Annotated in this window: 42 protein-coding genes, 1 tRNA gene and 15 pseudogenes (1 of these 58 running past the window's edge); 32 read left to right on the forward strand and 26 right to left on the reverse strand. The window is 41.3% G+C overall.

The window, feature by feature from the left end:
- Positions 1–557: 557 nt before the first annotated feature.
- From RS130_RS17455 to rlmE, 7 genes and pseudogenes are all read right to left on the reverse strand, one after another.
- Positions 558–642 (reverse strand) — tRNA-Leu (locus RS130_RS17455).
- 18 nt (positions 643–660) lie between these two features.
- Positions 661–1,053: a preprotein translocase subunit SecG gene (gene secG / locus RS130_RS17460; protein WP_316026991.1), complete on the reverse strand. Its 393-nt coding sequence runs from the start codon at positions 1,051–1,053 to the stop codon at positions 661–663.
- A gap of 9 nt (positions 1,054–1,062) precedes the next feature.
- Complete coding sequence (gene tpiA / locus RS130_RS17465; protein WP_316026992.1) at positions 1,063–1,809, reverse strand: triose-phosphate isomerase; 747 nt, start codon at positions 1,807–1,809, stop codon at positions 1,063–1,065.
- Positions 1,810–1,908: 99 nt separating this feature from the next.
- A pseudogene (gene glmM, locus RS130_RS17470) lies at positions 1,909–3,250 on the reverse strand (phosphoglucosamine mutase).
- A pseudogene (folP, locus tag RS130_RS17475) lies at positions 3,247–4,081 on the reverse strand (dihydropteroate synthase). The pseudogenes glmM and folP overlap by 4 nt, the downstream one beginning before the upstream one ends.
- Positions 4,082–4,179: 98 nt before the next feature.
- Positions 4,180–6,138, reverse strand: coding sequence for an ATP-dependent zinc metalloprotease FtsH (ftsH, locus tag RS130_RS17480; protein WP_487369322.1), 1,959 nt, complete (start codon positions 6,136–6,138; stop codon positions 4,180–4,182).
- Between the two features lie 83 nt (positions 6,139–6,221).
- Positions 6,222–6,850 (reverse strand): annotated as a pseudogene (gene rlmE / locus RS130_RS17485) (23S rRNA (uridine(2552)-2'-O)-methyltransferase RlmE).
- Between the two features lie 95 nt (positions 6,851–6,945).
- Between rlmE and yhbY the strand changes: the two are divergent.
- Positions 6,946–7,242: a ribosome assembly RNA-binding protein YhbY gene (yhbY, locus tag RS130_RS17490; RefSeq protein ID WP_316026994.1), complete on the forward strand. Its 297-nt coding sequence runs from the start codon at positions 6,946–6,948 to the stop codon at positions 7,240–7,242.
- Positions 7,243–7,316: 74 nt separating this feature from the next.
- On the opposite strand, the gene RS130_RS17495 is transcribed toward yhbY, so the two are convergent.
- Together RS130_RS17495 and RS130_RS17500 are read right to left on the reverse strand one after the other, a co-directional pair.
- Positions 7,317–7,808, reverse strand: coding sequence for an FKBP-type peptidyl-prolyl cis-trans isomerase (locus RS130_RS17495; protein ID WP_316026995.1), 492 nt, complete (start codon positions 7,806–7,808; stop codon positions 7,317–7,319).
- Between the two features lie 77 nt (positions 7,809–7,885).
- Positions 7,886–10,274 (reverse strand): annotated as a pseudogene (locus tag RS130_RS17500) (Lon protease family protein).
- Positions 10,275–10,555: 281 nt separating this feature from the next.
- Between RS130_RS17500 and leuS the strand changes: the two are divergent.
- From leuS to lipA, 14 genes and pseudogenes are all read left to right on the forward strand, one after another.
- A pseudogene (gene leuS / locus RS130_RS17505) lies at positions 10,556–13,157 on the forward strand (leucine--tRNA ligase).
- Complete coding sequence (locus RS130_RS17510; protein WP_316026996.1) at positions 13,144–13,698, forward strand: LPS-assembly lipoprotein LptE; 555 nt, start codon at positions 13,144–13,146, stop codon at positions 13,696–13,698. The pseudogene leuS and the gene RS130_RS17510 overlap by 14 nt, the downstream one beginning before the upstream one ends.
- A complete protein-coding gene (gene holA, locus RS130_RS17515; protein ID WP_316026997.1) occupies positions 13,698–14,738 on the forward strand; it encodes a DNA polymerase III subunit delta in 1,041 nt (346 codons plus the stop codon). The genes RS130_RS17510 and holA overlap by 1 nt, the downstream gene beginning before the upstream one ends.
- Positions 14,739–14,750: 12 nt before the next feature.
- Positions 14,751–15,416: a nicotinate-nucleotide adenylyltransferase gene (gene nadD / locus RS130_RS17520; RefSeq protein ID WP_316026998.1), complete on the forward strand. Its 666-nt coding sequence runs from the start codon at positions 14,751–14,753 to the stop codon at positions 15,414–15,416.
- 45 nt (positions 15,417–15,461) lie between these two features.
- Positions 15,462–15,779, forward strand: a complete 318-nt coding sequence (rsfS, locus tag RS130_RS17525) for a ribosome silencing factor (RefSeq protein ID WP_316026999.1) — start codon at positions 15,462–15,464, stop codon at positions 15,777–15,779.
- Positions 15,780–15,800: 21 nt separating this feature from the next.
- Positions 15,801–16,271 carry a 23S rRNA (pseudouridine(1915)-N(3))-methyltransferase RlmH gene (gene rlmH / locus RS130_RS17530; RefSeq protein WP_316027000.1) on the forward strand — a complete coding sequence of 157 codons (471 nt, stop codon included), beginning with the start codon at positions 15,801–15,803 and terminating at the stop codon, positions 16,269–16,271.
- Between the two features lie 2 nt (positions 16,272–16,273).
- A pseudogene (gene mrdA / locus RS130_RS17535) lies at positions 16,274–18,214 on the forward strand (penicillin-binding protein 2).
- Positions 18,201–19,319 (forward strand): rod shape-determining protein RodA, encoded by a 1,119-nt coding sequence (rodA, locus tag RS130_RS17540; RefSeq protein WP_316027001.1) that lies wholly within the window; start codon positions 18,201–18,203, stop codon positions 19,317–19,319. The pseudogene mrdA and the gene rodA overlap by 14 nt, the downstream one beginning before the upstream one ends.
- 40 nt (positions 19,320–19,359) lie before the next feature.
- Positions 19,360–20,331: a lytic murein transglycosylase B gene (mltB, locus tag RS130_RS17545; protein ID WP_316027002.1), complete on the forward strand. Its 972-nt coding sequence runs from the start codon at positions 19,360–19,362 to the stop codon at positions 20,329–20,331.
- Positions 20,332–20,343: 12 nt separating this feature from the next.
- Positions 20,344–21,147 (forward strand): septal ring lytic transglycosylase RlpA family protein, encoded by an 804-nt coding sequence (locus RS130_RS17550; protein ID WP_316027003.1) that lies wholly within the window; start codon positions 20,344–20,346, stop codon positions 21,145–21,147.
- 179 nt (positions 21,148–21,326) lie between these two features.
- A complete protein-coding gene (locus RS130_RS17555; protein WP_316027004.1) occupies positions 21,327–22,499 on the forward strand; it encodes a serine hydrolase in 1,173 nt (390 codons plus the stop codon).
- Between the two features lie 22 nt (positions 22,500–22,521).
- Positions 22,522–22,784, forward strand: a pseudogene (ybeD, locus tag RS130_RS17560) (DUF493 family protein YbeD).
- Between the two features lie 124 nt (positions 22,785–22,908).
- Complete coding sequence (gene lipB / locus RS130_RS17565) at positions 22,909–23,493, forward strand: lipoyl(octanoyl) transferase LipB (RefSeq protein WP_428982865.1); 585 nt, start codon at positions 22,909–22,911, stop codon at positions 23,491–23,493.
- On the forward strand, positions 23,486–24,460 hold the full coding sequence (lipA, locus tag RS130_RS17570; RefSeq protein ID WP_316027006.1) for a lipoyl synthase: 975 nt from the start codon (positions 23,486–23,488) through the stop codon (positions 24,458–24,460). The genes lipB and lipA overlap by 8 nt, the downstream gene beginning before the upstream one ends.
- Before the next feature lie 75 nt (positions 24,461–24,535).
- Here lipA and RS130_RS17575 read toward each other — a convergent pair whose 3' ends face one another.
- Both RS130_RS17575 and RS130_RS17580 read right to left on the reverse strand, forming a co-directional pair.
- A complete protein-coding gene (locus tag RS130_RS17575; RefSeq protein WP_316027007.1) occupies positions 24,536–25,993 on the reverse strand; it encodes a phosphohexomutase domain-containing protein in 1,458 nt (485 codons plus the stop codon).
- 24 nt (positions 25,994–26,017) lie between these two features.
- A pseudogene (locus RS130_RS17580) lies at positions 26,018–27,440 on the reverse strand (mannose-1-phosphate guanylyltransferase/mannose-6-phosphate isomerase).
- A 233-nt stretch (positions 27,441–27,673) separates the two neighbouring features.
- On the opposite strand from RS130_RS17580, the gene tcdA reads away from it, so the two are divergent.
- Both tcdA and RS130_RS17590 read left to right on the forward strand, forming a co-directional pair.
- Positions 27,674–28,465, forward strand: a complete 792-nt coding sequence (gene tcdA / locus RS130_RS17585) for a tRNA cyclic N6-threonylcarbamoyladenosine(37) synthase TcdA (protein ID WP_316027008.1) — start codon at positions 27,674–27,676, stop codon at positions 28,463–28,465.
- 1 nt (position 28,466) lies between these two features.
- Complete coding sequence (locus RS130_RS17590) at positions 28,467–28,880, forward strand: hypothetical protein (RefSeq protein ID WP_316027009.1); 414 nt, start codon at positions 28,467–28,469, stop codon at positions 28,878–28,880.
- Between the two features lie 19 nt (positions 28,881–28,899).
- On the opposite strand, the gene RS130_RS17595 is transcribed toward RS130_RS17590, so the two are convergent.
- From RS130_RS17595 to RS130_RS17620, 6 genes and pseudogenes are all read right to left on the reverse strand, one after another.
- Positions 28,900–29,100, reverse strand: a complete 201-nt coding sequence (locus RS130_RS17595; RefSeq protein WP_316027010.1) for a DUF2919 family protein — start codon at positions 29,098–29,100, stop codon at positions 28,900–28,902.
- A gap of 5 nt (positions 29,101–29,105) precedes the next feature.
- The gene (locus RS130_RS17600; protein ID WP_316027011.1) at positions 29,106–29,390 is read right to left on the reverse strand and encodes a DUF2919 family protein; all 285 of its coding nucleotides are present in this window, start codon (positions 29,388–29,390) and stop codon (positions 29,106–29,108) included.
- Between the two features lie 116 nt (positions 29,391–29,506).
- On the reverse strand, positions 29,507–30,622 hold the full coding sequence (locus tag RS130_RS17605) for a GGDEF domain-containing protein (RefSeq protein ID WP_316027012.1): 1,116 nt from the start codon (positions 30,620–30,622) through the stop codon (positions 29,507–29,509).
- On the reverse strand, positions 30,556–31,287 hold the full coding sequence (locus RS130_RS17610) for a hypothetical protein (protein WP_316027013.1): 732 nt from the start codon (positions 31,285–31,287) through the stop codon (positions 30,556–30,558). The genes RS130_RS17605 and RS130_RS17610 overlap by 67 nt, the downstream gene beginning before the upstream one ends.
- Before the next feature lie 197 nt (positions 31,288–31,484).
- Positions 31,485–32,855: pseudogene (locus tag RS130_RS17615) on the reverse strand (Na+/H+ antiporter NhaC family protein).
- A gap of 227 nt (positions 32,856–33,082) precedes the next feature.
- A complete protein-coding gene (locus RS130_RS17620; protein ID WP_316027014.1) occupies positions 33,083–33,601 on the reverse strand; it encodes a DUF6817 domain-containing protein in 519 nt (172 codons plus the stop codon).
- Between the two features lie 891 nt (positions 33,602–34,492).
- Here RS130_RS17620 and asnS point away from each other — a divergent pair.
- Positions 34,493–35,890, forward strand: coding sequence for an asparagine--tRNA ligase (gene asnS, locus RS130_RS17625; RefSeq protein WP_316027015.1), 1,398 nt, complete (start codon positions 34,493–34,495; stop codon positions 35,888–35,890).
- Between the two features lie 92 nt (positions 35,891–35,982).
- On the forward strand, positions 35,983–36,501 hold the full coding sequence (locus RS130_RS17630) for a PepSY domain-containing protein (RefSeq protein ID WP_316027016.1): 519 nt from the start codon (positions 35,983–35,985) through the stop codon (positions 36,499–36,501).
- Between the two features lie 111 nt (positions 36,502–36,612).
- Here RS130_RS17630 and RS130_RS17635 read toward each other — a convergent pair whose 3' ends face one another.
- Both RS130_RS17635 and RS130_RS17640 read right to left on the reverse strand, forming a co-directional pair.
- Positions 36,613–37,074 (reverse strand): GNAT family N-acetyltransferase, encoded by a 462-nt coding sequence (locus RS130_RS17635; RefSeq protein ID WP_316028091.1) that lies wholly within the window; start codon positions 37,072–37,074, stop codon positions 36,613–36,615.
- Between the two features lie 21 nt (positions 37,075–37,095).
- A pseudogene (locus tag RS130_RS17640) lies at positions 37,096–37,436 on the reverse strand (winged helix-turn-helix transcriptional regulator).
- A 106-nt stretch (positions 37,437–37,542) separates the two neighbouring features.
- Between RS130_RS17640 and RS130_RS17645 the strand changes: the two are divergent.
- From RS130_RS17645 to RS130_RS23605, 4 genes and pseudogenes are all read left to right on the forward strand, one after another.
- A complete protein-coding gene (locus tag RS130_RS17645) occupies positions 37,543–38,316 on the forward strand; it encodes an SDR family NAD(P)-dependent oxidoreductase (protein ID WP_316027017.1) in 774 nt (257 codons plus the stop codon).
- A gap of 58 nt (positions 38,317–38,374) precedes the next feature.
- Positions 38,375–39,040, forward strand: coding sequence for a cupin domain-containing protein (locus RS130_RS17650; RefSeq protein WP_316027018.1), 666 nt, complete (start codon positions 38,375–38,377; stop codon positions 39,038–39,040).
- 441 nt (positions 39,041–39,481) lie between these two features.
- Positions 39,482–40,275: pseudogene (locus RS130_RS23600) on the forward strand (DUF1593 domain-containing protein); the annotation flags it as partial.
- 333 nt (positions 40,276–40,608) lie between these two features.
- On the forward strand, positions 40,609–40,917 hold the full coding sequence (locus tag RS130_RS23605; RefSeq protein WP_346433346.1) for a hypothetical protein: 309 nt from the start codon (positions 40,609–40,611) through the stop codon (positions 40,915–40,917).
- A 578-nt stretch (positions 40,918–41,495) separates the two neighbouring features.
- On the opposite strand, the gene RS130_RS17660 is transcribed toward RS130_RS23605, so the two are convergent.
- The 7 genes and pseudogenes from RS130_RS17660 to RS130_RS17690 form a co-directional block, all read right to left on the reverse strand.
- Positions 41,496–41,876: a hypothetical protein gene (locus tag RS130_RS17660; RefSeq protein WP_316027019.1), complete on the reverse strand. Its 381-nt coding sequence runs from the start codon at positions 41,874–41,876 to the stop codon at positions 41,496–41,498.
- Positions 41,877–42,156: 280 nt separating this feature from the next.
- Entirely contained in the window at positions 42,157–42,306 is a 150-nt protein-coding gene (locus RS130_RS17665) for a hypothetical protein (protein WP_316027020.1), read from the reverse strand.
- A 1,069-nt stretch (positions 42,307–43,375) separates the two neighbouring features.
- Entirely contained in the window at positions 43,376–44,839 is a 1,464-nt protein-coding gene (aldA, locus tag RS130_RS17670) for an aldehyde dehydrogenase (RefSeq protein WP_316027021.1), read from the reverse strand.
- Positions 44,840–44,844: 5 nt separating this feature from the next.
- Positions 44,845–45,610 (reverse strand): annotated as a pseudogene (locus RS130_RS17675) (2,5-didehydro-3-deoxy-L-galactonate 5-reductase).
- Positions 45,611–45,646: 36 nt separating this feature from the next.
- Positions 45,647–46,668: pseudogene (locus RS130_RS17680) on the reverse strand (zinc-dependent alcohol dehydrogenase).
- Between the two features lie 10 nt (positions 46,669–46,678).
- On the reverse strand, positions 46,679–47,785 hold the full coding sequence (locus tag RS130_RS17685) for a mandelate racemase/muconate lactonizing enzyme family protein (RefSeq protein WP_316027022.1): 1,107 nt from the start codon (positions 47,783–47,785) through the stop codon (positions 46,679–46,681).
- 261 nt (positions 47,786–48,046) lie between these two features.
- Positions 48,047–49,107, reverse strand: a pseudogene (locus tag RS130_RS17690) (patatin-like phospholipase family protein).
- Between the two features lie 268 nt (positions 49,108–49,375).
- Between RS130_RS17690 and RS130_RS17695 the strand changes: the two are divergent.
- The 9 genes and pseudogenes from RS130_RS17695 to RS130_RS17735 all read left to right on the forward strand — a co-directional run.
- Positions 49,376–49,882: a PTS sugar transporter subunit IIA gene (locus RS130_RS17695; RefSeq protein WP_316027023.1), complete on the forward strand. Its 507-nt coding sequence runs from the start codon at positions 49,376–49,378 to the stop codon at positions 49,880–49,882.
- Between the two features lie 89 nt (positions 49,883–49,971).
- A complete protein-coding gene (locus RS130_RS17700; protein ID WP_316027024.1) occupies positions 49,972–50,316 on the forward strand; it encodes an ArsC family reductase in 345 nt (114 codons plus the stop codon).
- Positions 50,313–51,442 (forward strand): annotated as a pseudogene (dapE, locus tag RS130_RS17705) (succinyl-diaminopimelate desuccinylase). The gene RS130_RS17700 and the pseudogene dapE overlap by 4 nt, the downstream one beginning before the upstream one ends.
- Positions 51,439–52,116: a M15 family metallopeptidase gene (locus RS130_RS17710; protein WP_316027025.1), complete on the forward strand. Its 678-nt coding sequence runs from the start codon at positions 51,439–51,441 to the stop codon at positions 52,114–52,116. The pseudogene dapE and the gene RS130_RS17710 overlap by 4 nt, the downstream one beginning before the upstream one ends.
- The gene (locus tag RS130_RS17715) at positions 52,113–52,268 is read left to right on the forward strand and encodes a DUF2897 family protein (protein WP_316027026.1); all 156 of its coding nucleotides are present in this window, start codon (positions 52,113–52,115) and stop codon (positions 52,266–52,268) included. The genes RS130_RS17710 and RS130_RS17715 overlap by 4 nt, the downstream gene beginning before the upstream one ends.
- 98 nt (positions 52,269–52,366) lie before the next feature.
- Entirely contained in the window at positions 52,367–54,955 is a 2,589-nt protein-coding gene (locus RS130_RS17720; RefSeq protein WP_316027027.1) for a PKD domain-containing protein, read from the forward strand.
- A 438-nt stretch (positions 54,956–55,393) separates the two neighbouring features.
- Complete coding sequence (locus tag RS130_RS17725; protein WP_316027028.1) at positions 55,394–56,200, forward strand: TonB-dependent receptor plug domain-containing protein; 807 nt, start codon at positions 55,394–55,396, stop codon at positions 56,198–56,200.
- Entirely contained in the window at positions 56,142–57,065 is a 924-nt protein-coding gene (locus RS130_RS17730; RefSeq protein WP_316027029.1) for a hypothetical protein, read from the forward strand. Before RS130_RS17725 ends, RS130_RS17730 begins: the two co-directional genes overlap by 59 nt.
- Positions 57,065–57,671, forward strand: partial view of a TonB-dependent receptor gene (locus RS130_RS17735; RefSeq protein WP_316027030.1) — the start only. It continues 818 nt past the right edge of the window; only the first 607 of its 1,425 coding nucleotides appear in the window; it begins with the start codon at positions 57,065–57,067; the stop codon falls past the right edge of the window. The genes RS130_RS17730 and RS130_RS17735 overlap by 1 nt, the downstream gene beginning before the upstream one ends.

Consider the following 57,671-nt stretch of genomic DNA (forward strand, 5'->3'; position numbering starts at 1 on the left):
TTAAGTGGCTGATGGCTATTTAACCTGAGATCTGGATAAGCAGTATCGTTTAAGCTAAACACTAGTTTACGCTAAGCAATATCAATATAATTCAATAATTTAATACGCTTTGTCGAAGTAACCTCAACTAAATGTTCACTCGCTGACGAAACTTTTCGTGTATAGCAAGGCGGGTTGTCATACTTAATAACGTGCTATTGCCAAGCATTGCTACGTCACTAGACACAAAAATAGGGTCATCGCAAAGTTCGGCTTATCTAGGATCCAGGTTGTTTATTTTGCCTGTGAACGAATGAAGTATTGAAAGGGCAACTGAGGCACGGATACACAACCACAGGTCTAAAAGTTGATATTAAGAACCCGTCTCCATGATTCAATAACGAATAGCATGCCTGTATAACAGATTATACCCGCTATTCTTAAGCGCTATCTCCTATCTTCTTTGCAGCCCGTAACGTGCGACAGACTAAACTGTCATCTGCTATTAGTCGTCTTAAAATAAAAAAAACCATTTGCAAGCAAATGGTTTTCATAACAGTTCTGATAGAACCATTGTATGGTGCGGATGGGGAGACTCGAACTCCCACGGCCTAAGCCACAGCCCCCTCAAGGCTGCGTGTCTACCAATTCCACCACATCCGCATAATTCGTATTATTACCCTAGTTAGGTACGTCAGTTTCTTCTGCAGCTTGTTCTGCCGCAGGTACATCTGATTCAGTCACAGCTGGTACCTCAGATAGCGCTGCTGGAACATCGGTTTCTATTGCTTGTTCTACTACTGGAACTTCAATGTTTTGAAAGTCATCAGTACCTTTTTCTTTATCAGCAGTTTGGTTACCTAAAATCAAACTAATTACAAAAAATAAGGTGGCCAAGATAGCGGTAGTCCGTGTCAAGAAGTTACCAGAACCGCCAGAGCCAAAAACAGTGTTTGAGCCGCCACTACCAAAAGAAGCGCCCATATCTGCGCCTTTACCTTGTTGGATCAGTACGAAACCAATCAACATAATCGCTACGATCAAATAAACAATAATTAATACTTCGTAAAACATGTGTTGCCTCTATAGATTTGCAGCTAAGCAAATACTTAAAAAATCTTCGGGGTTTAAACTTGCACCACCAATTAAACCACCATCTACATCTGCCTGAGAAAATAATTCTTTGGCATTGCTTCCTTTTACACTACCGCCATACAAAATAGTTGTACCAGCCGCAATGTTTGAATCTAAATTTGCTAAATATCCACGAATAAAGCCATGAACATCTTGAGCCTGTGCCGGGCTAGCAGTTTTACCTGTGCCTATCGCCCATATAGGTTCGTAGGCTAGTACTATATTTGCAAAGGCTGAAATTCCAACCAAAGTCACCACTGCATCTAATTGCTTAGTTAAATACTCAAATACAGTACCTGCATCTCTTACTGACTCTGGCTCCCCCACACATAAAATAGGGGTTAAACCAGCGGCCAATATTTTTTCTACCTTCAATGCAACCACTTCATCAGACTCAAAGTTATCTTCACGTCTTTCAGAGTGACCAACAATTACGTATTGGCAACCTAAGTCTTTGACTATGGATACTGATAGTTCACCAGTGTGTGCTCCCGAGTCAAATTGACTAACATTCTGCGCCCCTAATGGGGTTTTTGAATCAAACAAACCTAAATATGCAGCGGGAGGACAAATTGCCCAATCCATATTCGCTAAACTTGCTTGACTAAATTGTGATTGTATTTTTTCAACCAACGACCTATCGCCGTTCATTTTCCAATTCCCAACCACTAATGACCTACGTTTATTTGCTTGCATTGAATATTCCTATTGGCATCAATAAAAAAGCGCGCGAGATATTAACCAACCCAGCGCGATTATACAAGTGGCATAAGCCAATTATACTTTGAGTTTTAACTATTCGTTCACTTTACGAACAGCATCGGCAATATATTCAGCCCAAGTGCTCGAATCCTTAGGGTCATTTGCTTCAACCATCACTCTGATCAGTGGCTCTGTACCACTCTTTCGCAATAAAACGCGACCTTTATTGCCTAATGCAGTTTCAGCCTTTACCACTGCGCGTTGAACACTGTCATCTTCTAGGGGTTGCTTTCCGTCAGTAAACCTAACATTAATTAACGTCTGTGGGTATTTGGTCATCCCCTGAGCATAATTCATGTAGGGTCATTTCGGCATTTAGCATAGCAGCTAATACCTGTAAACCTGCGACAATACCATCACCGGTGGACGCCGCAGCCAAATTTAATACATGACCCGACCCCTCGCCACCAATCGACCAACCTTTTTGTTTCAATAGTTCCATTACATATCTGTCGCCAACTTGACTACGCACAAAAGGAACACCTAACGTCCCTAAGGCCACTTCAAGGCCCAAGTTGCTCATTACCGTACCAACCACACCACCTTTCAATTGACCAGACTTTAACGCATCTCGAGCAATAATATAAACAATCTGGTCACCGTCAATCTCGTTACCTTTATGGTCGACCAACATAATCCTGTCACCGTCACCATCCAAGGCAAAGCCCAGGTCTGCTTTATGCTGTAACACACTATCGGTCACTGCCTTCATCGAGGTAGCACCAACATTTTTGTTGATATTCAAGCCATTGGGTTGGGTACCAATTTCTATCACGTCGGCACCCAATTCTCGTAAGACGTCTGGAGCAATATGGTACGTCGCGCCATGGGCACAATCGACAACAATTTTTAAGCCTTTCAAAGACAAGTCTGACGGGAAATTACCTTTACAAAACTCGATATAACGACCGGCGGCATCAGAAATTCGCGTGGCTTTACCTAATTTATCCGACGCCACGCATTCCATTTCAAGATCCAACTGGGCTTCAATAGCTTGTTCAATCTCGTCATCAAGCTTCATTCCGTCAGCCGAAAAGAACTTTATACCATTGTCGTAGTAAGGATTGTGAGAGGCACTAATCACGATGCCAGCTTCTGAACGAAAGGTCTTCGTTAAATAGGCAATAGCGGGGGTTGGCATAGGGCCCAGTAAACCTATATTAATACCGGCAGCCGACAGTCCCGCTTCTAGCGCCGATTCTAGCATGTAACCCGAGATTCGAGTGTCTTTGCCAATAAGTACTTTATTGGTACCTGCACCAGCTAATACCTTGCCAGCGGCCCAACCTAACTTCATAACAAATTCTGGATTAATTTTGTTTTCACCTACTTTTCCACGAATTCCATCGGTCCCAAAGTATTTTCTTTCGCTCATTCTAAATTCCTGTATTCCTTAACTAATGTTGTTATTTTAACAGCATCAACTGTCTCTTTAACATCATGCACTCGTAAAATTTTTGCACCGGCCAATACGGCTAGACTAACAGTGACCACACTCCCCGCTAATCGCTCGTTAACATCACGACCGAGTAAGTTACCAATCATGGATTTTCTAGAAGTACCAGACAAAATAGGTACGCCCAATTTGTTTAACTGATGCAGCTCTGCCAGAAGCTGATAATTATGCTCAAGGGTTTTGCCAAATCCAAAACCGGGATCCACTATTAATTGCTCGAATTTCATCCCTGCTTTGATACAAGTATCAATTCGTTGTTGTAAAAAGGTTGTCACCTCAGTGACCACATTTTCATATTTTGGATTGTGCTGCATGACTCTTGGTTGACCTTGCATATGCATTAAGCATACAGGCACATCAGCCATCACTGCAGCTTGTAAAGCGCCGTGCTCTTGCAAAGCACGCACATCATTGATTAACCCTGCGCCAGCCGTCACAGCTTCTTGCATCACTAACGCTTTACTCGTATCAATGGAGACAACAGTATCAAAACGCTGATTGATCGCTTCGATAATTGGTAAAACACGGTCGAGTTCCTGCTGTTGGTCGACATCTTCTGCGCCTAGCTCTGGTGGATTCGCCTCCTACATCTATAAAGTCAGCCCCATCGGACAACATAGACTCCACGTGCAGTAAGGCAGTATCGAAGTGTTTAAAGTGCCCGCCGTCTGAAAAAGAATCAGGCGTAACATTTAAAATTCCCATTATTTTAGGACTGGATAAATCAACAAATTTATCGTTAAACTGCATAAATGAAAAACATCCCTAAGCACAGTATATTCAACAAAAACCATAAAAAAACGCTTTGCTGGTTTACCAACAAAGCGTTTTCATTGTCATTGCTCAAATTAACTCGTTGCGTCACCCGGCTTACCTACATCAGGTGAGCTTGGCTTATCTTCTTTTTTAGGCTCTTGCTTATCTGCATCACCCGTTGCCTTAGCACCACCTGAAGGCTTATCTGAATCATCGGTTTTTCCGTCTCTAACCCACTCAGCAGGGAGGCGGACTTCTTTACGATCCATTAAATCATCAATCTGTTTCGCGTCAATGGTTTCATATTTCATCAAAGCGTCTTTCATCGCTTCTAAAATATCCATATTGTCTTTCAACAACGTTTCCGCTAACGCATAGTTGCGGTCGATTAGTAACCTAACTTCAGCATCGATATCACGCGCAGTTTCAGCAGATAACTGTGAAGGCGCTGCCCCCATAAACATTTCATTCTCGTCATCTTTGTAATTGATTGGTCCCATTTTCGGAGACAAGCCCCATTGCGTCACCATCTTACGAGCAATATCTGTCGCTCGCTCAATATCATTAGATGCCCCAGTTGTCACACCAGCCGCTCCTAGGGTGATTTCTTCGGCAATACGTCCGCCAAATAATGTCGCTATTCTAGATTCCAACTCTTCTCTTGAAGAACTGTACTTGTCTTGTTCTGGCAAATACATAGTCACACCCAATGCACGGCCACGAGGTATAATTGACACTTTATATACTGGATCATGTTTAGGTACTAAGCGACCAACAATGGCATGGCCCGCTTCATGATAAGCAGTGTTGGTTTTTTCTTCTTCAGACATCACCATGGTTTTGCGTTCGGAGCCCATCATTATTTTATCTTTGGCTTTATCAAACTCATCCATGCTAACTACACGTTTATCTGTTCGAGCAGCAAAAAGTGCCGCTTCGTTGACTAAGTTGGCTAAGTCAGCACCGGAAAACCCTGGCGTTCCACGCGCAATTACCGACGCCTCTACGTTATCGCCTAATGGCACCTTACGCATATGCACTTTAAGAATTTGTTCACGGCCACGAATATCAGGCAAACCTACCATCACTTGACGGTCAAAGCGCCCTGGACGCAACAATGCTGGATCAAGTACATCAGGACGGTTAGTTGCCGCTATTACAATGATGCCTTCATGCCCTTCAAAACCATCCATTTCAACCAACATTTGGTTCAAAGTCTGTTCACGCTCATCATGTCCACCGCCATGGCCTGCGCCACGTTTACGGCCAACAGCATCGATTTCGTCGATGAAGATAATACAAGGCGCTGATTTTTTAGCTTGGTCAAACATATCTCGTACGCGAGACGCCCCCACACCCACAAACATTTCAACAAAGTCTGAACCAGAAATACTAAAGAAAGGTACTTTCGCTTCACCGGCAATAGCTTTTGCCAACAACGTTTTACCTGTTCCTGGAGGGCCAACCATCAACACACCCTTAGGAATTTTACCGCCTAATTTTTGAAATTTACTGGGGTCACGTAAGAAATCGACTAATTCTGTCACATCTTCTTTTGCTTCATCACACCCGGCCACATCTGAAAATGTGGTTTTAATCTGATCTTCACCTAACAGACGGGCCTTACTTTTACCAAAAGACATAGCGCCTTTGCCGCCACCGCCTTGCATTTGACGCATGAAGAAAATCCATACACCAATTAATAGCAGCATAGGGAACCAAGAGATAAAGATAGACGTTAACAAAGATGACTCTTCTGGCTCTTTACCAAACACAGCAACATTGTTTTCGATCAATTGATCCATTAACTTCATGTCTAGATACGGCACAACAGTTGAAAACTGCTCACCATTTCGTTTAGTACCAACAATCTCACCAGTGTCTCTGTCTATTGTCGCTTGACTCACTACACCATTGTCAACGTCTTTCAAGAAACGGGTATAGTCGGTCGCGACCCTACTCGGTTCGTTGCTCGAAAAGTTTTGGAAAACTGACATCAATACGACGGCGATAACCAGCCATAAGATTAAATTTTTTGCCATGTCGCTCAAGTTGTTAAACCTCTATTGTTACTGCGAGTCAATTGACTCTTTGATTTGCGTTCAGCACTTCTTCGTGTAAAGAAGCCAGACTACTATAATTTATATCCTGTCGCTACCAGATATACTTCTCTAGATCGCGCTCTTGATGATTCAGGCTTACGAGTCTTAACCACTTTGAATGCTTTTTGTACTTCTTTAAAAAAGACATCAAAGCCTTCACCCATAAATACCTTAACCACAAAACATCCATTTTTCTTTAATACTTGATGGCACATGTCTAATGCTAATTCAACTAAATACATAGACTTCGCCTGATCTACTGCGTCATTGCCACTAAAGTTTGGTGCCATATCAGACATCACGACATCAACATTCTTACCGCCGATTTTATTTAACAATTCGTTCAGCACACTTTCTTCACGAAAATCGCCTTGTAAAAATGCAACACCCAACAATGGATCCATGGGTAAAATATCACAGGCAACCACTATCCCATCATCGCCGACAACTTTAGCCGCAAATTGCGACCACCCGCCTGGCGCGGCTCCTAAGTCAACTACCGTCATGGCCGGCTTGATGAGTTGATCTTTATTTTGAATTTCTTCAATCTTAAAACCGCTCGTGAGCGATAACCTTTCTTCTGTGCTTGCTGCACAAACTTGTCATCAAAATGCTCTTTTAGCCATCTCTGACTACTAACTGATTGTTTATTTTTACTCATTGAACAATATTGAAATTAGGAATAAATGTGAGATGGCGGTAGAATACTCGTTTTCAACCATATGTTATTAAATAAATTGTAAGAATAATTACACAATGAACTTATCAAACAAACAAAAGCAGCATCTAAAGGGTTTAGCCCACTCTTTAAAACCAGTAGTACAATTAGGTGGTAATGGCCTAACCGAAGGCGTTTTAGCTGAAATTGACTTGGCTATCAATCATCATGAGTTAATAAAAGTGAAAATACCTACTGATGATAGAGAAGAAAAGTCGTTAATCATAGACGCTATTGTCAGAGAAACCCAAGCAGTTAAAGTGCAGACTATTGGTCACATTTTAGTGATTTACAAACAAAGTGAGCAAAAGAAGATTGATTTACCTAAATCGTAATCAAGCCAGCCACTAGTCAAAAACATAAGCCAAATCATTAAATAATGATTTGGCTGTTGATCTAAGTGTCTAGCTTAGTGATGATGACCACCTACACCATGAGCATGTCCATGCTCTATTTCTTCATCAGTTGCGGCTCTGACACCTTCTACTTTTAAATTAAACTTCAATGTTTTCCCTGCCAGTGGGTGATTTGTATCAATAGTAGCCATAAATTTCCCCACCTTAACCAGCGTAACTTCTCGTTGGCCATGCTCGGTATTGATTGCGGCTACCATTCCGGGTTTCCACTTAGGTTTTTTATCTCTGCTTAACAAATATTTCACTGCTACTCTTTGTTCACTATCAGGCTGAATTTCACCATAGGTTTCAGCGGCTTCTAGCTCCACTTCTACTTCATCACCTTTGCTCATCGATTCAAGAGATTTTTCTATACCTGGCATCATATTATTGTAACCATGTAAATAAGCCACGGCTTCTTCACCAAAATTGCTTTCCAGTACGTTGCCATCTAACTCTTCAATTTTATAATGAAATTGCACCACTGTGCCTTTATAAATTTGCATATTCTCGCCTAACTAGGTTCTATTTTTAATGTTGTCGCTAAAGTCTAGCAGAATCAAAAAGTGTGGGGCACACAAATTTACTCTTCATCAGCACCGTGGACGATGTTTGCAATATTTAACAAACTGGAAACTGCCATATAGTTGATAGAGTTTTTAGGGTAGCGCCCTTTACTATTTAATGTACCGACTTCCTTATCCATTAATATTTCCAACGCTTGGTCAACGGTTTCCACTACACAAATTTTAAATTGCCCAGCTTTCACTGCCGCAATAACATCTTTATCTAGCATCAGGTTTACCTGATTAGACTTTGGAATTATCACCCCTTGACTCCCCGTTAAGCCTCTATGCTCACAAAGCTTAAAGAAGCCTTCAATTTTTTCATTTACGCCACCTACAGACTGCACTTGCCCATATTGATTAATAGAGCCGGTGATGGCTAAATCCTGCCTAGCTGGAATTTTAGTGAGTGCCGAGATAAGTGCGATAAGTTCGGCTAACGACGCACTATCTCCGTCAATATGTCCATAAGATTGTTCAATGGCAATATTCGCAGAAAGGGTTAAAGGAAATAACTGCGCGTACTTGTAACCTAGATATCCGGTTAGTAACATGACCCCTTTGGAGTGAATAGACTGTCCTAGCTCAACTTCACGCTCAATATCGATTACCCCATTAGAGCCTGCATAGACAGTTGAGGTAATTCTAGCAGGCGTACCAAACATGCAATCCCCTACTTCTAAAACGGTTAAACCATTTACTTTACCTACATCTACGCCTTCGGTAGCAATAAGAATTTGCCCCTGCTTGATATCGTCCAATACGGCTTCACTTACTCGCCCAGTTCTGTAGGTTTTTGCATGTAATGCACTTTCAATATGACCGACATCCAACTCGACTTGGTGCTGTTTCTTGCAAAAGTAATCGGCTTCATGTAGCAATTCAATCACATCAGAAAACCTGACTGATAAACGCTGTTGGTGCTCTGCTAAGCGCAAACTATATTCTACTAAGCGGTACATGGCTTTTGCCGATATTCCCTGTAAGCCAAAGCTCTTTACTTGACTTCTGACTCTACCTACAAAATCGAATAGCGTCTTTTTGTCTAATGGGATCTCATGATCGAAATCTACAAGTACTCGAAACAATTCATAAAATTCGTCATCGTAATCTTGCAATGTATAATACAAGTCACGGGACCCCAGCAACACAACTTTAATATCAATAGGAATTTGTTGCGGATTCAGTGTAATTGAATTTACCATCCCGACCTCATGTTGCGGTAAATCCATTTTTAAAGAGCCAAACTTAAGAACCAGCTTAAGTGTTTCCCACACGTAAGGTTGCTCAATCACTTTGTCCATATCCAATAACAAATATCCGCCATTAGCTTTGTGAATTGCCCCAGGTACGAATCATTCTATAGTTAGTAAAAACCGAGCCTTGAATATTGGTATATTCAACCCTACCGAATAAACTCTGGTGAGTCGGATTCGCTTCATAAACCACAGGCGAGCCACTGTTAACTTTATGGGAGACCAATATATTTGGTAAATATTGCTCTTCCAAAATTGAGCGCTTGTCGTATTCATCTTCTTTACTGTCTTTTTTATCGCCGGCTAATATTTCCACTACTGTTTCAACCAGATGAGGCTTAAGTTGGCGTAAAAATTTTAGGATCGCTAAATCAGCACTGTACATATGCTCTAGATTTTTAAGTAATGGCTTGATCCCCTGTTCGGCCGTATCTTTTTTGAGTTGGCGTAACTTTTCTGCCGTTGCCCTCTTCCACTTGGGCAATTCAATTAATGCCTCACTCAACACATCTTCCAAATCGCCAATTAACAAATAGTAAGCTTGACGTTTTTCTTCTGGGAATTGTGCAAAGTCTTCATCATTTATTGATTTACCGTTAACAATAGGTGAAAAAGAAATGGTTCCATCATCTTCATATAAGGCAATATTATTTTTTTGAGCTTGCAATTCGACGTTCTCGATGGCTTTGTCGTACTGCTGTTCAAATTCCCGAGTAATGGCCGCCTTTTTTCGCTGATAGCCAGGATTGTCAAAGGCCGCAGGAAAAGTATCCAACAACTCGTCGATTAGAATCGTTAAATCTTTGCATAATTTTTTACTTTCGCCTGCCGACAGTCTCAGTGAATATGGTTCGCGCTCGTCGTCAAAATTATTGATGTAACACCAATCATCGGGCGTAATGGTTTTGTTTACATATTTAGCAATAAATTCATGCACTAACGTAAAGCGACCAGTGGCTTGTTCACCCATCACATACAGGTTGTAGCCTTTAGATTTTATGCCTAATCCAAACGACAACGCATCACGAGCCCGATCTTGCCCAATAAATGTAGCTTCTAATGCCAAATCATCTTTCAATGCTTGATTGATCAACCTTCTACTCGGTTTAGCTATTAATTGTTGAAGATCTAAAACATATTTACTTTGCATAGGAGATTCAGGCACCGCATTGGGAAAAGGCAATTGATAAATAGTGAAACCCGTAAACATGATGCTGTCAAACAGATCGTTATTTCTGCGGCTTAATCGTCTATTTTTCAGGCAATTTAAGGATAATACATAGCTAATAATTAAAAACTTTTGATTAAGCCTGATAAATAACACTTTAGCTATTGTTTGCAACAACAGGCCTAAGGTATTCTAGCGAGCTAATTTTTATAGTAATACTCATGGTCTTAGACCTCATTACACTAGTCACGGAAATCTTTTTAATGGCCGAAAAACAGTATCAACCTCAAGCAATAGAACAAGAGGTTCAAGCCTATTGGGAAACCCAGCAAACTTTCAAGGCAACAGAACAAGAAGACAAAGAAAAATTCTACTGTTTGTCTATGTTTCCTTACCCAAGTGGTCGACTACATATGGGTCACGTGCGTAATTACACCATTGGCGATGTAATTAGTCGTTATCAGCGCATGCTAGGAAAAAACGTTTTACAACCAATGGGTTGGGATGCTTTTGGGCTGCCCGCTGAAAATGCAGCTATTAATAACAATACGGCCCCAGCGAATTGGACGTACTCTAACATTGACTACATGAAAACCCAGTTAAAGTCTTTAGGCTTTGGTTATGACTGGGATCGAGAAATTGCCACTTGTAAGCAAGATTATTACCGTTGGGAACAGTGGTTCTTTACTCGTTTGTACGAAAAAGGCTTGGTTTATAAAAAGAATGCCACGGTGAATTGGGATCCTATTGATCACACCGTTTTAGCCAACGAACAGGTTATTGATGGACGCGGCTGGCGTTCTGGCGCATTAGTTGAACAGAAAGAAATCCCTCAGTGGTTTATCAAGATTACTGACTATGCTGAAGAGTTAGTGACCGATCTTGAACAACTAGAAGAATGGCCTGAACAAGTTCGGGCGATGCAGAAAAACTGGATAGGACGTTCTGAAGGGGTAGAGATTACCTTTGATTTAGCCGAAACCGTAGCGGGACAGTCTGACTTTGACGTTTACACTACCCGCCCAGATACATTATTTGGTGTTACCTACGTGGCTGTTGCCGCCCAACATCCTATCGCACTAGAAGCGGCCAAAACAAATGCCGAGTTAGCGGCTTTTGTAGAAGAATGCAAGAATACTAAAGTCGCCGAAGCCGAACTAGCCACTATGGAAAAGAAAGGCTGTGCCACTGGTTACTACGCCATTCACCCACTTACCGGTGATAAAGTCCCAGTATGGGTAGCGAACTTTGTGCTGATGGGCTATGGCTCTGGGGCTGTCATGTCAGTACCTTAGTCACGATCAGCGTGACTGGGAATTTGCCACAAAATATTCTTTGGATATTAAACAAGTGATTACCTCTGACGACAGTTCAGGGGGTATCGATCTGAGTCAAGCCGCTTATACCGAAAAAGGAACGCTGGTAAATTCAGCTGAATACAATGGGCTAGACTTTAGTCAAGCGTTTGAAGCCATTGCAGCAAAACTTGAATCACTGAATAAAGGAAAAAAGAAGGTTAACTATCGTCTACGTGATTGGGGTGTTTCACGTCAACGATACTGGGGTACGCCTATTCCGATGTTGAACCTAGAAAACGGTGAATCGGTGCCTGTACCCAGTGACCAACTGCCGGTTGAACTGCCAGAAGATGTTCAAATGAATGGGGTCATTTCACCGATAAAAGCCGATCCAGAATGGGCAAAAACTGAATTCGACGGTCAACCAGCACTAAGAGAAACCGATACATTTGACACCTTTATGGAATCGTCTTGGTATTACGCTCGTTACTGTAGTGCTCAAAATGACCAAGCTATGTTAGATCCAGCCCAAGCGAACTACTGGTTGCCAGTTGACCAATATGTGGGGGGCATCGAACACGCCATATTGCATTTATTGTATTCTCGTTTCTTCCATAAACTATTGCGTGATGAAGGCTTAGTTCAATCTGATGAACCATACAAGCGCTTATTATGCCAAGGCATGGTGTTGGCCGATTCATTTTATCGTGAAGACGAGAACGGCAAACAAACCTGGTACTCGCCTGCAGATGTTATCAGCGAAAAAGATGATAAGGGCCGTATCATTAAATCGACCCTTGCAGCCGACGGTGAAGCTGTTATTCATGGTGGCATGACTAAAATGTCTAAGTCGAAGAATAACGGTATAGATCCACAACAAGTCATTAACCAATACGGGGCAGACACTATCCGCGTATTCACTATGTTTGCCGCTCCGCCAGAGCAAACCCTTGAATGGATCGATTCTGGAGTTGAGGGTGCACACAGATTTGTTAAACGTTTATGGACCTTGGTACAAGAACATATTGAATGCGGTGAAATTGCAGACTTAGACAAGTCGTCCTTGTCCTCATCTCAAAAAACCTTGCGTCGCGTGATCCACAAAACCATTGAAAAAGTTAGTGACGATGTGGGTCGTCGCCAAACTTTTAATACCGCTATTGCCGCCACTATGGAACTATTGAATCATTTGCAAAAAGCGCCTCAAGATTCGGCTCAAGATTTAGCCGTTCTTCGTGAAGGGATTAATACAATAGTGTTGTTACTTGCGCCTATCGCGCCGCATATATGTCATGTTATGTGGAAAGACTTAGGACATAGTACAGAAGTTGAAACGGCACGTTGGCCTGTCGCTGAAGCAGCCGCTATGGTCGAAGACGAAAAGTTAATTATTGTGCAAGTGAATGGCAAAGTAAGGGCCAAGATTACTGTTGCCGCTGACGCCTCAAAAGAACAAGTTGAAGGGTTAGCCTTAGACGAACACAATGTGCAACAACACACAGATGGTAAAACAATACGCAAAGTAATTTATGTAGCAGGAAAATTACTGAACATTGTGGCCAACTAACGTGATGTCTCAGCCATTTAGCCTGTTAACCTTACTTGTCACTAGCTTGCTAGTGACAAGTTGTGGTTTTAAATTACGCGGTGATTATAGTCTGCCCTCTGGGATCGAAGAGTTACACGTTTTGTCAGCGACAAAAAATGCCCCCTTGCAACGTACTTTAACCAGTCAATTGAAAGGCTTTGATATACAAATTGTGACTGACATTACCAACAAACACATTCCAACCGAGCAAATTGATGCTCAAATATTCATCCAATCGGAAAACCTAGAAAGACGACTGCTGTCTTTATTTTCCACCGGACAGGTGGCTGAATATGAATTGGTTTACACCATTAATTACTACATTCAGTTTCCTAATGAAGAAGCGATTCCTATCGAATTTGATGTAACCCGTGAATATCAAGATGATCCCGATGCGGTATTGGCAAAATCTCGAGAGCTCGATCTGGTTTATAGTGAAATGCGTCAACAAGCTGCCGATAGAATAATTCGTCAATTATCCAGCTCCTACAACGTTTGGCTACAAACTAAAGGCTACTGATGCAGGTTTACCCTAATCGTTTTAGTTTACAACATGATTCACCACTTAAACCATTTTATATGGTGTTTGGTGATGAACCTCAACAAAAGCTTGAATGTTTAGAAATCATCCGAAAAACCGCCCAAAAACAAGGATTTGATGAGAGGCAATCTTTGGTCGTAGACAACCAATTCAGCTGGGATACCTTAGTTGAAGCAAGCCAAACTATGTCTCTGTTTTCTAACAAACAAATTATCGAATTAGAACTACCTACAGGTAAGCCCGGCGCAGAAGGCAGTAAAATATTATCAAGCATTGCCCAGCAACCCAATACAGACGTGTTAATCGTTATACATGGAGGGAAAGTTGGTAAAGATGTACAAAATACCAAGTGGTTCAAAGCGATTGATATGCACGCTATTTATATTCCTTGTTACCCCCTAGAAGGCAATGCGTTACATCAATGGGTAGGCCAACAAATGCAACAAGCCGGCATGCAACATGACCCACAAATTGCGCAGTTACTGGTAGATTACTGTGAAGGAAACTTGCTGGCTGCCAAACAAGAAATACAGAAACTCATCTTACTCTACCCACAGGGCAACCCTACAATAAAAGAAGTTGAGCAGGCAGTAGTCGATCAATCTCGATTCACTGTCTTTCACTTAATCGATGTTATTTTGTCGGGAGATAGTCAAAAAGCAGTAAAAATGCTGTATCGCTTGGAAAGCGAAGGAGTGGAACCCAATATAGTATTATGGGCCTTAACCCGCGAGTGGCAAACATTAGAAGCATTATTATTTGAACAGCAACACACTAATAATATTAATTGGAACCGACATCGTATTTGGAAAAATCGACAGGGTTTGTATCAGTCTGCGTTACGCAGATTATCACCACAAAATTTACAACAAATACAAGTCAAGTTAAGTGAGTTTGATAGGGCAATTAAACAATCGCAAGTGCTACGGCCTTACGTTGAATTGTGTCATCTTTGTTTATTGTTTATTCCATTTGCGTTAGAAAATATTGCCTTAGATTATGCGTTGTTAGAGCAATAGGCCAATCATAATATGCTCAGAGCCCCATTAGGAATTTTTGGTGGAACATTTGATCCGATTCACTCAGGTCATATTTATCCAACGATACAAGCTGCTAAGCTCACCCAGATCGAAAAAATAGCCATGATCCCCTGCTATATTCCGACCCACAAAAGTTCCGCTTCGGTAACCAGTCAACACCGACTGAACATGATTGAATTGGTATGCCAACAACACGATATTTTTTATGCCGATGCCAGAGACATAAACCGAGGTGTGCCAACTTATAGTGTTGACACTCTGAACGAGTTACGGGCAGAGCGACCAAACACGCCATTGTGTTTTTTCATTGGCACGGATTCGTTAGTCAATTTATTCACTTGGCATAAGTGGCAAGAAATTCTATCCCTATGTCATTTTGTTGTCTGTCATCGACACAATGATGAACCCACGACAGTCGCGCAAGATTCAGCGCTGCAAGCAATATTGGCAAAACACCAAACCAGTCAGTATCTAGATCTTCATACAAAATTGGCTGGGCATATATTTATCGCCGATACAGAAAGGCTCACCGTGTCTTCTAGTCAATTGCGAGAGCAACTTAAGATGAATACAAAAGTAGAAAAATTCATACCTTCTAACGTTTTAAATTATATTCATCAGCATAAGCTCTACCAGCCAAGTGACGATCTCTGTTAAACTAAACAATATTATTCACAAATAAAACGTAGCATGGGGAAATCTTTGGACCAACAACAATTAACACGCTTTGCAGTAGAAAAAATTGATGACCTAAAAGGTCGTGATATCGTTCAACTTGATGTATCAGCAAAATCATCCGTAACCGATACGTTAATTATTTGTTCTGGCAATTCTAAACGTCACGTTATTTCAATTGCAGAAAACTTAGTGGTAGAAGCCAAAAAGTCAGATTCAGCGCCACTCAGTATCGAAGGCAAAGAAGATGGCGATTGGGTACTAGTCGATCTTGGCGATGTGGTCGTTCACGTTATGCAAGATGAAGCCAGAGATTTTTATCAATTGGAAAAGCTCTGGGGTTAACTCAGTCGATTTATCATTACAGTGAAAATCCAAATTATTGCCGTAGGCATAAAAATGCCTGCTTGGGTAGAACAAGGCTTTAACGAATATTGCCGACGCTTTCCAAATGATATGCCTTTATCCTTGACCGAAATTCCTGCTGGAAAACGGGGTAAGAATGCAGATATTAAGCGCATTTTGCAAAAAGAAGGTGAACTGACTTTAGCTGCGATCCCCAAGGGAAATAGAATTGTCACCCTAGAAGTGACTGGCGCGCCATGGGATACCCCAAAGTTAGCCAAGACAATGGAAAACTGGCAAATGGACGGTAGGGATGTAAGTTTGTTAATTGGCGGGCCGGAAGGGCTTGCACCTGAATGTATCAAACAATCAGAACAAAAGTGGTCACTGTCGAGTCTAACCCTTCCTCACCCTTTAGTGCGAGTTATAGTGGCTGAAAGTCTATATAGAGCATGGTCAATCAATAATAATCATCCTTATCATAGAGAATAGTTTTGCGTTCACCCAGATTACTTATTAAAGACCATACTGCAGAGGCGAACTTATTTGCTCGTCGCGCTGTCATCGGCCTACTTAGTGTATTCATAATGATCGGTATGGTGCTGAGCAATTTGTATTATTTACAATTTACTCGCTTCGAAGACTATCAAACTCGCTCCAACGGTAACCGGATAAAAATACTACCAGTTGCCCCAAATAGAGGGCTAATTTATGATCGAAATGGTGTATTACTGGCGGAGAATAGACCGGTATTTAGCTTACAAGTAGTACCTGAAGAAACCCCTGATCTTGAGCAAACGATCGAAGGGCTACAGCAGCTATTAAATATTGATAAGGATGATATTGAAGACTTCCACAAAGATAGAAAACGCATTCGACGATTTAAGCCCGTCACCTTACTAAATAGGCTGAACCAAGAAGAGGTAGCTTTATTCGCTGCCCACCAACATAAGTATCCCGGTGTATCGGTAGAAGCCAGTGCTAGCTAGGTATTATCCCTATAAAGCCGCCCTCACCCACGTATTAGGTTACGTTGCAAAAATTGACAAGAAAGACTTGCAGAAGTTAACGGAAGCCGGCTTTGAAGACAATTATGCCGCAACCTATGATATAGGAAAGCGAGGCATAGAAAAATATCATGAAGAATTATTGCACGGTAAAGTAGGTTATCAAGAAGTTGAAGTAAATAATCAGGGACGCATTGTGCGCACCTTAAACTTCAGCCCACCAATTCTTACCAAGACATCGTTTTAAACATAGATGTAGAATTACAATTAGAAGCGGAAAAACAATTCGCTGGCCAGCGAGGGACTGTGGTGGCTATGGATCCAGTAGATGGCGGAATTTTGGCCCTGTACAGCAGCCCTAGTTATGATCCCAATTTGTTTGTACATGGCATCAGTAGTAAAAATTATAAAAAGTTACTCACTTCTTCTCGTCCATTATTTAATCGTGCGACACAAGGTCAATACCCTCCAGCGTCAACGGTAAAGCCGTTACTCGCCTTAGTTGGCCTTGAAGAAAAAGTGATTACCCCCGAGTCAAGAATTTATGATAACGGTAAATACAAACTAAAAAATGTATCGCGGGTATGGCGCGATCATAATATTTGGGGGCACGGCTGGGTAAATGTAACCAAAGCAATTGAAGTGTCATGTGATATTTACTTTTATGATATGGCGTATAAGTTGGGTATTGACCGTATCAGTGAAGGCATGTATGACTTTGGTTTTGGCGATTACACCGGAATAGATTTACATGAAGAAGCCGATGGCTTTATGCCAAACCGAGGATCGGTTCGAGCTCAATATAATCGAGCTTGGTACCATGGCGATACCATCAATTTAGGTATTGGCCAAAGTTATTGGACCGCAACACCAATACAGCTAGTACAGTCTGTAGCGACATTGGTGAACAAAGGTAGACGAATTATTCCGCAAATCATTCGGGGCCAAATGGTCGACAATGAGGTTATTAAAGAGCCAATCAAAGAACGTCGGCCACTAGACATTAAAGATGAACACAACTGGGATGTAGTGTTAGATGCCATGTATGGCACCGTAAACAGAAAAGGATCTGCCCGAAAAGCGTTCGTCGGAGCCAATTATATCTCGGCTGGAAAAACAGGTACCGCGCAGCTCGTGACCATTGCCCAAGACGAAAAATATGATGCATCGAAGTTATCTAAAGAAAACCATGATAACGCCATGTATGTAGGCTATGCACCTTACGACAAACCGCAAATATCAATCACAATAGTGCTTGAAAATGCAGGGCACGGTGGCGCTCAAGCGGCGCCAATTGCACGAAAAATTATGGATAACTTCTTTAAAGACCAAACTTTTCCTGAACACCAAGTGATTGAATCTTTAGATCCAAACGCTACACCCGATACGACAGCACAACTTAACCGGACATTACATGCTGCGCACTAAACTTAGCCCAAACTCCCGTTCCTTGCTCAATAGAATTCACTGCGATGGCCCTTTGTTGCTTGGTCTTATAGTATTGATGGCTGTGGGCCTTGTCACCATATATTCCGCCGGTGGCCAAGATATGCAATTGATTTTACGGCAAGTTATTCGACTAGGCATAGCGTTGGGCGTAATGCTGCTTGTGGCACAAGTACCTACTCTCACCTATCAAAAGCTATCTATCTATTTTTATGGCATTGGCATCGCAATGTTAGTCGCGGTTTTGGTAATTGGCGTATCTAGTAAAGGCGCACAGCGTTGGCTAGACTTGGGCGTTTTTCGCTTCCAACCATCCGAGATCATGAAGCTCGCCGTTCCTATGATGGTCGCTTGGTATATCAGTCGTTTTAATTTACCGCCAAAGTTGTTACATATTTTAGGCGGATTTGGCCTGGTTGTCGCACCCACATTATTAATCGCCAAACAACCGGATTTAGGCACCTCATTGCTCATTGCTAGCTCTGGAGTATTTGCTTTATTTTTGGCAGGAATGAGTTGGCGCTTAATTTTATTTATTGTGGCCGCTGCCTCAGCATTTACCCCCGTTATGTGGATATTCTTAATGAAAGAATATCAAAAACAGCGGGTATTGACCTTTCTAAACCCAGAAAGCGATCCTTTAGGGTCTGGCTATCATATTATCCAATCAAAGATAGCTATAGGCTCTGGTGGTCAAGATGGAAAAGGTTGGTTGCAAGGAACGCAGTCTCAATTGGAATTTTTACCAGAACGACACACAGATTTCATTTTTGCGGTATTTAGTGAAGAGTTTGGTTTTTGGGGAGTCGCGGGACTTCTGGCAATTTACGCTTTTATTGTGATGCGTGGTATGTTGATTTCGATCAAAGCGCAAGATGCATTTAGTAAAATACTAGGCGGCAGTATCACCCTGACATTTTTTGTTTATGTATTTGTAAACATGGGCATGGTGTCGGGAATATTACCTGTTGTGGGTGTGCCTTTGCCCTTAGTTAGCTATGGTGGTACCTCTATGGTAACCCTACTCGCCGGTTTTGGTATTTTAATGGCGATCAGCACTCAAAAACGTATTATGTCCCGAGAATAAAAAGTAAGTTACACGATCGCTGCAATTAATTGAGGAAACTATGAAGTTAGTGTCATTTATAAGTGTTATGTTTTTGTCATTTTCCGTATCAGCAGCACAGTCGTCTCCCGCTGAGTTACAACAACAGTTTATTGAGACTATGGTTACCAAACATAACTTTGATCGAGACTTTGTCAGTCAAACCATAGCTAAATCAAAGGTTAACCATAAGATCTTAAGCGCTATTGCCAAGCCCTGGGAAGCGAAACCATGGCATCAGTACTATCCCATATTTTTAACTGAAAAACGCCTAAATAAAGGCCTAGCGTTCTGGCAGAAGCATAAGCAAACCTTGCTAAAGGCCGAGCGTGAAACCGGTGTGCCGGCACAAATAATAGTGGCTATTATCGGAGTTGAAACTTTCTACGGCACCTATACCGGCAACTATTCGGTATTAGACGCATTAACCACACTTGGTTTTCATTATCCACCCAGAGCGACGTTTTTTAGAAGTGAATTAGCGCAGTTATTTTTATTAGCGCGAGAAGAAAATTTCGATATTACTGCATTAAAAGGCTCATATGCCGGTGCTATGGGTTGGGGGCAGTTCATTTCTTCTAGCTATCGCCACTATGCTGTTGATTTTGACGGCGATGGCGTGCGAGATTTACTTAACAACCCAGTAGATGCAATCGGTAGCGTGGCCAATTACTTTAAAAAACATGGCTGGAAAGCGGGCCAAGATATTGCGTACCAAGCTGAAGTTAGTGGCAACCAGTACACAAAATTACTTAGTAAATCGTTAAAATACAAACATACATGGCAACAACTCGAAAATGCTGGGGTGCAAATCCCCCATCAAAATATTAACGCTCAGCAAAGCGTTAAGCTTTTGGCCTTTGAGCAAGTAAATAACCAAGAGTATTGGCTCGGATTGCCTAACTTTTATGTGATCACCCGTTATAACCATAGCCCACTCTATGCCATGGCTGTATTCCAGTTTAGTCAACAGTTAAAGCAAGCAATGAACTGATCAAGCATGACTATGCGCGACCTTACCCACCCTCTTGTTATTATTTTACTGTGCACTGGCCTGTTGTCTTGTGCACCAAAAGGCCGTTATCACCAGCATCATGACTCTGCGCCCAAAGTCGTTCCTCATGATGTTACACAAGAAGATGCCATCCCGCGATTCGAACCTTATGCTCGTGCCAACATGAAGCCTTATACCATACGAGGAGTGAATTACACCCCTCTTAAAACAGGGTTAGGTTATAGTGATTCTGGCAAAGCCAGTTGGTATGGTGAGAAATTTCATGGTCACCAAACCGCCAACGGTGAAATTTATGATATGTATCAAATGTCAGCGGCGCACAAGACCTTACCGTTACCTTCGTTTGCTAGGATCACAAACTTAGACAACGGTAAACAAGTTGTCGTTAGAGTTAACGATAGAGGCCCGTTTCACATCCGTCGCATTGTCGATCTTTCCTATGCCGCCGCTCAGAAACTAGACGTTATTGCAACAGGCACAGCTAACGTAAAGTTAGACGTGATACATGTATCCGAAACGGGAGAGATTACCATTGGTAATCAGAAAAAATTAATAGCTGCCTCGCCTTCCCCCATTACCTATATACAGGTTTTGGCACTCAAAAATAAAAAGAAGTTAGTAGAAATAGGCGAGAAACTGCAACGTCAGTACAACCTTCCCTATCGTGTACTGTTTGCCAATAATATCCATAAATTGCAGCTAGGCCCTTTATCCACAAAGAACAATACCGCCAGCTTATTGCGAGATTTAAAAAAACAGCACTATCCCAACGCTTATCCCATTTATAAAAAGTAAACTTTACGCTTTCCTAGTGGTCTTAAAGTTTTGAAACAATTAAAAATGGCAAGCGCCTATTTTTTTTATTTGCTGGCAGTAATTTAAAGCGTGAAGTGCTATATTAGCGCCCAGAATTGAGTAGTTAGTCACTACACATAACCCCATAATTTAAAAGAATTTGTCAATACGGTAGTTAAATGTTTAACCCAAAAAAATATATCTGTGCAATTGTAAGTAGCGTAGCGCTTGGTGTCTGCGTTTTTTCAGCCTCTGCTGCGGTCGTTATTCCTCCCGCCCCAAGCGTTTCTGCCAAAGGTTTTGTGCTCATGGATTACCAAACTGGTAATGTTATTGCCGAGCAAAACGCCGACATTCAAATACCGCCGGCTAGTCTCACTAAAATGATGACCAGTTATGTTATTGGTCAAGAAATTGCGAACGGCAATATAAAAGAAACGGATTTAGTTACTATCTCGGAAAACGCTTGGAGCAAAAATTTCCCTGATTCATCAAAAATGTTTATCGAAGTAGGCAAGCAAGTTTCAGTAGCTGACTTGAATCGCGGCATTATTATCCAATCAGGAAATGATGCTTGTGTGGCGATGGCTGAACACATTGCCGGTAGTGAAGAAGCATTTGCCAGCATGATGAATATGCATGCAGAAAAACTTGGTATGACCTCTACACATTTTGTCAATAGCCATGGGCTACATGACGCAGATCACTATACCACTGCACGAGACATGGGGCTTTTGGCTGCTGCTTTGGTAAGAGATGTACCAGCGGAGTATGCCATTTATTCAGAAAAAGAATTTACCTACAATGACATTAAACAATATAACCGTAACGGTTTGCTGTGGGATAAAAGTCTGAATGTTGATGGCATTAAAACAGGCCACACTTCAGATGCGGGATACAGCTTAATAACATCTGCGACCCAAGGTGACATGCGCTTAATCTCTGTTGTGATGGGCACCGAAAGTGAACGAGCCCGTAAAACCGAGAACAAAAAATTACTAAAATATGGATTCCGTTTCTACGAAACCATCACACCGTATAAAGCGGGTGATAGCTTTGTATCCCACCGTATTTTTATGGGCGATAAGGAAACCGTCGATTTAGGTATTTTACAAGATACACCTATCAATATTCCAAGAGGCTTAAGTAAAAAACTTGAAGCTAATTTTGAATTAGATAAAAAACTAGAAGCCCCAATTGCCAAAGGTGCTGTAGTCGGTAAGTTGTTTTTGCAAATAGAGGGTGAAGACGTCGCTGAATATCCATTGGTTACTTTGCAAGAAGTCAATGAAGGTGGGTTTATTGATCGAATGACCGATTTTGTAAAATTAAAACTGGGTTTTGAAAACTAAAAGTACTAGGTATTGTAAAAGAATGAAAACACGTTTTGACGAATTATTAGAATTCCCATGTCATCAAACATTTAAAATTATGGGGTTAGCCCATGAACGCTTGACTGATGACGTTGTATCTTGTTTACAACGTCATTCTCCAGGGATTATTCACCTACGTTAAAGCCAAGTTCAAAAGGAAACTATCATTCTTTATCTGTCAGTGTCAGGGTGACGAGCAAAGAGCATATGGAAACCATTTATAAAGAAGTGGCTAAATTAGAATTAGTAAGAGTTGTGTTGTAATCCCTTACCAATAATTAAATACCTTTAATTGAATCAATATCATACTTTGACACTATCAACAGCCCCTCCCACTATTATTGTTAGGCAGTTAGGACGTAAACCCTACCTGCCAATATGGCAAGCCATGCAAGACTTTACCAACAGTCGTACCCCACAAAGTCCTGACGAAATTTGGTTGGTCGAACATGACCCAGTATTTACCCAAGGGCAAGCTGGAAAAGCCGAACATGTATTAATGCCCGGTGATATTCCAGTTGTTCAAGTCGACCGGGGCGGTCAAGTAACGTATCATGGCCCTGGTCAACAAATGGTATATGTGCTGCTCAATTTAAAACGCCATAAATTAGGGGTAAGACAATTGGTCTCCGCTTTAGAGCAGTGTATTGTCGATACGTTAAAAGACTACAATATTAACGCCTACCCTAAGGCAGATGCTCCTAGTGTATATGTCGACCATAAGAAAGTATGCTCAATTGGATTGCGGATCCGCAAAGGGTGTTCATTTCACGGTTTGGCACTTAATGTCGATATGGACTTAACTCCATTTCAACGTATTAACCCTTGTGGTTACGCAGGGTTAGAAATGATAGATTGCGCCACACTTGGCGGCCCTAGTACTTTGGCTGAAGCCAGTAATAAATTAATCGAATATTTGTGTACCTCAATTGAGGCCGCACAATCTGAATGTAAAGAAGGCTTTAATGACTAATCAGCGACCTCAAGCCGGAGTTAAACTTCGGGATGACGAGAAAGTTAAACACATCCCTATTACTATTATCCCTACCGAAAAGGCCGAAATGCTGCGCAAGCCTGAGTGGATAAAAATACGTTTACCTCGAACAACCGATCGGATTGACCATATTAAACAGACCTTACGCAAGAATAATTTGCACTCTGTCTGTGAAGAAGCTAGCTGTCCAAACTTAGCTGAGTGTTTTAACCACGGTACGGCAACCTTTATGATCTTAGGTGATATCTGTACACGGCGATGCCCATTTTGCGATGTAGCTCACGGTAAACCTTTACCTCCTAGTGCCGAAGAGCCAGAGAAACTTGCCAAAACAATTGCGGAAATGAAACTAAAATATGTGGTTATAACCTCAGTCGACCGTGATGATCTGCGCGACGGCGGGGCTCAGCACTTTGTTGACTGCATTAGTGCCATCCGTGAACATAGCCCGAGTACTAAAATAGAAGTACTCGTCCCTGATTTTCGCGGTCGTATGGACAGAGCGTTAGAAATACTAAAACAAAGTCCACCCGACGTGTTTAATCACAATTTAGAAACAATCCCTAGCCTGTATCGAGAATGTCGCCCTGGTGCCAATTACCAATGGTCATTAGATCTTCTAAAGAAATTTAAACAGCAACATCCAGATATTCCTACCAAATCTGGATTGATGATGGGCATGGGTGAAAATAAAGATGAAATCACTGAAGTTTTGAAAGATTTACGCGCACACAATGTAGAAATGTTAACCCTTGGCCAATACTTACAACCAAGTAAACACCACTACCCTCTTAAACGTTATGTGCACCCAGATGAATTTAATGAATTGGATGCTATAGCCAAAGAACTTGGCTTTACCCATGCAGCTTGTGGACCTATGGTTCGCTCAAGTTATCATGCCGATAAACAGGCCGCAGGTGAAGATATTGGCAAATTCACGCCCTAAATTACAGGTGTTGTGAATTTATCCTTTTCCAAAAAACGCCTAGCTTTTGCTAGGCGTTTTGCTTTAAATCCTAATCTAACCTGAGTTCTGGTTAAGTAAAGATAATAACTCTTCGGTTTTTGCTTGCATTAAGGCAATGTCACCTTTGGACTCTACGTTTAGCCGAACCACAGGCTCAGTATTAGATTTACGTAAATTAAAGCGCCATGTATCAAACTCTAGGCCAATACCATCGGTGTGATCGACTACCGTTGCTTGTGGCTCATATTTTTCCAATATAGTTTTAATAGACGCATCAGGATCGGCCAGTGTGCTGTTTATTTCTCCTGACGAAGGAAAGGCAGCTATGCGCTCTTTCACCAATTGAGACAAGGCTTTATTGGTGGTGCATAGCAATTCCGCTACAAGTAACCATGGGATCATGCCTGAATCACAATAAGCAAAATCGCGAAAATAATGGTGCGCACTCATTTCACCACCATACACAGCATCATCTGCGCGCATACGCTCTTTAATAAAGGCGTGCCCTGTTTTACTCTTAATAGGCACTCCACCAGCAGAGCTGACTATGTCTTCTGTGTTCCAGTAAACTCTCGGATCATAAATAATTTTAGCCCCGGGATCTTTATCTAGAAAGGCCTTAGCTAACAAACCAACAATATAATATCCTTCAACAAACTCACCGGTTTCGTCAAATAAGAAACAGCGGTCAAAATCACCGTCCCATGCTATCCCCATATCAGCCTTGTTCGCGATAACCGCATTGGCGGTATCTGCTCTGCTTTCAGGTAAAAGTGGATTCGGAATACCATTTGGAAAACTACCGTCAGGGGTATGGTGAACTTTAATAAATTCAATTGGTATATTCTGGCGAATAAGAGCTGTCTCAATGGCGTCTAAGGCACTACCTGCGGCACCATTTCCAGCATTTACCACTAACTTTAAAGGCTTAAAATTAGCCAAATCCACATAACAAAGCATATGTTCTACGTACGCTTGCATATTATCGATTTGTTTGTAGGCCCCTGTTTGTGAGAGCTTATCCCTAACAATTGAAGCTTTTCCCTGAATAAAGTCCGTGGTAGAAACTAGTTCATGGGCATAATGTACTAATCTGCTTTGCACTACCTCATCAGAGTAAGTCTCAGCCAAATCTCGAATAGCAAATAACCCTGAGTCTCCACTGACAGGTTTTGAATCAGTTTTAACCAATTTCATGCCATTGTAGTCAATAGGATTATGGCTAGCAGTAACTTCAATTCCGCCGTCGACCCCTAAGAATTTAGTGGCAAAATAGATTTCCTCGGTACCTGTCATGCCTAAATCGGTCACGCTGGCACCACCGTCAATTAATCCGGCACTCAACGCTAACTTCAGTGGCTCAGAAGTAAGCCTTACATCGCCTCCCACTACGACTGTTTTAGCCTGCATATACTCAGCAAACGCTCTGCCTACTCGATAAGCGACAGCTTCATCCAATTGCTCAATTAATTTGCCACGTATGTCATAGGCCTTAAAACAAGTGATTTTCATAAATTTAATCCAATCCTAAGTAAATTATTTGCTCTCAACACGTCCGTATCTGTCCGAAAATCTAACAATATCATCTTCTCCTAAATAGGTACCAGACTGCACCTCAATGAGTTCCAATGGAATTTTTCCAGGATTTTCTAGGGCGTGAACCACACCAATAGGAATATAAGTAGATTGGTTCTCAGAAAGTAACAAGGTTTCTTCGCCATTGGTCACTTTCGCTGTACCTGCCACAACAATCCAGTGTTCAGCTCGGTGGTGATGCATTTGTACCGATAACTTTTCCCCATAGCTTAACGGTAATCCGTTTTACTTGGAAACGTTCGCCATTGTCTATTGAGTCATAACTCCCCCAAGGTCTGAACACTTCTCGGTGGAATTCCCACTCTGGGCGATGTTCAGCTTTGAGTTTATTCACCACATGCTTAATATCTTGAACTTTGTCTTTATTGGCCACTAATACCGAATCTTTAGTCTCAACCACCACTACATTGTCTAAACCAACTACCGAGATTAAACGTTGCTCAGAGTTGATATAACTGTTGTTAACGCCTTCTAAAATAGCGTCGCCAATGACCACGTTGTTATTTTCATCTTTTTGTTTGGCGGTTTCCCACAACGAAGACCAACTGCCAACGTCGCTCCAGCCAGCATCTAGCGGTACCACACAGGCAGCATCCGTTTTTTCCATAACCGCATAGTCGATAGAGTCATCTGGGCAATTTACAAAAGTAGCAGCGTCCACGCGCACAAATTCTAAATCTTGAGATTCAGTGGCAATCGCTTTTTTACAAATATCTAGCATTTGTGGGTTATATTTTTCTAATTCTTCTAGATAACGACTTGCTTTAAACATAAACATGCCACTATTCCAGTAATACTCGCCAGAATCGACATATGTTTGGGCGGTCGCTAAGTTTGGTTTTTCTACGAAATTGGCAACATCAAAGCCTACGTCGACGCCAACTACCTGCAGACCACGCTTTATATAGCCATATCCAGTATGTGCTGAATCTGGCACTATGCCAAAAGTCACCAATTTACCTTTATTTGCTAGCACTTCTGCTTTGGCTATGGCCTGATGAAAAGCTGGCGCATCACTAATTAAATGGTCAGCAGCTAAAATAAGCAAAGTAGGATCATCTCCTTGCAAGGATGCATGCAATGCCGCAAGGGCAATTGCTGGTGCAGTATTTCTGCCCATGGGTTCGAGTAGAATCCCTCCATGGTCAATATCTTGCTGACGAAGTTGTTCGGCGACTAAAAAGCGATGAGCATCATTACAAATAACTATTGGGTTTTCTGCTTCGGTACCATCTAATCTTGCGATAGTGTCTTGCAACATTGTGAGATCACAAGTCAAACTTAAGAATTGTTTAGGTAAAGCGGCTCGGGATTTTGGCCACAAGCGACTTCCACTACCACCGGCTAACACTACAGGTTTCATATTACTATCCTTTTAATTTTTAGTACCACAAGACATTAATATCGCCCCGTACTTTTCTGCGTAGGATAATATTCAAGCTCAATAACTTAATCAACAGCCGATGCTGAATGACTGCGTGTTTTTGTCCTTTTTAGAGAAAAAACTACTGAGTAAGGTATTTTTGTATATCTATCACTAGAGAAACCATTGAGCGCTGATACAATAGCCGCTGATTAGTTAAGTTGTCAGGTATTATGAGTCTAGAAAAACAGAGATTTGGGGGCACCCAAAGATTATATGGAACTAAGCAAACACAAATATTACAGAAATCACATATATGCATAGTGGGTATTGGTGGTGTGGGCACTTGGGTTGCAGAAGGGTTAGCCAGAACAGCGATAGGTAAAATTACGTTAATTGATTTAGATGATATTTGTGTTACTAACACTAATCGTCAAATTCACGCGCTGCAAAACACTGTGGGCCAAGCAAAAGTAGACGCGATGGCCGAGCGAATTAAGTTGATCAACCCAGATTGTGATGTACAAGTCATAGAAGATTTTGTTACGCCAGACAACGTAGGTCAACTATTAAGCCATGAGTTTGATTATGTAGTAGACGCAACCGATAGTATTAAAGCCAAAGCGGCAATGGTTGCCTATTGTAAGCGTAATAAAATTCCTATTATTACCATAGGTGGAGCAGGCGGTCAGATAGACCCGACCAAAATTGCAGTAACAGATTTAAGTAAAACCATTCAAGACCCACTCGCTGCAAAATTACGTTCAGAGTTACGACGTTTTTACAACTTTACTACGACGCCCAAAAGACGTTTTGCTGTGGACTGCGTATACTCAACCGAACAATTGCGTTATCCACAAGAAGATGGCAGTGTATGCATGAATAAATCGTCCGCCGACGGCAGCACGAAATTAGATTGCAATACAGGATTCGGTGCTTCGGTTGCCGTTACTGCAACCTTTGGTTTTGTTGCCACTGCCCGGGTAATTGAAAAGCTACTCATGAAAAAACAAAAGGAAGCATAGAATGTCCATGACTTCAGAAGATTTAATCCTATTAATGGCCGACAGCGCAGAAAACGCAATAATTACTACCAAAGAAGAATTTAATATTACACTTGATGGCAGCGAAGAGAGTATTAATTTAGTAGATGACATCATACTCAGTTGGCTTGCCAAATATAAAGCTGTAGCCCTTGAAGAAAATGCAGTATTCACTATATGTAATATTTATGGAGCCTATATTGGCGAGATATTTCGTAAGAAAATAGGTGGAGAATGGAAGTATGACGAGTCTGATCCAGATGCCCCATATGTGGTCCTGAATTATGCAGGGAATAGCTATGCATTTGCTGGTGTATGTTATCAACGTTTAGTCAATGATAGCGAAGTAAGCATACAACAATATTACCGACAAGCTGTGAGTAACAATATCCAATAATGGCCTAGTGTCAGCTTTCTCAGGTCACGGGGGCAAGGTGGTTTTCTGCCTTTCGCCAGTCTTGCAACATAAATGAAATATGCTTGTCCCGTGACAAATAGTACAAACAAAATATATCAATTAACAAAGTGAAGGCAATAATCCAAGAAAATTGCCAATGCTGTAAATGCGCGAAAAATACATGAGCCCCCAAATCAGCAAGACTTGATATTAGTAGCAAAGGTTTTACCCAGAAAAACATCCACACTTTATTGGTTTTCCATAGTTTTCTCTAAAACCAATAAGCGTGACACTCAGCAAAGCAGGTAACGCAATCATCAAGCTTAAATATAGATATCGCTGTTCACCATAAAACAATGAAATAAGTTCGTTGCTATACTGTTTGGATGAATAAGCACCGATCAAAACGACAATACTGCGACACAAGTACAACGCAGTTAAATAAAGGCCCACTGGTGGCTTTACTCTGCCGGCATCATCATAATATTTAAGGGGAAGTAATAATTTCACAAACGATACTTTTAACAACGATTAAATTAACGAAACAAAATGCTGCTCAGCTATTATGCGCATCTTGTCGAACCACATCCTACGACCGACAAAATGCAATTCACTCTGCATAATTCTCACTTGTTTACGCCTTTCTTTACAACATCACGTATATCTGCCAAAACCTCATCTAAATCGGCAAAGTCCCCATCTGAACTATAAATACTCATACTGGAACGCACATTAATACTTGAACCAGTCACGTCATTGAACACTACGTTGGTTAATGCGTCCAATATGCGCTCAAATAGGTCATTTGCGGTCTGTTCCTCAATATTCTTCAGACAAACAATAAATTGATCAGCACCAATTCGGCCGACAATATCTTGATCTCGCGTTACTTTTGTCAAACACTTCGCCACACTTTTAAGCGCTTCGTCTCCAGTCATGTAGCCAAATTGAGTATTCATTTCAGTAAAATTATTGACATCAAATACGGCCAAGGCATTGACCTTATGATTGAGAGGCGGCTTGACTTTTTTGATCAACGTTAAAACCGACTGCTCATTGTGCAGCCCTGTCAACTTGTCTGTTGCTAGCTTTTTCAAATAACGCTTTCCAACGAACAAATAGGCTAAAACAACGAGACTTAAAATAACAAATACTATGATTATGATAGTTTGCGTTCTCTGCGCTTTGGCTGCCGCCAAGTTATCTTCAAGGGCTAAAATTTCATTATGCAAATTTGCGACCCCCAATACTCTGGCTGATGTTTGTTGCACTCTAACCTTGTTAAGCATAGAAGCAGAATATCTAGCAAAGCTCTCCCTAGCCCCGTCGACATCACCTAAAAATAACTGTGCGTTAACTAAGAAAGCGATGTAGTGAATGTGATTAGACAATCGACTAGGAATAGCCGTTGCGCTATCTTGCTGGGCATACATAAATGCCTCAACACAAGCTTTGTTTTTGTCATGTAGGCACAGAGCGGCACTATACCATTCATGTAATTTATTCATTTGCTCGTTTGATATTTGCGCTAAGAATATCTTCCACTTAGCTAGACTTTGCCGTAACTCCTCATAATCTTCGATCCTGTAAAAGTAACGACTACGAGCGTAATGGTACCAACTATTAGTCAATGGCGTATTGACTTTAAGGTTGCCACGACCTAACTCTTCAATCATCAATAGCGCATTTTCGTTATCACCACTGCCACTATAGGCAGTAATAACACTGATGAGTGGCGCCAACTGATTTTTTCTTCATATACGGTCAAACCTAAACGATAAGACTTCTCGTATTGTTCAGCAGCCAGAGCATTTTGACCAATAGAGCTGTAAAGCAAACCTATATTGTTATGAATATGAGCTAAAGACTCGACGTCTTTTTTAGCTGAATACATCTTAACTAACGCAAACAAACGGCCTAACTTTACGCCGATACTTTGCTGCTCTTGATCACACACGGTAATTAACCCTAGTTGCGAGCTCAAGTGAATATCATTGAATTTGTCTCTTGCTAATTGTTCTGATTGCCGATAATACTCGCATCGCTTGGGGTTATCATTAACATCAAAGATAAACCCTAACTGATACATTAAACTAGCGTAACTGTGAGATGTGAGGTCAATGTTCCCTTCATCAATAATGGCATCCAGAATAGATTTAGCCTGATCATTTTTGCCTACACAAATTAACCAGTGAGCTTTGTACACAAGTAAATTCAAGCGATCAGTCTCGACAATATCTGCCCTAGAAAGAAAATTTTCCAACGCTGGCACATCGCTATCATTTGGGCAGTCGAAGGTTTTAACCGCCACCTTTGCTAGAAAGTCGCTAACTTCATTAGCGTATACGCTAGTGGTTGAAAGTATCCAAACAAAGCCTGCAATTATTGTTTTTATTATTACGTTCAAAACGACCTCAAAGATACGAATAATTATCAGTAGTATACATAAAACAGTTATGCTTAACGCCACCAACTGGAAAGCCAATCATAAGCTTTGCTCAAAAGATCGTCACCCATCTCCTAACCCGTGACCAGCATATAAACTGTAGTCCGCCCTTATTACAAGCGCAATGATATTATTTCTACTTACCTTTATTTAACCAGTTAAAGCACGATCAAGCTAACGACAAAATACCCAACAAGGGTAATTATTCCGCCCAAAAGCGCATATGGCATTTGAGTGCGCACATGGGTTAACAAGTCACAACCAGATGCAATAGATGATACCGCTGTTGTATCAGATATAGGCGAGCAATGATCACCAAATATACCGCCACCCAAAATGGCGGCAATCACCAACGAAGGTGGTAAGCCTAACGTTTGAATAAGTGGTACACCAATTGGGATTAAAATAGCAAAGGTCCCCCAAGAGGTGCCGGTGGTAAATGACATTAATGCCCCTGCCAAAAATAACGAAGGCACTATCAAACTTACAGGTAAATAATCACCCACAATATTTGCCACAAACACGCCTGTGCCGAGCTCTTTTAAACTTGCGCCTAAGGTTAACGAAAACAATACAATAGTCACCAGTGGTAAGATTTCTCCCATCCCTTTAAAACCAGTATCGACCAGTTCTTTGTGTGAATATTGTTTTGAGCTAAGCAATAGAATGTAACTAATAAACATGGCTAAAATAGTGGCATATAAAACAGACTTGCTGCCACTTCCATTAGCTAAATCTCCATCTCCGGTCCAAAACATAAACCCCACCATGCCTATTATCATACTTAGCAATGGCAAAACCATAAACCTAGCTTTTGTGCCTTTCACTTCAACTTGCTCAGAATCCAATAGTACTAACTCTTGCTCGGCCTTTTTCATAGGGCCGTGTACTCTATCAGCTAAAATAGTATACAAAACTAATAGCAAAGCGATAATTGCATAAAATTCAATGGCACTGTGCCCCACAGTACCGACACTGCACTTTGCTCTAATTCATAATTACTTAATAGCGCTAAAATAAAGGCGCCCCAGCCATTTAACAAAATCAAGATACAAATTGGAGCACTAGTGCTATCAATCACATAAGCCAACCTAGCCCGACTCATTTTAAATTTATCAAATAGACCTCGAGATAAAATCCCCGAAGCTAATACACTCAAGTTTGACTCAATAAATACTGCAATGCCGGTAAACATCGTGAGTAAACCCACTTGCTTTTACTTTTGCCACACCTTTACTAATCAGCATTTCTACCGTAGCCGCAACGCCACCCGATTGACGCATATAAGCTAACAGCGAGCCAATCAATAAACTGAACATTAAAATTCGGCTATTACCCGGCGAAGTAACAATTGACACCACTCTTTCTATTGAGCCAACAGCGGTGGTGAATACCAACTCTGAACCGTCTTTAAAAGCTAATAGTAATTCAGCACTGAAGATAGCCAAAACTAAAGCGAGAATCACTTCTTTGCGCCAAAACACCACTATGATTGCGATTATAGGAGGTAATATAGAATACCAATGCATGCGTTAACCTTAATAAAATTCAAGTACCACTTTCGTCATATAGCCACTGTGTTGAATCCACGCCTTCGATAGTGACTTTGTTAGTGACTTTCACCTAGGCGACACCTTGAATAAACCAACAGGGTTATGGCACAGCGATTTACTAAACAAGTTTGGCTATTTCAACGAAATGTGAATGATATGAAACATTCCCTTAGATATTCTAACGACTACATTAAAACACCACGCTAATTAAATAACTGCCTAATCTTACGATTGGCCGCCCTACTCAGAAAACTTTCTATGGTATTAAGCCTGTTCGACCATACTTGAGTGTTGTGCCGTAAATAGGCGGGGCTAGATGTCGCTTTATCAACCATAATAGCGACATCTAACTCACATATGTCTTTTACTCGCTGTGTGCCAACGAACGTATTTTGCTGGGTGAATTTATGGCAATATACCGAAGATTCCCCCTTATCTAACACGCTATAAAATTGATCTTTGTCACAACAAAAATACTGATAAATAAGTTGCTCTACATCTTCGCCAATTATGGCCGCTATGTCAGTTCTTTCAGTTGATGTAATTAAGGCTTGCTTGGGATCGTATGCTAGATAATACAACCCAGCATCTTGCAAAAATTCTGGCGCAGACCAAGATTTCAATATGCATCTTGTGCGTTCTAGATGCTCGATCATTGCCGGTTGAACATGCTCAAATTCCCCCGCCCCTAATTCTATTAATTTACGAAATTTCACATCCATAATTGACCTCTTACAACTTAAATCGAGATGGTGTAAGCACAAACTATGTCTGCACATTACTTAAACCACTACTTGCCAATACCCCACTAAAATCAGACGTTCGCTTATCTGACTTTACATCTATTCTGCCTTTATCTAAGGATTAAGCTCAAAATACAGGATAATCAGGCCTCGACACTGCAGTAAACATGAGCACTAACCCATTAATACCGTAGTGATCTTTCTTCTTCTATTCCGCTGACGTTTCATTAAAAGTACAATTGCGCTAATCACCACGCAACAAAACAGCAATCCAACTAAATACCAGCTCAACGTTTCGGACCAAGCCTGCCTGGCTTCAACTCCCAAAACGCTTGAACGCCTGAGACAAATTCTGGGCGAGCATTATGAAAAACAAGTAAGGCAGCAATGAACACAAACCAACCTATAACGTTGATTACTACCATGCACTGAAATAATCGATCTTTCTCTCGGGGAGACTTGCGCCTATTCACTATAGGTTTATCTTTTGATTCATCTGTTTTCATATTTAATTGAAGCTTTTATATTGCCAATTGTAAGGCACCTACTGACGCATTCCATATCGCGGTTTATATATTAAATTTAGATTTTCCTTGAGTCTATGCCCCACCTGAGTAAAATCACAGTTCTTGTATAATGAGCCAAGTAAACAACTTATATATTGTTGTTTTAATAATAATTTTTATTTTTCAGCCAACCTCAAACTTTCGTAAAGCATAACTGCTCTTGACAGAAATTTATAGTCATGTCACGAGTCTATACATTGAAAGTATAATCCAATTAACAAACTGGCTGATTATAAATAGACAATGACAGTAATTCATACATATGACCAGTAGGTCGCAATACCCAATCAGTGGAGACAGGTAAATGGCGCATGCTCCGGTGGCAGAGATTTTTGCCGGCAAATATTCAGTTGGTGACCAAGTCACCATTAAAGGGTGGGTAAGAACTCGCCGAGATTCTAAAGCAGGTTTATCATTTGTAGCAGTGCACGATGGCAGTTGTTTTGATCCTATTCAAGTTATCGCTCTCAATACGCTAGAAAACTATGCCGATATTCAGAAATTAACAACAAGCTGCTCGTTGATCGTCACCGGCATACTTAAAGCGTCCGAAGGTCAAGGGCAAGCATTAGAAATAGACGCTCAAAACATCGAAATAGTAGGCTGGGTGGAAAATCCAGATACATACCCAATGTCGGCTAAACGCCATAGTATTGAGTATTTGCGTGAACACGCGCACTTGCGGGCTCGTACAAATGTGATTGGCGCAGTCACCCGAGTACGTAACTGCTTATCTCAAGCTATTCATAGATTTTTTCATGAGCAAGGTTATTGCTGGATAAGTACACCTATATTAACCGCCAGTGATACCGAAGGTGCCGGAGAAATGTTCCGCGTATCGACGTTAGACATGATGAACCTGCCACGAACAGATAAAGGTGAAGTGGATTTCAGCCAAGACTTTTTTGGTAAAGAAACATTTTTAACTGTGTCTGGGCAACTGAACGGTGAGACTTACGCTACGGCCATGTCAAAAATTTATACTTTTGGTCCGACCTTTAGAGCAGAAAACTCCAACACTAGCAGGCACCTTGCTGAATTTTGGATGATAGAGCCCGAAGTCGCTTTTGCCGACTTGGCGGATATTGCTCAATTATCAGAAGACTTGCTCAAATATGTGTTTAAAGCGGTGCTAGCAGAACGTGCAGATGACATGGCATTTTTTGCCCAGCGCGTGAATAAAGAAGTCATTAACCGCTTAGAGAAAGTGATCGAACAGGACTTTGTTCGCATGGACTACACCGATGCTATCGAAATTTTGCAAAACTGCGGTAAGCAATTCGAATTTCCCGTGAATTGGGGCGTCGATTTATCGTCAGAACACGAACGTTATTTAGCCGAAGAACATGTTGGCGCACCTATCATCATGCAAAACTACCCAAAAGACATTAAAGCCTTTTATATGCGCATTAATGATGACGGTAAAACAGTGGCCGCAATGGATGTATTAGCGCCTGGCATTGGCGAAATCATTGGTGGTTCACAACGTGAAGAACGTCTTGATGTGTTCGACCGTCGATTAGCCGATATGAATTTAAGCCAAGAAGATTACAGTTGGTACCGTGACCTACGTAGATATGGCACCGTACCTCATGCGGGCTTCGGTTTAGGTTTTGAACGCTTGGTAGCTTATGTAACAGGCATGCAAAATGTCCGAGATGTTATAGCCTTTCCACGTACCCCAGGTAATGCGAACTACTAGCGCTAACAAGTTTCGAACAAAATTACTACGCCCCTTTATTTTAAAGGCGCTTTTTTATGATTAAAGAATATTAACAAGAGAATAAGAGCAAAATGGCATCAGTTAAATTTCACAACAGCTTTAGAAAATACCACAGGTGGTTGGGTTACTTTTTAGCGGGGATTATGGCTGTGTATTCTGTTAGCGGAGTTTTACTTATATTCCGCAAGACAGATTTTTTAAAGTACAACTACAGCACCGAAAAGCAACTTTCAGCCAATTTAGATAGTAAAAGTTTAGAAAAGACGTTGGGCATTCGTAATTTTTCGGTGCTAGAAACCACTGCGGAAAAAGTAGTGTTTACGCAAGGTTATTATGAAAAAAGTACTGGCTTAGCGGTAATTAATAAAAAGGACTACCCTGCCACTCTAGCCAAAATGGTAAAATTGCACAAAGCCACCACCGGCAGCCCGTTGTTTATTTTAAACATTAGTTTTGGTCTTGGTTTACTATTTTTTGTCATTTCTTCTTTTCTGATGTTTATGCCCAAAAATGCGATATTTAGAAACGGCATTAAAGTAGCGGGGATTGGATTTTTATTTGCATTAATAGTGGTGTTGTTTGGTTCCTGATATTCAGGATCTAAAGTTTGTTAGAAATCTCGCACTGCCTGATAAATAAAATAATTTCTTTAGCATGACATGTCTTCGGGTTAACGGGTCTCAATCACCTTAGTTTAGTTTTCAGTACAACGACTCGCATTGTTTGTGCAAAGCGAGTTTTTCGATCCCATGTGCGGGTGTCCATCTGTTAAATTCGACAAATCCATGCTTTTTATACAAGCTAATTGCCGGCCTATTAGCAGTAGCTGTTTCAACTTGCGCTTGTTGATAATCAAACGTAGTTAAAACATGACTTAACAGTTCGCTAGCAATACCTTGTTTAAAAAACCTTGGGGCAACGGTTAAACTATGGACGTCTAACTGCTTGTCTTGTAACTCTATTTCAATTACGCCGGCAAGACAGTTGTTTACAACAGCAGCTAAAAATAAAGAGGGAGAATCTTGAATGTTTTTTATGCTTCTCGCCAATGGTGGAAAATCATCACAACCAATAAGATCCGCTTCAATTGCGTATGAGGTTTGAAAAATAGTAAAAATACCCTCTGCAACTTGTCTAGCAGAATGTTCAAGCTTTTTAATCACCAAACGTCTCTTCAATAAATTTCAACCTAGTCTATCAAGTTCGCTTTGTAACTTTTCAATCTGATCCAATATGCGCATAAATTTCATGCCAAACTCAGTCACCTCATATTCCACTCTTGGCGGCACTTCATTGTATGATCTACGCACTAAAATACCGAATTCAATGTTTTTTCTTAGGCATTGGTTCAATACTTTTGTGGTTAAGCCTTCTACAGTTCGTACCATTTCCCAGGTCTATTTATCCCACTATCTAAGAGTTGATAAACAGTTAACGACCATTTACAGCCGTATATGGTTTCTATCATTCGAGCACTTTTATCAGGAGCGACTTTTCTCTTAAAATTAATCTCTTTTGTTTTCATAAAGATGTACCTAAAAGTACCTACCTTACCGATTTGTACTTACTTTTTAGTCCCATAACTGTTTGTTAAATTATTCGCACACTTTAACAGATTGAGAATATAAATTATGAATAATTCCCCCTTTGCATTGATCGTTGGAGGCTCTAGCGGCATAGGTTTAGCCTGTGCAAAACAACTAATAGCCGAAGGCATTAACGTTGCTATTGTTGGTAACAATGAACATAAATTAAGCGCAGCTAAAGTGGCATTAAGTACACTATCTAGCAATCAAGCGTTGGTAGAGACTATTCAAGCGAACCTCTATCAACAAGCTGACGTCGATAGGGTGATTAAAAAGCTGAACGATGAAAGTCGTCATATCAAGTACTTTGTAAATGCGGCAGGCTATTTCAATCCGAAACCATTTTTACAACACGAAATAAGTGATTATGACGCCTATGCAATCATGAACCGTTCAACATTTTTTATCAGTCAAGCCGTGGCCCAAAACATGATAAAACACGGCGGAGGCGCTATGGTCCATGTAGGTTCGATGTGGGCTAAACAAGCGATCAAAGCAACCCCTTCTTCTGCTTACTCTATGGCTAAAGCGGGACTACATTCACTTACTCAACACATGGCCATGGAATTAGCCGAACATAACATCCGTGTTAATGCCGTTTCGCCAGCAGTAGTTAAAACCCCTATTTATGAAACCTTTATCGACCCAGCGCAAATGGATGATGCGTTAGCGGGTTTCAATGACTTTCATCCCATCGGGCGTATTGGCTCGGCAGAAGATGTAGCTAACAGTATTAACTTTCTGTTACAACAGAGCACTAGTTGGGTAACAGGTGCGATTTGGGATGTTGATGGCGGCGTTATGGCGGGCAGAAACTAATCTGCTCTAACCTCTGCCTAATACTAATCTAGCGACACAATAAAAATAGGATATGAACATGACAACTCGCTTACATGCAGACTTTACAAAACGTACCGTCATTCGACCAGACGACTATCAATGGGTACCGTCTCCCATGGCTGGAGTTGAGCGTATGATGCTTGACAGAATTGGCGATGAAGTAGCCAGAGCTACGTCTATTGTAAGGTATGCTCCTTTTAGCCAGTTTTCATCTCATACCCATTCGGGTGGTGAAGAGTTTTTTGTGCTCGAAGGCGTATTTGCTGACGAACATCAAGAATACCCTATTGGCAGTTACGTACGTAACCCAATTGGCACCGCCCACACCCCGAAAATAGGCGAACAAGGTGCCACCATTTTTGTGAAGTTACAGCAATTTGAGCAAGCAGACAGGGAACAAAAAGCCATTCATACTCCAACACAAGCTTGGCATCAAGGTCTGGTAAAGGGTTTAACCGTCATGCCTCTTCATCAATTTGAAACTGAAAACGTTGCACTAGTGAAATGGGCACCTAACACCCAGTTTAATAGCCACCAACACTGGGGCGGTGAAGAAATATTGGTATTAGCTGGAACCTTTCACGACGAGCACGGCAGTTACCCCAAAGGGTCATGGATAAGAAGTCCCCACTTAAGCCGCCACAGCCCATTCACCAAAGAAGACGGCGCGTTGATTTACGTTAAAACCGGACACCTGCAGTGATGTAATGAAAATTTTTTATCAAAGTCAATCGCCAAATTGGAAGTGAGTCGCCAAATAGAATGCGTACTACGTTTGTTAATAGCGACGTTGTGACACACTAAACGCTACTCCCTTTCAATTCAAAAAATAAAAAGGAACAACGGCTTAGTTAGATGACGACTTAGTGGAGAAAAACCCAAATGAGTGCTAACACAATCATTGCTCAACTGCACTAGCTCAGCAATGATTGTGCTGCACGGCTAAAATAGCGAAACACAGGGTTCATAGGCCTCGGTATTAACTAGGTATTAAGAAAAGATAATACCTGTGAAATTCATGCTCGAATATCCCATTTTGCTTTTTTCCTACCTTTACGTTTTTTCATAATTAAGCTTTTTCTACTATTGCAACTACATTTTTACCTATAACATAAATTCAAGACTAAATAAGTGTGGAGCTTTCATGAAATTTATTGTTCTGGTACTAATCGCCACGTCATTACTGTCACCTCTCGCCCTTCATGCTCAAACTAACAACAGATTAATAGTCCTCACCGATATCGAGGCCGACCCCGATGACACCCAGTCGTTGGTTCGCTTGTTTTTATATTCTAACCAAATCGATATTAAAGGCCTTATCGCTACCACATCTTGTTGGATGAAATCTGAAATTCATCCAAAATCCATCAATAATGTGATCGCCGCATATCAACAAGTGCATAGTAATCTTATTCAACATCATGCTGACTTCAGCGCCCCTGAAACACTATTTAACGTGGTAAAACGGGGCTACCAGTCTATGGCATGTTAGGAGTGGGCTCTGACAAAAATTCTGAAGGCTCAGCTTGGATCATTCAAGAATTAGAAAAAGATGATGAACGCCCTTTATGGATTTCAGTTTGGGGTGGAGTCAATACACTAGCGCAAGCATTGCATACTATCAAACAAACGAAAACAGCCGCACAAGCTAAAAAACTGATTGCCAAACTCAGGGTTTATACTATTTCTGATCAAGACGACAGTGGTATTTGGATCAGAAACAATTTCCCCGATTTATTCTATATTGTCAGCCCTGGAGATTTTTATGCTAGCGCTACTTGGATGGGTGTCAACAATGTCGTCGAGGGCATTGATAATCACACGATAAGCAATGCCTGGCTAGCAAAAAACATTCAACAAAATCACGGGCCACTTGGTGCAATTTATCCTGACGTAGTCTGGGGCGTTGAGGGCGACACTCCCGCATTTTTATCATTGTTAGCTAATGGTCTAAACAACGCAGAGCACCCTGAATGGGGCGGCTGGGGAGGACGTTACGAACTATATCAGCCCAAGTACGAAAAAGACAAGCAAGGCAGTTCAAAATCAGGCGTGCCTCATGAGCCCGAAACACGCGCGATCTGGACAAATGCAGCAGATTATTACACGCCTATTATTGCTAAAGAATATGGCCGAACAGTTCAAAAAAGTAAAAAGTCTTTTACCTCCGACAAAGCCTCTTTATGGCGCTGGCGTGACGACTTTCAAAATGATTTTGCCGCACGTATAGATTGGTCAGTATTATCGTACGAAGAAGCAAATCATCCTCCCGTGCCCAAACTCAGCCATAGCGATCGCCTTACTCTACAATCAGGGCAAAGTTTTACCTTAAATGCCAGTGATTCAACTGATCCAGATGGCGATAATTTAAGCTTTCTGTGGTTCCAATACCCCGAAGCAGGCACATACAAACAACAAATAAAACTAGGTCCACCAGAAAACGTGAGTAGAATCAACGGTACCGCACCTAACGTAGAAAATGAACAAACCGTACACATAATTTTAAAAGTCACAGACAAAGGTGAGCCTCAGTTATCACGTTATAAAAGAGTGATTTTGACAATACAACCTACCAAGTAAAATAAAAGCGGTGAAGAGAATGTTCAGATTTGAGTAAAAAATATAGCAGTAAAAACTAAGAGCGGTCACAACAGCGACTATAGTAAACAGAGAAAAGTACAAAAATAGTAGCGATATACTAGAAAACTGTTGTGCACTGAGATTAAATACAAAGAAATCACTAACTCCCTCCTTTACTGCCCCTTCATTCCTAAGAGTCGTTAGGCACGAATCGAAGTATCTTATGCTGATCTAATTTGGTTCTGCTTATAGCGATGAAAGGAAACCAGCCAACAAACACACCTGAATGACGAAGGCGAAACATATATATTTCATCGAACGCGAAGCCATGTTTGTACTGGCTCCAATCATGGGTGTCTCAATTGGAGTTGCTGATCTAATTTGGTTCTGCTTATAGCGATGAAAGGAAACCAGCCTACAAACACACCTGAATGACGATGACGAAACATATATATTTCATCGAACGCGAAGCCATGTTTGTACTGGTTCCAATCATGGGTGTCTCAATTGGTGATGCGAGCTAAGCTAAGTAACCATCGGTACTCTGTTCTTGTTTACTTATTCGTCAGGTGCAAGCTTTAGTATTGCCCTTTAAGCCATCTTTTTGCAGTGATTTTTTGCAGCTTTCTACGGTATTTAACAGGTGAAAACTCTTCTGTACTACCTTTAATAATATCAAAAACATCCTTTGATATTATTGCTCCTATAGCATGAATAGCTTCATGCCGATCTAATCCTTGCCTAGTGAGTTTTGCAACTGTTTCTGCAAGCAAATTAACGCCCAAGGCCAATTGATTTTCAACAATCACATGAATTGATGAGTGTACTGATAATGCTTCGACGGGCATATCCAAGTCTAACCCGGCGTGATACCTCCAAACTAAGTCAATTTGCGTGGCTTCATCAAGTGCTAACCAAGCATCTGGCTCTATTGAATTATCTGGGTCATATACTTCCATTATCACCTCGAATATTTAGTAAGCTTGTATAGCTTCCTTTAAATTTAACTGAAAAAAACAATAATATGTTCTACTACGTTGCTAAAGATATTGAAACTCAGAGAATACCGAGAAAAAGCATAGAAAATCAAGTTAAGTAGGTTGAGATCAAGCCCATCAGCTTATCTAGCGTTGATCATTAATTACTGGCTAGACGCCCCAAAGAGGGACCTAGCCGACATTAAAACAGACAAAACATAGGTAATTCATTGTTTTAATTCACCATTAAAAGAAAAAACGTCTACTTATTCCAATCTCTCGCACATACCCTACCCGTTTGATAATAAGTTGGCATGAGTTCGATATAGTCTTTGAAATCAGTGTTTTCAACTAATATTCGGTTAACAGATTGCCAATCGACATCAGGCCAAGATTTTGCTGGGAGCTTCATTTCACTTTCACTCGGATTTTCAGGGTTAAACCAATAAACTCTAGGCGGGGTTTATCCTGCCAAAATACGTGTGCGTCATTTTTCACTATTTGGACTTTTTGCGATCCAATTTCTGCGACAATTTGAGATATAAAGGCTTTATCGTCTGCAAACCTTGGGTTCTTCCTTTTATCATTATAATCTTCTTAGTAATACTCAACAATTTTCTGAGATTGTGACAGTCTAGACACTAAATATTTCCTTAAATTTTCCACCTAGGCTTCGTATGATGATGAAAGCCATAATACTAGTAAACCGCCAACAATTAACAAGCCATCCATGATAATTGAAACTCAGATTAAACTTAATAAAAACAATTATCTAGAAAAATGTTGTTTAAATATACTGAGTAACAAGATATACGAATGTTAGAAATGGCTCCCTGCTAACAACATGCAGGAATGACGTTGGGGATAGCCAGCTGTCTGCGCATGAATATTGAACATATAAGGATGTTAACCCACTTCGCCAAAGTTTTATGATTGAGGTGAATAATCTTAGTTCGCAGCACTACTTTCCCTTTCAACCTTAGTGGCCTTAGTGGCGCAGCCATGCTTTTGATTTACCCGCGACTCTAAGCTCGCCAATTTTGTGGTGAATTTAGCGGTTCAATTGGCATGGATAGCCAATTGAGGCTTGCGACGTCGGGAACGTCTCAAGCCGGCCTGCTTAATTCATTACAAAATTGGAAGAAGAGCATTACTGGAGCGCGGCCTCTTTTGCTTACTTTTCTTGGCTGTTGAAGAAAAGTAAGTTGGACGAAATGGATTTCGTTTGAAAAAAGCCATGGATGGCAGTAAGCGAAGCGCATGCTGTTATTAAGCATTGAATAAACGACTAAATAAACAAGACAGCCAAGCTAATTCTGTATCAAGTATTTCAAAAATACCTTAAACGCGAATGAAAACTTCAACATGGATCCCTGCTATCAACATGCAGGAATGATGATGGGGATAGCCAGCGTAACGCTAAAAAAAACGGCCAAGATTTTCACCTTAGCCGTTTATAGTTTTTTACAAACCAAGCAGTTTTACACTTCTTTTAGATAAACCGTTTTCTTCTCTAGGTATTGCTCAAGACCAAATTTACCGTCTTCGCCACCAAAACCAGATTGTTTCCAACCATTATGGAAACCTTGGTGTTGTTCACCCATTCCACGGTTTAGGTACACTTCACCTACTTCCAATTCTTCGATAAAACGATTAATTGCAAAGAAATCTTTAGTGAAGATATAGGCACTCAAACCGTAAATACTGTCATTGCAATTAGCAATAGCTTCGTCAATATCTTTGATTTTAACAATCGGCAATACTGGACCAAATGTCTCTTCGTGCACCGCAATGTTGTCTTGTTTTACATCAACCAACAAAGTCGGCTCGTACCAGCAGCCACCTTCGTAGCCTTCGACTGTAGCAGTTTTGCCACCAGTCGCGACAGTTGCACCTTGCTTGATAGACTCTTGCACTATGTGATCGATGTTATCAATTTCACGTTGATTACATTTAGGTCCCATTTGTGTTTCGGCTTTCATTGGATCGCCAACTACCAATCCTTTCACCGCTGGTACAAATTTAGCCATAAAGTCATCATATATTCCTTCTTGAACATATAAACGTTCAACACAAGTACATACCTGACCACAGTTAGCAAAACGTCCCCATAGCGCGCCTTCTACGGCTTCATCTAAATCAGCATCATTCATAACCACCATAGGGGCTTTACCACCAAGCTCAAGCATAACTGGAGTCATGTATTCTGCTGAGGTTTTGTAAATTTGCTTACCGGCAACCGTAGAACCAGTCATAGTAATCATTTTGGTAATTGGACTTTCGCACAATGCTTGACCCACTACAGAGCCTGATCCATTAATCACGTTTAATACGCCAGCTGGAATGCCTGCTTCGTTAGCGATGCGGCCTAATTCAGTTGTGGCTAATGGCGTTTCTTGGGTCGGTTTTAATACAATTGAGTTGCCTGTAACAAGAGCTGGGCCAATTTTACGGCCGGCCAATGCTAACGGGAAATTCCATGCAGTAATACCCACAACCACACCACGCGGTACTTTATGAATATAGATTTTTTCGTTTTCATTATCAGAAGGTAAAATATCACCTTCGATAGTCAACGCATTGTCTGCTGCGTAATCAATAAAAGTAGCGGTAACGTCTACTTCCATTTGTGCCACAGACAACAGCTTCCCCTGCTCTGCCACTAGCATTGGCGCAAGAATAGCTTTGTTTTCGCGAATTTTATTTGCAAACTCTCGCAAGATATTCTGACGAGTACGTGCCGTTAACTTAGCCCATTTCTTTTGACCTGCTGCCGAAGTTTCAAGAGCAAGCTGGGCGTCTTCATTACAACCTTTTGGGATCTCACCGATTTTTTCACCGGTAGAAGGGCTAAGTACTTCAATGATGCCATCGGCTTTAGAAGCGACATATTCACCATTAATAAAGTTTACATTGTTCTTAAAATCAAAATTTAAAGTTGTCATTGAGATTATCTCCCCATCCAACCGCCGTCTACCAACAAGATAGCGCCGTTAACATAACTTGCGGCTTCTGAAGCCAAGAATACTGCTGGGCCTTTAAAGTCTTCAGGGTTCCCCCAACGACCTTGTGGTATACGCCCTAAAATAGCGGCACTGCGCTCTGGATCCTGACGTAATGCTTCGGTGTTATCTGTGTCTATATAATCAAGGCGCAATGGCGTTAACATTTACACCTTTACCCGCCCACTCATTAGAAAGCGCCATCACTAATTGTCCAATAGCACCTTTACTAGCAGCATAACCTATAACCGTAATACCACCTTGGAAGGTTAATAATGAAGCGGTGAAAATCACCTTACCTTCACCTCGTGCAACCATATCTTTACCAAGTTCTCGGCTTAAAATGAACTGCGAGTTAAGATTCACGTCAATCACTTTGTCCCATAAATCATCGCCATGTTCGGCAGCTGGGGCACGTAAAATGGTACCTGCGTTGTTCACCAAAATATCAATTTTAGGGAAATCGCCTTTTACTTGTTTGATGAATGCATATAGTGCTTCACGGTCACCAAAATCACATTGGTACGCTTTAAAGTCTCGTCCCAAGGCTTTGACTTCTTTCTCAACATCAGAACCTTCCAATTCTAAACTAGCCGAAACACCAATAATATCTGCGCCAGCTTCTGCTAGGCCTAAAGCAATACCTTTACCTATGCCACGTTTACAACCGGTCACTAAGGCAACCTTGCCTTCTAAACTAAATTTCTCAAACATTTTATTCATTTCTAAAACCTTGTCTCTAATATCAAACTATTCAGCGTTACATTCAACAAGGGCTTTCATGCCTTGTGGGTTACCATCCATATTAGCGAATGCGGTACCTATGTCTGATAAAGGACTCACCGAGCTAATAAATGGTTTGAGATCAATTTGACCTGAGGCAATTAAATCTATCGCCCAATCAAAGTCTTTCGCTTCGTAAACACGGGCACCCAACAACTCTAATTCTTTCCAGAAAAATTGGAACAAGTCGATTTCTGGCTTAGCGCTGTGAATTGCCACCATGACAATACGGCCACGACGACCGGCAATTTGCGTCATAGCATCGATGGCAGGTTTTACACCAGACACTTCAAATACTACGTCTGCACCTTTTGTGCCTGTCCAATCATCAACATAAGCCGCTAAATCTTGTTCAATAGGATTGATTGATTTAACACCTAACTCGTCAGCAAATGCGCGGCGGCTTTCGTTTGGCTCAGACACCAATACTTCAGCACCCACACTTTTCGCCACGGCTGCGACTAATTGCCCAATTGGGCCGCCACCTAGTACCACTGCTTTTTCACCGGCTTTTAAACGTGAACGACTAACATCATGACAAGCCACAGATAAAGGCTCAACTAATGCACCTTGCTTAAGATCAACACCAGCGGGTAATTTATGTAAAGTACGAGCTTTCACTGTCCAACTCGACTGAAACGCGCCAAGGTATCAATACCCATGAATTTAAGATTCTGACAAATATGCGTTAAACCTGCTTCACAAGTCGGACACTCGCCACACCAATCTAATGGTCGAACAACCACTTTTTCGCCAACAGTAAAGCCTGTGACGCCATCGCCAATTTCAGCGACTACGCCAGAAATTTCATGGCCGATAGTTTGTGGAATTGAAACACGTTGATCCATTACGCCATGATAAATGTGCATATCTGTACCACAGATACCGACATACCCCACGTTCAGACGTACCTCACCCGCTTCTGGAGCGATAGACGTTCCTTCCACCACTGAGAATGATTTGTTACCTATATATTGAGCAGCTTGCATAATGATTACCTTAAGATTTCATGACTAAATGGGGTGCTAACAACGCATCATCAAACACTACCCCAGTACCGGGCACATCTGGAGCTAACGCATAGCCATTATCATCGAGTTGTAACGGATGATGAGTATATTCATCAATTGGAAAAGAGTGTACTTCTAAATATGCAGAGTGCGACTGAGACGCCAACAAAGAAACATGTAGTTCATGCATACCATGACTACACAAAGGTAAACCATGCTTAGCACCTAACTCCGCCACCTGCAAAAAGCCAGTAATGCCGCCAATATTAGAGGCATCAGGCTGTAAAAACCCTAATTTAGCTTGGGCAACGGCATATTCGAATTCATGAAAAGTATGTAAGTTTTCGCCCATAGCTAAAGGAATATTGATGGCATCTGATATTTCTGCAAAACCAAGATAGTCATCGGGAATCGTTGGCTCTTCGAACCAAGTAATATTGTATTGCTCAATTGCTTTACCAAAGCGAATTGCATCTTTCACCGACAGAGAATAGTTAGCATCAACCATAAACACACGATCTGGGCCAATTACCTTTCGAACCGCAGCCACTCGGCTAACATCCTCTAAATAGTCTTCTTTGCCGACTTTAATTTTTACCGCTTCAAATCCGCGGTCTAAATAACCTTGAATGTTACTCAGTAATTTTTGTTCACTGAAATTAAGATCAATGCCACCCGCATAACAGTTGGTTTTGTTACTTGCGCCACCAGCGACTTGCCACAATGGCTGACCAAGTCGTTTACACTTGATATCCCAAAGCGCGATATCCATAGCTGAAATAGCAAAACTTAAAATACCACCCCGACCTACATAGTGATATTCCCACTGTAATTTGTGCCATATTTCATCTATTTGGGACGCATCATACCCCGTTAATAATGGGCGCATTTCGTCATGAAGTAAGGAATAAATAGCACGACCACCTTTACCACCCGTGTAGGTATAACCCACACCTTGCGTACCATCTTCACAGGTTACACGACAAAGGACTAATTCAAAATGAGTGTGGTCGCCATGCTTGGCATCAGATAACACTTCAGAAAGGGGGATATTGTATAATTCAATATCAATAGCAGTTATTTTATTTTTATTCATTCCTGACTATACCGAACAGCTAGAGTTGATTGTTAACAATTTACACCAATTTAATATAGATTGTAAAGGCATAAATATATAGAAATTCCGAACACCACTTAAAAGCTAACTGTTAGAATGATAGAAGCTATCTCAACAATTACGTCATTGCCTAGGTGCTGGCACGAGTGGTGGCGTAGTATCGCACACCATACATCATCAATAAACACAATAGTTTATATACGGATCAAAATAAACCAAAGCCATCAAAAAATATATAACTTAAAAGGGTAAAGGTTTAATAAATTGTAAAATATCATCACTGTTTACCATAGCCTGAAAAACCTCAGCTAGCTTATTACTTTTGGTGATGACCTCTTGCCAATATGGAATACGTTGTTTAGCTGACATAGATTCGAAATCTTTCCTATCAGGTATTTTATGGTAAGGAAGACTGCGAATAAATTTAGCTGATGGCACTATCATAACTACTTTATCGTAGCTAGTGTCATGAGGGCCTCTACTTTTTAAGGACTTATCAAACCAACCATAGGCACCACATTAGGATAAAAATGTGGGTACAAAGTCAATCCATTACTAGGTCCAAACGACAAATCAAAATGATAATCGATGATCCCACCATCTCTGTATACCCCCTTTGGCGCACCTGCAATATTCTCAACGCCGTTGATTATAATGGGGATTGCCCCTGAAGCCATTAATGCGTCAGCTAAATTATTTTGCTGCAACGTCACAGAAATGCCCCCCATGTGATTGGGGTCAAACACACTCAATTGACTACCTGCAACAGAAAAAATGACTCTTTGATGAAAATAAGATAACCATTGACGTTTCGCAAAGTTTGCGCCAGCACTCATCGCTAAACCTAGCCCTTGTAAAAACGAGGCTTCAAATCTTGCCAACCCTTTGCTCCTAGCCACCACAAAATGCGCTTTGACAATGTCATTATTAAGGATTTGTTCTACTCCGTTTTCTCCTAGCACGTGCATTAACAACCCCCTGCCTTTTTCAGTTATTTCCCTAGCAGTCGGTTTTCTAGAATACGTAATTTGAGAATACCGCTGGGCCAATCTATTTATCGCGGCAAGAGGGTCATGTTGTGCGAAGCAGGCCATCCGAAATGCACCAGCCGAGGAGCCAATAGCTTGAATAGGTTTTTGCCTAGTGGCAAAGAATTCGGCAAATATATAGCGGTCGAGTCCCGCTAACACAAACCATTTAGGCCCCCCTGACGCGCCCAAAATATAATCAAACAAATCAGCCTTAAAGCCTTGTTGTTCAATTTGTTTAAGTGCGCTTTTTCCTGCATAAATATCTAACAATGGCCATAACCTCAATAAAATGTGTATTAAATAGTCTAACCTAGCTCATTTAATCTACATAATTCACAATAGTGCATTTTCCGAGCAGCATAACTTTATCTATACATATCAATTAATTAAGGTACATATAAACAGTACTCAACAGAGTTATCCACAGATATGGTGGATAAACTCACTTCTAATTTAATTTTGTACATTAAATCTCTATTAACCCTAGTTAAGTATAAGGTTATACTCACAAAATAGGCAGAGTTGAGGTGAATTATACATGACGCTTTTAGGTAAGTTAGTAGGTGTTGATAACCTTCCAACATATAAACAAATATTAACCATTGTCAGTCCATTGAGTGGTCGTGCGGTCTCCTTAAGCGAGGTTCCCAACGCGCTATTTCAACAACGGTTATTTGGCGAAGGCATTGCAATTATACCTTCGGGCTTTCAAGTCATTGCCCCATTTTCTGGCACAGTAGCAGCTTGTACCGAACTGGCCAATCAATTAAGATTGAAGGCTCAAAATGGGTTACAGCTGCAGATTCAGTTAGGGATAGACTCACATATTATGATGGGCGAAGGCTTTAAACGAAAAGTAAAAGCTGGCGACACGTTTAAGCAAGGGGACGTATTAGCTGAATTTTCCTTGGTCAAGATGAAGCAACAATTACCTAGTATTTTGTGTCCCGTCACCGTCATCAACAGTGAGAAAGTAAAAGCGATACGAGCTCACTATTATGCTGTTCGTGCCAGCGAAGACGATATATTGACTGTTTATATTTAATTTCGGAAAAATACAGCGCTATCCTTTACCTAAACCGTGCTTTCTCGTTATAGTCCGCGACAGATTGATTCATATATAAATGAGATAACATGACGACCCTGTATGGTATTAAAAACTGTGACACCATTAAAAAAGCTAAAACATGGCTAACCAATAATAATATAGAATTTACCTTTCACGACTATCGGCAGGACGGTTTAGACGCTAATTGGTTGGCTACAACCGAACAACACCTTGGTTGGGAGAGCTTGCTCAATAAACGCGGCACAACTTATCGCCAATTACCTGAAGAGCAAAAGCAAACTATCGATAGGACCTCGGCCCTAGCGTTAATGCTTGAGCAACCAGCCATGATCAAACGCCCTGTACTGATCCATAATGGTCAATATTTTGTGGGATTCAAAGCCGAACAATATCAAGAGATTTTATTATGACACGCAGCACAATCGGCTTAACTAAAGCACTCATCAATAGAAAATCAGTCACCCCAGAAGATGCGGGCTGTCAATATTTAATGGCTGAAATCCTCGAGCCACTCGGTTTCCATATCGAAGATTTAACCTTTGAGGACACCAAAAACATTTGGGCACGTAAAGGGTCTGAAGATCCTGTATTTTGTTTTGCTGGGCATACTGATGTAGTGCCATCTGGTCCAGAAAGCGCATGGCAAACCCCTCCTTTCGAAGCCACCGAAAAAGACGGTTACCTACATGGCCGTGGGGCTGCCGACATGAAAGGTAGCCTAGCCGCTATGTTAGTGGCCACCGAAAAATTTGTAAAAAATAATCCCGACCACAAAGGATCCATTGCGTTCTTAATCACTAGTGATGAAGAAGGCCCTTTTATCAATGGCACAACTAGAGTCATTGATACTCTTGAAGCCAGAAATGAAAAGATGACTTGGTGTTTAGTGGGAGAGCCCTCCAGCACAAATGAAGTGGGTGATATTGTTAAAAATGGCCGTCGAGGCTCTTTAACAGGTGATTTAGTCGTAAAAGGTATTCAAGGTCATGTGGCCTACCCTCACCTTGCGAAAAACCCAATACATGCTTCAGCATTGGCCTTAGATGAATTAGCGAAAACCCATTGGGATAGTGGCAATGATTCATTCCCGCCCACGAGTTTTCAAATTTCGAATATTAATGGCGGTACAGGTGCTGGTAATGTGATTCCCAGCGAACTAAACGTGTGTTTTAACTTTAGATTTTCTACCGAAGTCACCGACCATCAACTTATTAGCAAAGTTACAGCCATATTGGACAGCCATGATTTTGATTATGACATTGATTGGACATTTAACGGCCAGCCATTTTTAACGGATTCCGGTCAACTAGTCGAAGCAACACAGCAAGCCATTAAGTCATGTACCGGTAGAGACACGACTTTATCTACTGCGGGGGCACATCAGATGGGCGTTTTATTGCACCAACGGGGGCTCAGGTCATTGAGTTAGGTCCAGTCAATGCCACTATCCATAAAATTGACGAATGCGTTAAAATGAGTGATTTAGATACGTTAACTGATATTTATCAAGATATTTTGCAGCGACTATTAGCATGATCACCTCGTCACATATTTTAGGCCAAGATGATAGTTTATTAGTTGACTGCCAACATGGCTTCAAGCTTTTACCTGAAGTATGTGACGCGTTCAAAAACATGCAACAAAGGGCAATCAAAGACGGAATAGACTTGCAAATTGTCAGCAGTCATCGTGGCTACGAGCGCCAATTGGGGATTTGGCAAAACAAATGGTCGGGTAAAACGGCGGTACTAGATATTAACGAAACCCCCATCGATACCAGCCAACTCTCCGCTCTAGATAAAGCCTTTAGCATTTTAACGTGGTCTGCTTTACCCGGTGCCAGTCGACATCACTGGGGAACCGACCTCGATGTATATGACAAAAACGCTGTGTTAGACAGTGGACAAAAGTTTCAACTAGTATGCAGTGAATACGCCAGTAACGGCCCTTGTCATGCGCTAAATATGTGGCTGCAAGAAAATGCGCATAGCTATCTATTCTCTCGTCCATACCATGTTTTCAAGGGTGGGATTGCACAAGAGCCTTGGCACTTGAGCTATGTCCCAACGGCTAGTCAATTTGAACAATTGCTGGACCAAGAGACGTTACGCAAAGCCATTTTAAATTCGAACATGTTGGGGGCAGACACCATCCTTGCAAACCTCGACGTTATTTTTAACCGTTTCATATTAAATAAAGGTAAGTTATGAATATTTGGCTAGTGATTGGCATCATAGTGCTAATTTTGGGATTCATTATTGGCAACATTTTACTATTACAACAAACTTCAAAGAATAAATTACCCAAAGTCACAAAAGACAACAATGCGTCTTATGATCGCTTTGAAGATAAAGATGATTGATACTAAAAAATCATACGTTTTATTCATCTACCACTAGACATAAGTAGACAAGTCGTTAATATTTAATCAACATTAATCTTGATGAAAAGGAACTTCTCATGTTTTTCCATATAGGCAAAAAACACCTTTCTACTGCAACAGCCACCTTTGGTTTACTGTCATTGCTGTCGGGCTGTGGAGGTTCGACAGAAGAAATAGTCTCCGAACTGACAAATAAAAAACCCACTGTCACGGCTGTAGATAACTTCTCCGCAGACGAACAAACAACCGTTACATTAACGGCCTCTGCGACAGACTCTGACGGCAGTATTCGTCGCTACCAATGGACTCAATCTTCTGGTACGAGCGTGACGTTGCAAGACCCGAATTCGAATACTGCGACATTTCTTGCCCCTGATGTGACAGCCGATGAAACCTTATCCTTTGACATTGAAGTCACAGATAATGAAAACGCGACCAGCACAGATACTGTCACAATTACCATACTAAGAGTTAACCAACAACCCATTGCTGTTGCTGGGCAAAACGTTAGCAGCGAAATACAGCAACTTGTTACCCTATCTGGCGCAGCCAGTAGCGATGCAGATGGCGACCAACTGACTTATAGCTGGCTTTTCACCGCACCAGATGGAAGCGCATCCTCATTATCTTCAGTAACTAGCTCTGCGCCTGAGTTCACCCCTGATGTAGCAGGCCAGTATACCGCGACTTTAACTGTGAATGACGGATACGAAGACAGCCAAACAAGTACCGTAACGATCAATGTGACTGAGCCAGCGGTGCAGACTACCAGCCGTATTAGCGGTAAAATTTTCACCTTTAGTACTTCAGGCTCAAGTATGCTGGCTGAGCCAGAAGATGTCTCCATTAGCGTGACTATGTTGGATAGTACCGACCAAGTACTTGCGACCTCAACACCAGAAGCATCGCAAATTCAAAGTATCGCTGAATTGCGTTTTTCTACCGAACTCACTGGTTTAGACCCAACATATATTTCTGTCGAGGTAGCGGCCAGTGGTTACACTTCTTATACCCGACGTGTGGACTTACAAGAGAATATTATTGTAGATGCCAAATTACAGGAAATTACCGTTAGCGACGTGACAACGTCTTCCAAGACAAGTATTTCTGGCGCTAACATTGATGGCTTTAATTTTTCAATGCCTGAAACCGAAGCTGGGAGTTTGGCGATTAGCATTCCTAGCAGCTTATTACCTGATGACACAACGACACTCAAAGTGGCCGCAAAGTCATATAATCCTAATGAACCAGAGGACGCCGAATTCTTTCCCGGTGAATATGAAGACTCAAGCGGACAAAAACTGGTATCCGTCGCTTTTGACTACGCGGAGATTGTAACCAATACCGGTGAACCCGTCGTCAAAGCTATGCAGCGTAAACGCAATGAGAAAATAGCGATTAGAAGCAGCAATGGCACTGGCAAAGCTGATGAAGAAGAGCCTGTCATTATCAATCGTCAGATCCCTAGTGCTAGTTGTCCAATTATGGCATCACTTGGAGATAGTGATGATAGTAAAGATGGTTTCCAAGTCCCCGTTTATACGTCCAACCCAAACACCGGACTATGGGATTTGTTAGGACAAGGCACTGTATATGATGATTCGGGGCTAATGGTCGCGGCAACGACTAGTTCTTTTGATTGTACGAGTAGTACTTTTACATTAGAGATAATGGTTACAAATGAAATATTCTTAAGTAAATGGTGGAACCTAGACTACCCCCTTGTTTTTGAACAACCAACTTATATGTGTGCCAATATAGTCGTTCAAAATACAGAACAACAAACACTATCCAGTACCATAGGTTTCTTAAGCGATAAAGATGATTCTTTTGACTTCAGTTCTAGATATTTTATAACCGACAAATTAGGTCAAGCCAATATTAAGGTATTAAAAACCTCTAACCAAACTGACTCGAGCGCGCAGTTATATATTTATAACACTGATAGCTTTGGATACGAATCGAGTGACATTACATTAAGCGAAAATTGTGACACACCGGAATTACAAGTTGTTACCGTAGACCGGCCTCAGCAGTGCCAAGTAAACGGTAAAACAGAATATGAAGAAGGTAGCCCAGCAGTTAATAGCTTGATCTACGCTATCCCTAATTCACTAGCCTATATAGGCTATGATTTTGCCCTAACCGATGAACAAGGCGAGTATCTATTAAATTTGACCTGTGACACAAGTTATACCATTTACGATTATTCCGCCTTTTTATTTAATCAAGGGAATGCGAGTAACACTCAAAAAGCAGTCATTGTCGATAATGTTGTTGATGCAGATGAACAAACTGACGACGGCAATAGTGTATTAATGAATAACTTTACTGTAGGTTTCTATGAACCCCTTCTGCAAGTCATACCGCGGTCAAGTACTGACCAAATCTACGTTTACGCTTATTCAACTTATGGCGCTTATCCTTTAGACGTGTCAATACGTTTTGTAACTGAAGACGGTAGTAAAGAATTCGGCAGGATGGAACGAACGTTAGAGCCTACCAATGAAAATAGCGAGTCTTATTGGTATGTCACCTACAGTTTCAATATTTTTGATTATGAATTTCCTGATACAGAAGGCGAAACGCCATATATGGAAATAATAATTGTCGATGCCTTAGGTAAAACCTGGGTAAAAGAACGCACCCGTGCGGGACAATTCTAGCTCGATTTGAATCTAGTAATTGCACCTAGCAATAGTATTACGTAAACGCCTTCAAAGAAGGCGTTTACAATATGAAATTGGTATAATCCTCAATAGTTGGTATTTAACCAAACGGGTGGTTTTCCCTTAGTCACACCGATGCATATCCAAAAAACCAAATTTATCAACAAAAATACGCAATCGCAATTAGCGCACTAGACAGTGCATTACAGCAATTCCCCCTTTTTCAAGCAAACTTTTGACTACAGCTATTATATGTACTTGAAAAATATAGTGCTATAAAAGATACACTTTCTAAACATATTACACTATAGCAACATTTCATTGACATTCTAGGCTCATAAACTTACCTTTAACTGGATTACAGTTAAAAAACACTGTTTATCAATAAATTAAATACACAGCACGCTTTACTTAAAATAAATAAAAGGGAAAAGTATGATGAGTTCACCAAACCAATTTAAAAAATCTATTATCGCTAAGAGCATTGGTGTAATGCTAGGCACAGTGGTAATGGCGCCTATTCAAGCTCAGGAATCTGATGAAACAGAAGTTATCCAAGTCAGAGGGATCCGAGGAAGTCTACAAGAGTCCATGAGCATTAAACGTGAATCAAAAGGGGTAGTCGATGCAATATCGGCAGAAGATATCGGCAAATTTCCTGATTCTAACTTAGCTGAGTCATTGCAACGTATCACGGGTGTATCGATTGACCGCAGTAACGGAGAGGGCGACAAAGTGACGGTCCGTGGTTTTGGTGGCGACAATAATATGGTGACGTTAAACGGCCGTATCATGCCTGCTGCCGATGCTTATGGTAATGGTGGTGGCGCTAGCCGAGCATTTAGTTTTGCCAACCTAGCGTCTGAAAGCGTGCGTGCTGTTGAAGTGTACAAAACCGGTAGAGCCAACATAACGGCGGGGGGAATTGGTTCAACAATTAATATCATTACCGCTAAACCTTTGGATAATCGAGGATTTCATGCCAGCGTCGGAGGCAAGCTTTTAGCTGATACGACTGTTGAGCAAGGCGATAGTGTTACCCCAGAAATTTCAGGTATTTTTAGTTACGCAAGTGATGACTCAACTTGGGGAGTGGGCTTAACCATCAGTCAACAATCACGGCATAGTGGTGCTTCTCGAGCAGGCGTTGGGGGCTGGAACTATGCTAATTGGAACCCTAGCTATGATGCAGATAGTGACACCATGCAATATCAATCGTTTTCAGTGGTGCTCTGGACCTAATGGTGAAACAAATGCTGCTTACACCAACGGCCAAATTACTAATGCACCAGCAGAGGGCCAATTATTTGCACGTCCAAATGATCTACGCTTTTATCACTCAGACTTTGAACGGGATCGTACCAACGCTCAACTTACCTTACAATTCGCTCCTCGTGATGATCTCACCGCGACGCTTGATTACACCTACGTAAACAACAAGATCCAAGAACACGAAGCACAATCTGGTTTTTGGGCTAATCGGAGTTTCAGCTCTGTCACATTCGATACTGACCAACCTGTTGCCACTATGGTATTAATTAACGAAGATGTAGGCGGAGCCAAAGATAACACCGCCACCCAAATTTGGAGTAATCAAAAGAATACCATTGATTCTATAGGGATAAACCTTGAATACTTGGTGAATGATGACTTCTCTTTAACCTTAGACGTACATGATTCTAAGGCAGAAAGTTTGCCTGATAATATGGGTGGGATTGGAGCGGGACGATTAATTGCCGGATTGGCCTCTCCCGTTGGCTTAACGCAGAGTTATAATTTTACCGGCGATATTCCAACCATAGCCGTGACCGTCGATGATTGTGCTAAAAATAGACCCGCTGGATTACCAGATTGTAATGGTCAGTGGGACGAAACTGACGTAGGTACGAATTTCCAACGAATAGAGGGCTCTTCTCAAGTAACGGATATTCAACAAGCCAAACTTGATGGTAGCTACGCGTTTGACGAAGGCCAATTTGATTTTGGTATTGAAACTCGTTCAATCGAAATGAACCAACAACAATCAGGAAGTTTGCTTAAAGGGGGTGACTGGGGCATCGCTAATCCAGGAGAATTACCTCAGGCTCTCTTGAAGAGTTTGATTTAATGGGGTTATTTGAAGATTATGACATGGGCGATCACGGTATTACTTCATTCCGCGGCAATGCAGAAGAAATCGTAAAGTGGGCGAATGAAAAATATGGCCATGCCTTCTTAACCGAATTTGATGATACGGGTGTTAGAGATAATGATCACACTGTCGAGGAAGATGTGTTCTCTGCCTATATACAATACTCTCTTTCAGGAGAAATTGGTGGTATGGAAACCAACGTCGTCGCTGGTGTACGTTATGAAAGCACAGATCTTAAGTCGACCTCAATTCAGGCTGTCCCCGTCACCACCCGTTGGCAAGACAACAACGACTTTGTTACTGAAAATGGCTCTACCACCAATGGCGTTATGGAAGAGCATAGTTACAATCACGTGTTGCCAAGCTTAGACATAGACGTATCAGTAACGGATGATATCAAAGCGCGAGTATCTTTTGGCCAAACTATTGCGCGAGCAAGTTACGAAGATCTTCGAGCATCAATCGGGATCGGTGGATACAATGCGGCCACTTTAATGGGCGGCATACCCAACGCAACCGCATCTAACCCTAGCTTAGTACCATTGTTATCTACCAACTTCGATGCTTCAGTAGAGTATTACT

The sequence above is a fragment of the Paraglaciecola aquimarina genome (genome assembly GCF_032464635.1).
Lineage (GTDB): Bacteria > Pseudomonadota > Gammaproteobacteria > Enterobacterales > Alteromonadaceae > Paraglaciecola > Paraglaciecola aquimarina.

Coding starts and splice junctions, on each gene's coding strand:
- secG (WP_316026991.1), bottom strand. CDS start 1,053: ATGTTTTACGAAGTATTAATTATTGTTTATTTGATCGTAGCGATTATG.
- tpiA (WP_316026992.1), bottom strand. CDS start 1,809: ATGCAAGCAAATAAACGTAGGTCATTAGTGGTTGGGAATTGGAAAATG.
- yhbY (WP_316026994.1), top strand. CDS start 6,946: ATGAACTTATCAAACAAACAAAAGCAGCATCTAAAGGGTTTAGCCCAC.
- RS130_RS17495 (WP_316026995.1), bottom strand. CDS start 7,808: ATGCAAATTTATAAAGGCACAGTGGTGCAATTTCATTATAAAATTGAA.
- holA (WP_316026997.1), top strand. CDS start 13,698: ATGCAGGTTTACCCTAATCGTTTTAGTTTACAACATGATTCACCACTT.
- nadD (WP_316026998.1), top strand. CDS start 14,751: ATGCTCAGAGCCCCATTAGGAATTTTTGGTGGAACATTTGATCCGATT.
- rodA (WP_316027001.1), top strand. CDS start 18,201: ATGCTGCGCACTAAACTTAGCCCAAACTCCCGTTCCTTGCTCAATAGA.
- mltB (WP_316027002.1), top strand. CDS start 19,360: ATGAAGTTAGTGTCATTTATAAGTGTTATGTTTTTGTCATTTTCCGTA.
- RS130_RS17550 (WP_316027003.1), top strand. CDS start 20,344: ATGCGCGACCTTACCCACCCTCTTGTTATTATTTTACTGTGCACTGGC.
- RS130_RS17555 (WP_316027004.1), top strand. CDS start 21,327: ATGTTTAACCCAAAAAAATATATCTGTGCAATTGTAAGTAGCGTAGCG.
- lipB (WP_428982865.1), top strand. CDS start 22,909: ATGCAAGACTTTACCAACAGTCGTACCCCACAAAGTCCTGACGAAATT.
- lipA (WP_316027006.1), top strand. CDS start 23,486: ATGACTAATCAGCGACCTCAAGCCGGAGTTAAACTTCGGGATGACGAG.
- RS130_RS17575 (WP_316027007.1), bottom strand. CDS start 25,993: ATGAAAATCACTTGTTTTAAGGCCTATGACATACGTGGCAAATTAATT.
- tcdA (WP_316027008.1), top strand. CDS start 27,674: ATGAGTCTAGAAAAACAGAGATTTGGGGGCACCCAAAGATTATATGGA.
- RS130_RS17590 (WP_316027009.1), top strand. CDS start 28,467: ATGTCCATGACTTCAGAAGATTTAATCCTATTAATGGCCGACAGCGCA.
- RS130_RS17620 (WP_316027014.1), bottom strand. CDS start 33,601: ATGGATGTGAAATTTCGTAAATTAATAGAATTAGGGGCGGGGGAATTT.
- asnS (WP_316027015.1), top strand. CDS start 34,493: ATGGCGCATGCTCCGGTGGCAGAGATTTTTGCCGGCAAATATTCAGTT.
- RS130_RS17630 (WP_316027016.1), top strand. CDS start 35,983: ATGGCATCAGTTAAATTTCACAACAGCTTTAGAAAATACCACAGGTGG.
- RS130_RS17645 (WP_316027017.1), top strand. CDS start 37,543: ATGAATAATTCCCCCTTTGCATTGATCGTTGGAGGCTCTAGCGGCATA.
- RS130_RS17650 (WP_316027018.1), top strand. CDS start 38,375: ATGACAACTCGCTTACATGCAGACTTTACAAAACGTACCGTCATTCGA.
- RS130_RS17660 (WP_316027019.1), bottom strand. CDS start 41,876: ATGGAAGTATATGACCCAGATAATTCAATAGAGCCAGATGCTTGGTTA.
- RS130_RS17665 (WP_316027020.1), bottom strand. CDS start 42,306: ATGAAGCTCCCAGCAAAATCTTGGCCTGATGTCGATTGGCAATCTGTT.
- aldA (WP_316027021.1), bottom strand. CDS start 44,839: ATGACAACTTTAAATTTTGATTTTAAGAACAATGTAAACTTTATTAAT.
- RS130_RS17685 (WP_316027022.1), bottom strand. CDS start 47,785: ATGAATAAAAATAAAATAACTGCTATTGATATTGAATTATACAATATC.
- RS130_RS17695 (WP_316027023.1), top strand. CDS start 49,376: ATGACGCTTTTAGGTAAGTTAGTAGGTGTTGATAACCTTCCAACATAT.
- RS130_RS17700 (WP_316027024.1), top strand. CDS start 49,972: ATGACGACCCTGTATGGTATTAAAAACTGTGACACCATTAAAAAAGCT.
- RS130_RS17710 (WP_316027025.1), top strand. CDS start 51,439: ATGATCACCTCGTCACATATTTTAGGCCAAGATGATAGTTTATTAGTT.
- RS130_RS17715 (WP_316027026.1), top strand. CDS start 52,113: ATGAATATTTGGCTAGTGATTGGCATCATAGTGCTAATTTTGGGATTC.
- RS130_RS17720 (WP_316027027.1), top strand. CDS start 52,367: ATGTTTTTCCATATAGGCAAAAAACACCTTTCTACTGCAACAGCCACC.
- RS130_RS17725 (WP_316027028.1), top strand. CDS start 55,394: ATGATGAGTTCACCAAACCAATTTAAAAAATCTATTATCGCTAAGAGC.
- RS130_RS17730 (WP_316027029.1), top strand. CDS start 56,142: ATGATGCAGATAGTGACACCATGCAATATCAATCGTTTTCAGTGGTGC.